Consider the following 56,893-nt stretch of genomic DNA (forward strand, 5'->3'; position numbering starts at 1 on the left):
CAAACCGCTGTCAACTGCCTTTTTCACCGCTTCCGACCTTGAAGATCGAAACCCCTCCAAGCTCTCTGAAACTGCCAACTCGTTGATTAACAAAGAGTTTATTGTTTCGGCTGCGCCGGAAGTGGGGCGAATTATAGACACTTGAAGTTTGCCGTCAAGCCCTTGCTTTGGATTATTCGTTTTTTAGCGTGATGCGGGCAAAAGCTTTCTTGCCGGCCTGCACTACATGAGTCGCACCCACTGTGAAGACGAATGCCCGGTCTACCACGACGCCATCGACACGAACACTTCCGGCGTTGAGCAGATCGCGAGCGCCAGCGGCGTTCTTGACCATCCCTGCCTTATTAAGGATGGCGGCAATCGGCATATCTTCCGCGCCTGCGAGGTCCATCTCCGGCAGATCCTCCGGCAGTTCGCCTTCCTTCATGCGATTGCCCGCGGCTTTATGCGCGCTCTGGGCCGCTTCCTCGCCATGGAAACGGGCGACGATCTCTTCGGCGAGCTTGATCTTGATGTCACGCGGATTGGCGCCGGCCTCTACGTCAGCCTTGAACGCTTCGATCTCATCCATGCTGCGGAAGCTGAGCAGCTCAAAGTATCGCCACATCAGTGCATCGGGAATGGAGACCAGCTTGCTATACATGATGCCAGGCGCTTCCTGGATACCCACGTAGTTGCCCAGCGACTTGGACATCTTCTTGACGCCGTCCAGACCTTCCAGCAACGGCAGGGTGACGATGCATTGGGCATCCTGACCATAGGCCCGCTGCAGCTCACGCCCCATCAACAAGTTGAATTTCTGGTCGGTGCCGCCCAGCTCGACGTCGGCGCGCAGGGCAACGGAGTCATAGCCCTGGACCAGCGGATAGAGGAACTCGTGGATGGCGATTGGCTGGTTGCTGGTGTAGCGCTTGTCGAAATCATCACGCTCGAGCATGCGTGCCACGGTGTACTGCGAAGCCAGACGAATGAAGTCCGCCGGACTGAGGACATCCATCCAGGTCGAATTGAACGCAACCTCGGTTTTGGCCGGGTCGAGGATCTTGAACACCTGCGCCTTGTAGGTCTCGGCATTCTCAAGCACCTGCTCACGAGTCAGAGGCGGACGCGTGGCGCTCTTGCCGCTGGGATCACCGATGGAGCCGGTGAAGTCACCTATAAGGAAGATGACCTGATGACCCAGCTCCTGGAACTGCCGAAGCTTGTTGATCAGCACGGTGTGACCCAGGTGCAGATCCGGAGCGGTGGGGTCGAAGCCTGCCTTGATACGCAGCGGCTGACCGCGCTTGAGCTTCTCGACCAGTTCGGATTCGACCAGCACCTCTTCCGTGCCGCGCTTGATCAGCGCCAGCTGCTCTTCAACAGACTTCATATAGGTCCTACAACGCTCGGATTCAAAGGGCTCAACGATACAAGATCACGGGTCAAATACAAGGCGCGAGCACAGATGTGACTCATTGGCGCCAAGCAAACGTCTGCGAGCTTGCTTTAGAGGGCTTTTGGTTATATTTTATACAGTTATTTCATCTTCATCATGTCATTCATCTCATCTTTCCATCTTCAAAAGTCAAAAAATCACCTATGACCAAGCAACCGCCTAAAGCGCCGCCGCTTTATCCGAAGAGCCACCTCGTGGCTGCCAGCGGCATAGCCGCCCTCCTCAGCCTTGCCTTGCTGGTGTTCCCCTCCAGCGACGTAGAAGCAAAACGCACCACCATGAGCCTGGAAATGCCGGCGCCCGCAGAACAACTCAGGGACGCCGAACAAGACACTCCGGTCGCCCCGATCGCCGAGCAGGCTGCTCCCGCGCCATTCGCCCAGATCGAACCCTCTGCTGCGACAGACACCGAGCAGGCCGCTCAGCCGGCCGCGCCGTCGGCACCCCAGGTAACCGCGACCAAGGAAGCGACCACTGCCAAGGAAGTCGCGGCGGTCAAGAAAGAGCCTTCGCACCGTCAAGTCGTTGTGGCCAAGGGCGACACGCTCTCCACGCTGTTCGAAAGGGTTGGCCTGCCAGCTTCCACCGCCGCCCAGGTAGTAGGCAGCGACAAGAAGGCCAAGCAGTTCACTCAGCTCAAGCGTGGGCAACTTCTGGAGTTCGAGCTGTCGCCGGAAGGCGACCTGCTGGGCCTGCACAGCAAAGTCAGCGAACTGGATACCATCCGCCTGACCAAGGCCGGCAACGGTTTCGCGTTCGAGCGTGAAACCAGCAAGCCAGTGATGCGCGAAGCCTATGCGCATGGGGTCATCAAGAACTCCCTCTCGCAATCTGCGGCGCGCGCGGGCCTGTCCCACAGCCAGACCATGGACATGGCCAGCATCTTCGGCTACGACGTGGACTTCGCCCAGGATATTCGCCAGGGCGATGAGTTCGATATCGTCTACGAGCAGCGTGTGCTCAACGGCAAGGTGATCGGCACTGGCGGCATCCTGGCCGCTCGCTTTACCAACCGCGGCAAGACCTATACCGCAGTCCGGTACACCAACAAGCAAGGCAACAGCAATTACTACACTGCCGATGGCAACAGCATGCGCAAGGCGTTCATCCGTACACCGGTGGACTTTGCCCGCATCAGCTCACGCTTCTCGATGGGCCGCAAGCATCCGATCCTGAACAAGATCCGCGCGCACAAGGGCGTGGACTACGCAGCGCCGCGGGGCACGCCAATCAAGGCTGCCGGCGACGGCAAGGTGACACTGGCCGGCCGCCGCGGTGGCTACGGCAATACTGTGATCATCCAGCACGGCAACAGCTACACCACGCTGTACGGGCACATGCAGGGCTTTGCCAAGGGCATCAAGACCGGCGGCAGCGTCAAGCAGGGCCAGGTGATCGGCTACATCGGCACCACCGGTTTGTCCACGGGGCCGCACCTGCACTACGAGTTCCAGGTCAATGGTGTGCACGTTGACCCGCTGGGCCAGAAGCTGCCGATGGCCGACCCGATTGCCAAGGCCGAAAAACAGCGTTTCAACCAGCTAAGCCAGCCGTTGATGGCGAAGATGGACGCCGAGCGGACGACGCTGTTGGCGAGCAAGCGCTGAGTCATGACTTACTACCTGGGGGTGATGTCCGGCACCAGTCTGGACGGGCTGGACATTGCCCTGATCGAACAGGACCGCTCGACCCGGCTGGTCGCGACACACTACGTGCCTATGCCCGAAGCACTGCGCCAGCAACTGCTGGAACTGTGCGCCAGCGGGCCGGATGAGATTGCCCGGGCCGCGCTGGCGGAAAACCAGTGGGTAGCGTTGGCGGCTGATGGCATATCGGCCTTGCTGACCGCAGAGCATCTTGCCCCTGCGGACATCCGTGCCATCGGCAGCCACGGACAGACTGTTCGCCACGAGCCTGCCCGTGGCTTCACCGTGCAGATTGGCAACCCTGCCCTGCTGGCCGAACTGACGCAGATCACCGTGGTGGGCGATTTTCGCCGCCGCGATGTTGCAGCCGGTGGTCAAGGTGCTCCGCTGGTGCCGGCCTTCCACGAGGCCCTGTTCGGGGCCAAGGGCGAGGCGCGCGCGGTGCTCAACGTGGGTGGTTTCAGCAACCTCAGCCTGATTGGTGGCAATACGCCGGTCAGTGGTTTCGATTGCGGACCTGGCAACGTGCTGATGGATGCCTGGATTCACCTCAAGCGCGGCGTGGACTATGACCAGGGTGGTGCCTGGGCGGCGACCGGTACGCGACAGCCGCATTTGCTCGGCGCGTTGCTGAGTGACCCGTTCTTCGCGGGCAGCGGTCCAAAGAGCACGGGCCGCGAGGTGTTCAATCTGGGGTGGTTGCAGCGACACCTGGAGACGCTGCCCGCGCTCGCCGACGCCGACGCCGACGTTCAGGCAACGCTTCTCGAGCTGACCGCGCAGAGCATCGTGCAGTCGCTGCGTGTCGCCCAGCCGACCACCCATGCGCTGCTGGTCTGCGGCGGCGGCGCGCACAACCAGACGCTGATGGCGCGCCTGCAGGCCTTGTTGCCGGACACTCAGGTAGCCAGTACGGCGAAAGCTGGTGTCGACCCGGACTGGGTCGAGGCGATGGCGTTCGCCTGGCTGGCAGATTGCTGCCTGCAAGGCATAGCTGCCAATCGGCCGAGTGTGACGGGTGCACGGGGTCTGCGAGTGCTGGGCGCTATATACCCGGCCTGAAACCTGAAACCTGAAACCTGAAACGAAAACGCCGTGCAGATGCACGGCGTTTTGCGTTGGCGCTGGATCAGATCGAGAAGGACTGACCGCAACCGCACGTGGTGCTGGCGTTCGGGTTGTTGATGACGAACCGCGAACCTTCAAGCCCTTCCTGATAGTCCACCTGCGCACCGGCCAGGTACTGGAAACTCATGGGATCGACCACCAGGCTGACGCCTTCGCGCTCGACGATGGTGTCGTCGTCGGCGACGTCTTCATCGAAGGTAAAGCCATACTGGAAGCCCGAGCAGCCGCCGCCGGTGACGAAGACGCGCAGCTTGAGGCGATCATTACCCTCTTCATCGACCAGGTTCTTGACCTTGATGGCGGCCCCTTGGGTGAATTGCAAAGCCATGGGGGTAAAGGATTCGACGCTCATGTAGAAGTTCTCCCGGCGTACGCCGTCATAATGCTCAATGGCGGCATTATCCGCTTCTCCTACGAAGATGGTCAAGAATTAGCCAGTGGCAAACGCAAAGAGGCCCGCAAGCGGGCCTCTGGAAAGCGCTGCGCCGCGTGTCAGGGCAGCATGCCTGCGTGAGACAGACCGAAGCGCTCGTCCAGGCCGAACAGGATGTTCATGTTCTGTACGGCCTGGCCCGACGCACCTTTGACGAGGTTATCGATGACCGAAAGCACGACGACCAAATCACCGTCCTGAGGGCGATGCACGGCGATCCGGCAGACATTGGCGCCACGTACGCTGCGGGTTTCGGGGTGGCTGCCGGCCGGCATGACATCGACGAACGGCTCATCGGCATAACGTGCTTCGTACAGCGCCTGCAGATCGACCGATCTGTCGACCACGGTAGCGTACAGCGTGGAGTGAATGCCACGGATCATGGGCGTGAGGTGGGGAACGAAGGTCAGGCCCACTTCGCCGCCCGCCGCGAGACGCAGGCCCTGGGTGATTTCAGGCAAGTGGCGATGCCCCTTGACCGCGTAGGCCTTCATGCTTTCACCCGCTTCGCTGAACAAGGAGCCCACGCTGGCACCACGACCCGCACCGCTGACACCCGACTTGCAGTCGGCGATCAGGCGCGTGTTGTCGGCCAGACCGGCTTCGAGCAGCGGCAGGAAGCCCAGTTGGGTGGCGGTGGGATAGCAGCCCGGCACGGCAATCAGACGCGCCTGACGGATCTGCTCGCGGTTTACCTCGGGCAAGCCGTAGACGGCGTCGGCCAGCAGCTCGGGAGCACCATGAGGCTGGCCGTACCATTTGGCCCATTCATCGGCATCCTGCAGACGGAAGTCGGCGGACAGGTCGATGATCCTGGTTCCCGCCGCAAGCAGCTCACCGGCCAGGGCATGGGCGACGCCATGAGGCGTGGCGAAAAACACCACGTCGCAAGCACCCAACGTCTTGATGTCGGGGACGCTGAACGCCAGGCCGTCGTAGTGGCCTCGCAGGTTGGGGTAGAGGTCGGCAACGGGCAGGCCAGCCTCGGATCGGGAGGTAATGACCTCTACCTGCGCCTGCGGATGCTGCGCCAGCAGACGCAGTAGTTCGACTCCGGTATAACCCGTGCCGCCGACGATACCGACCTTGACCATAAACTGCCCTCTTCACGATGCGACTGGAAAGCCTTCGATGATAGGGGCCCGGCGCCTGTGTAACAACCGTTGAGATGACGCGGGCGTTGGCAGACTCTACTATCGACGCTACCGTGAACCTGGGAAGAACTGGAAATGCTTTATCTATGGATCAAAGCCCTGCATATCGTCAGCGTCGTCTGCTGGTTTGCCGGGTTGTTCTACCTGCCGCGTCTGTTCGTCTACCACGCCCAGAGCGAGGACACCGTCAGCCGCGAACGCTTTGCCGTCATGGAGCGCAAGCTGTATCGCGGCATCATGACGCCGGCGATGATCGCCACGTTCATCTTCGGCATCTGGCTGATCGCGCTGTCGCCGGGCTGGATGAGTCAGGGATGGATGCATGCCAAGCTGACCTTGGTCATCTTGCTGACTGGCTATCACCACGTCTGCGGCGCGCAGATGAAGCGTTTCGCGCGGGGCGAAAACAAGCGCAGCCATGTGTTTTTCCGCTGGTTCAATGAAATCCCGGTGCTGGTGCTGCTGGCCGTGGTGATTCTGGTGGTGGTCAAGCCATTCTGAGCCCACGCACAAGCAACGCGCTCAAAGCCGGTGCGCCCTGTAGACTGTCCATATGAAATCGCGCCAGCTTGCCTGGCGCGGGTATGGAGAATTCGATGACCCGTTATGCCATGATCACAGGCGCGTCGGCAGGCCTGGGCCTGGCCATGGCCGAAGCCCTGGCCAGGTGCGGACGCAGCCTGCTGCTGGTGGCGCGCCACCGTGACCCCTTGGAAAGCATTGCCGCTGAACTGACCCAGCGCTTTGGTGTGGAAGTACTGTTTCGTGCCTGCGACCTCGGCGAGCCGTTGCGGCTATCCGGATTCCTGCTGGAACTGGAAGAAAGCGAACGTCAGATCGACCTGCTGGTGAATTGCGCCGCCGTGCGCTCTCATGGGCATTTTCTCGCCCAGGACTGGAGCCAGGAACAGGACCTGATCGAACTGAACATTCTTGCCCTGACCCGGCTCTGTCATGCCTTGGGCAACGCCATGGCCGTGCAGGGCGGTGGGCAGATCCTCAATGTGGCCTCGCTGGCCGCGTTTCAACCCGGCCCATGGATGAGCAGCTATGCGGCCAGCAAGGCCTATGTCCTGCATTTTTCCGAAGGGTTGCGCGAGGAACTCAAGCAGACCGGGGTGAAGGTCTCGGTGCTGTGTCCGGGCCCCGTACGCGCAAGTCAACGGCGAATTCCGCGCCTGGCGGGCAGCTCGCTGGTGCTGGATGCCGAGCAGGTCGCCTTGCAGACCGTGCGCGCGCTCGCCCGCGATCGCGCGGTGATCGTGCCCGGACGGCGCAATGGCTGGCTGGCAAGGGCTCCACGCCTGTTCCCGCGCTGGCTGACGCGCAGAGTGGCCGGATGGATCAACAAGGCCTATGCCCCGCATTGAAGCAGGCAACACTGGGCGCTGGACGCAAGCCTCAGTACACTGACCCTTCGACCGCCATGGAGATGCATTGTGGATACTCTGTTTACCAAGATCATCAACCGGGAGATTCCGGCCAGGATCATCTACGAGGACGACCAGGTGTTGGCCTTCCACGATATTGCGCCCCAGGCTCCGGTGCATTTCCTGGTCATCCCGAAAAAAGCCATCCGTACGCTCAACGACCTGACCGAAGACGACAAGGGCCTGGCAGGACACATTCTGTACACCGCCCAGCGCCTGGCCAAGGAGCTGGGTTGCGAAGAAGGTTTCCGGGTGGTGATGAACTGCAACGAAATGGGCGGTCAGACCGTCTACCACATACACATGCATGTGCTGGGGCAGCGCCAGATGAACTGGCCGCCCGGCTGACCGGCATTCATTCGAGCCGCAGCCCAGTGCTGCGCGCTCGTGCGCCAACATGCAGGCAAGATTTCAACGGAGGTGCCCATGGCTACCCAGCGTCACTACTCGCCGATTGACCGATTGTTGCTGCAGGCCGACACGGCCATGCGCACCCTGCTGCCGTTCAGCGGCCATCCGTCGCGACCGTCGCCGGCCGTCGTCCAGCCCGAGGTGACGATGGACAAGCAACAGAGCCGGCACGTGGCCGGACTGATGCGCATCAATCACACCGGTGAGGTCTGCGCGCAGGCACTGTACCAAGGCCAGGCACTGACCGCGAAGCTGCCCCAGGTGCGCAAGGCCATGGAGCATGCAGCAGAAGAGGAAGTGGATCACCTGGCCTGGTGCGAGCAGCGCATTCGTCAATTGGGCAGCCATACCAGCGTGCTCAATCCGTTGTTCTATGGGATGTCGTTCGGTATCGGTGCAGCCGCAGGGATTATCAGTGACCGTGTGAGCCTGGGCTTCGTGGCAGCCACCGAGCACCAGGTGGTCAAGCACCTCGACGAGCATCTGCTGCAACTGCCTGCCGAGGACGTGAAATCGCGGGCGATCCTGGCGCAGATGCGCAGTGATGAGCAGGCCCACGCCGAATCGGCGCTCGACGCCGGCGGAGCCAGGTTTCCGGCACCGATACGCTTTGGTATGAGTTTGCTGGCCAAGGTCATGACCAAGAGCACCTATCGCATCTGAATGCGCATGGGGCATGCAGAAAGGGCGCTCGGTGAGCGCCCTTTTTCATTCACCCCAGCTCGACGATCTCGTAGTCATGGGTGATCTCGACGCCGGCGCGTCCCAGCATGATGGATGCCGAGCAATACTTCTCTGCCGAGAGTTCCACAGCACGCTTGACCTGGGCTTCTTTCAAACCGCGGCCCTTGACCACGAAATGCAGGTGGATCTTGGTGAAGACCTTGGGGTCTTCGCTGGCGCGTTCGGCTTCCAGAAAGGCCTCGCAGCTTTCGATGGGTTGCCGCGATTTCTTGAGAATGCTGACCACGTCATAGTTGCTGCAGCCGCCCAGGCCCAGCAGCAACATTTCCATGGGGCGCACGCCCAGATTGCGACCACCGCTTTCGGGGGGGCCGTCCATGACCACGACATGGCCGCTGCCCGACTCGCCCAGAAACATGGCTTCGCCAGCCCATTGAATACGCGCCTTCATCTTTCCGGACTCCCGTGCTCATAAAGCGGACGAGCTTACCACAGCGCACTTGTAACGATTGGTGAGGGAGGATCGGCCAAACCGCATGTCTCGCCGTCTAAATGGCGTGTGACTCTAGAGTGTGTCTGATAAGCTGACGCCAATGTACTGGCGTATCGCCGTGATTCATGCAAGATAGATTGCCCATTCCGGAACCAAGTCATGACCGCTGCCGCGCACAAGATCAAGAACCTCGAGAAGCTGCTCGCACATGGTCAGCGCTATCGGTTCGCCGCCAAGACCACCTTGATCGCCGCGGGTGCGCGTGATGACTCGCTTTCGCTGATTCTCAAAGGCTCGGCGACGGTGGTGATCGAGGCCGAAGAAGGCCGCGAGTTGGTGATCGCCTACCTCAACGCCGGGGATTTCTTTGGCGAACTGGGCCTGTTTCAGACTGCGAGCGGCACGCAGGCACACAACGCGTGGGTACGCGCCAAGACTGAATGCGAAGTGGTGCAGATCAGTTATGCCGCGTTTCGTGAACTGGCCCAGCAGGAGCCGGAGATGCTCTACGCGGTGGGTGGGCAGATGGCGCAACGTCTGCGCGACACGACCCGCAAGGTCGGCGACCTGGCGTTCTTCGATGTCACCGGACGTGTTGCCCGATGCCTGCTCGACCTGTGCAAGCAGCCCGACGCCATGACCCACCCCGATGGCATGCAGATCAAGATCACCCGGCAGGAAATCGGGCGCATCGTGGGTTGTTCACGGGAGATGGTCGGTCGCGTGCTCAAGGACCTGGAAGAGCGCAGCGTGGTCCACGTCAAAGGCAAGACCATGGTGGTGTTCGGCACGCGCTGAACGCCACGGAGCATCCACGCTCAGGCAGCGTTCAAGCCAACGCCGACAGCATCCGCGTATAGTCGGCGTGCAGCTCGTCGATCAGGTCAGGGGCGGGATGACGCTCATGCAGAGCGACATGGCTGGCGGCCTTGACCCGTTGCTCCAGACCACACTGCCGATTGAACAGATTGACCGCTGCTGCCATGGATTCACGCTCGTCATCCATCAGCATCGCCCCATGCACCAACACCACCGGACGTGTGCCACTCAAGCCCTGGCGCCAACGCTGCGCCGTGCCGACCCATTTGCGGCCGTCGAGATTGACGTTGAAACGGCCATCGCAAAAAGCCCCTTCTATTTCACCCAACGACGCACTGCCACCCAGCCGTTCGAGGGCATCGAGCAAAGGCTGGCACAGGCGGCGGTAAGCCGTCTCGATACGATGCTGGTCGCCCTCATGCTGCGGAGCCACATACACCAACGCGACGTTGATGGTGGATGACGACTGCGGCACCGGTTCGCCGCCGGTTTCGCGCAGCAGCACCGGCCAGCCGCTGGCGGCCGAGGCGAGGCTGGCCTCCTGGAAACCATCGAGGCGGCTCATCCGTCGCGGCATTACCAGCGTGCGATCCGTCGGGCACCAGAACAGCAACCCCCAGGCTTGCTCGCCTTTGCAGACAGCGCCGAGCAGATCCTGCTCGGCGCGCAAACCCTGTTCCGTAGGCAAATGCAGAAGCATTGACTGAGACTCATGAGGTGAAGGCCAAGGCGGCCGTTGGATCAGGGGAAGAACAGCCGCTGCAGCTCCAGGCCTGGATCTTCGGCGCGCATGAATGCTTCGCCGACCAGGAAGGAATAGACCCCGTTGATTTCCATCAACTGGACATCGGCGCGGTTGAAGATCCCGCTCTCGGTGATCACCAGGCGATCGCGCGGGATGCGTGGAAGCAGGTCCAGGGTGGTTTCCAGGTTGACGTCGAAGGTGTGCAGGTTGCGGTTGTTGACCCCGACCAGCGGTGTGTCCAAGGTGTTCAGCGCGCGCTCCAGTTCAGCGCCGTCGTGCACTTCGACCAGCACGTCTAAGTCGACGCCCTTGGCCACTGCGGCAAGTTCAGCCATTTGCGCATCCTGCAGTGCCGAGACGATCAGCAGGATACAGTCGGCACCCAGTGCCCGTGCTTCGACCACCTGATAGGGGTCGATCATGAAGTCCTTGCGGATCACCGGCAACTGACAGGCGCCGCGTGCCTGTTGCAAGTACAGGTCGGCGCCCTGGAAAAAGTCGATGTCGGTCAGCACCGACAGGCAGGTAGCCCCGCCTTTCTCATAGCTGCGGGCGATGTCGGCGGGAACGAAATGTTCGCGTATCACACCCTTGCTTGGCGAAGCTTTCTTGACCTCGGCAATCACGGCTGGCTGCTTCGAAGCAGCCTGGGTGATCAAGGCCTGGGCAAAACCGCGCGGCGCGTCGGCTGCTGCGGCAAGACGTTCAAGCTCGGCGAGGCTGACTCGCGCGCGCCGTTCGGCCACTTCCTGCGCCTTGCGCGCCAGTATGTTTTCCAGCACGGTGGGCACGCTCATGCTTCGTTCTCCTGCTTGAATACCGCGGTAAAGGCACCCAGTTCTTCGAGCTTTTCACGGGCCAGCCCGGTGTGCAACGCATCGTGAGCCATGGCCACGCCCTCTTTCAGGCTGCTCGCCACGTCGGCCGCGTACAATGCGGCGCCGGCGTTGAGCACGATCATTTCGGCCGCTTTCTCGCCCTGCTCGGTCTTGCGCCGGCCCAAGGCGTCGCGGATCAATTCGAGCGAGGCTGCCGGGCTGTCGACCACCAGGCCATGCAAGCTCTGGCTCTTGATGCCGAGGTCTTCGGGCTCGACCCAATATTCGCTGACCTCGCCATTCTTGAGCTCGGCAACGAAGGTCGGTGCGGCAAGGCTGAATTCGTCCAGGCCATCGCGCGAATGCACCACCAGTACATGCTTGCTGCCCAGGCGCGCGAGCACTTCGGCCAGCGGTCGGCACAAGTCCTGGGTGAACACACCCACCACCTGGTGCTTGACGCCGGCCGGGTTGGTCAGCGGGCCGAGCATGTTGAACAGGGTCCGCAGGCCCAGATCGCGGCGCGGAATGGCCGCGTACTTCATGGCACTGTGATGGGCCTGGGCGAACATGAAGCCGATGCCGACGCTGTCGATGCAGCGAGCAACCTGCTGTGCGTCCAGGTTGAGGTAGACGCCGGCGGCTTCGAGCAGGTCGGCACTGCCGCTCTTGCCCGACACCGCGCGATTGCCATGCTTGGCCACCGTGCAGCCGGCTGCCGCGACGACCAATGCCGAGGCGGTGGACACGTTGAAGATGTTGGCGCCGTCGCCACCGGTGCCGACGATGTCGACCACTTTGTCCAGGGTCCGCAGTTCGACCTTGCTGGCCAGCTCGCGCATCGCCGTCACGGCGCCGACGATCTCGTCGATGGTCTCGCTTTTCATGCGCATGCCCATCATGAAGGCGCCGATCTGCGCTTCGCTGCACTGGCCGGTCATGATGTCGAGCATCACCGCGCGCATTTCCTCGGTGGTGAGGTCCAGCTGGCTGACGATACGGGTCAGCGCGCTTTTGATATCCATGGGTATTCCTTAGCCCTGGCGGCTGCCGCCGGTCTGCTTGAGAAAGTTGGCGAACAGCTCGTGGCCTTGCTCGGTCAGGATCGATTCGGGATGAAACTGCACGCCCTCGACATTCAGGGTTTTGTGCCGCAGGCCCATGATTTCGTCGACCGTGCCATCTTCGTTGGTTGTCCAGGCCGTCAGCTCCAGGCACTCGGGCAAGGTCTGGGCCTTCACCACCAACGAGTGATAGCGGGTGACGGTCAGCGGATGGTTGAGGCCTTCGAACACACCAAGGTCGGTGTGGGTAATCGGGCTGGTCTTGCCGTGCATGACCTGACGGGCGCGGACCACGTCGCCGCCGAAAGCCTGGCCGATGGACTGGTGGCCCAGACAGACGCCGAGGATGGGCAGCTTGCCGGCAAAATGCCGGATCACGTCAAGGGAGACACCGGCTTCGTTGGGGGTGCAGGGGCCGGGCGACACGACGATGCGCTCAGGTGCCAAGGCTTCGATCTGGGCAATGCTGAGTTCATCGTTGCGGATGACTTTGACGTCGGCGCCCAGTTCACCCAGGTACTGCACGACGTTGTAGGTAAAGGAGTCGTAATTGTCGATCATGAGCAACATGGTGCTTAACCTCTCGAATCTGCTGACGGACCACCGGCTCGCTGGAACCGGTGGACACTGGCTTGCCGGGTCCGGAATCAGTCTGGCGATTGCTCGGCCAGGGCCACGGCCTTGAACATGGCGCGACGCTTGTTCAGCGTCTCTTCCCATTCCAGCGCAGGCACCGAGTCGGCGACAATGCCGCCGCCGGCCTGCACGTGCAGTTCGCCGTTCTTGATGACCGCTGTACGAATGGCGATCGCGGTGTCCATGTTGCCGTTCCAGGCGAAGTAGCCGACCGCGCCGCCGTAGACACCGCGCTTGACCGGCTCCAGCTCGTCGATGATTTCCATGGCACGGATCTTCGGCGCACCCGACAAGGTGCCTGCGGGGAGGATGGCGCGCAGGGCGTCCATGGCGGTCAGGCCCTGCTTGAGGTGGCCGGTCACGTTGGACACGATGTGCATCACGTTGGAGTAACGCTCGATGACCATCTTCTCTGTCAGCTTCACCGAGCCGACCTCCGATACCCGGCCCACGTCGTTGCGGCCCAGGTCGATCAACATCAAGTGCTCGGCGATCTCCTTGTCGTCGGACAGCAGGTCCACTTCAAGCGCATGGTCGGCTTCTTCGGTAGCACCGCGTGGGCGCGTTCCGGCAATCGGGCGTACGGTGATCAGGTCATCCTCGACGCGCACCAGCACTTCGGGCGAGCTGCCGACCACATGGAAATCGCCGAAATTGAAGAAGTACATGTAGGGTGTCGGATTGAAGCAACGCAGGGCGCGGTACAGGTCGATCGGCGCAGCCTTGAAGTCGATGGACATGCGCTGCGACGGCACCACCTGCATGACGTCGCCCGCCAGGATGTACTCCTTGATGGTGTCGACGGCGCCTTCGTAGTCGGACTGGGTGAAGCTTGAACGAAACACCGGATCACTGGCCTGCGGACGGTTGAAATCCAGCCCACGACGCGGGGCGATGGGCTGGCGCAGTCGGTCCATCAAGGTGTCGAGCTGGCTGCGGGCCTGTTCGTACGCATCGGCCTGGGCCGGATCGGCGAGGACGATGGCGTGCATCTTGCCCGCCAGGTTGTCGAACACCACCACGGCGTCGGACACCATCAGCAGGATGTCCGGAACCCCCAGCGGATCGGGATTGGGGCACTGGCCCAGGCGTTTTTCGACGTAGCGCACGCAGTCGTAGCCGAAATAACCAACCAGGCCACCGTTGAAACGTGGCAGACCGGCAATGGTCGGCACGTTGTAGCGGGCCTTGAAAGCTTCGACGAAGGCCAGTGGATCTTCGACTTCACACGCTTCGATTTCGACGCCGTCGCAGGTCACGCTGGCGTGGTAGCCATGGACGCGCAGGACGGTGCGGCACGGCAGGCCGATGATCGAGTAACGCCCCCACTTCTCGCCGCCCTGCACCGATTCCAGCAGGTAGGAATTGGGCTGGTCGGCCAGTTTCAGGTAGATGGACAGGGGGGTGTCGAAGTCGGCCAGGGTTTCGTGGGCCATCGGAATGCGGTTGTAGCCTTCGGCAGCCAGGCGCAGGAAGTCTTCGCGGGTCATGATTCAGCCTCGTGATGGAGGGGTCGAACGGTCTGTGGGCAAACGTTGGAACGGAAAAGTCAGGCGCGCCAACGCCAGCGGGCCAGGGCCTTGATGACTTTCATCCAGAGTTTGCGAGTGACCACCACGATGGAATCTCTATGAGCGGGGGATTTGCCGTTAGCCAACGTTATCCCACTGGCCGGATCGAAGCAACCGGGCATCAGCGCGCGCAGATCGTCGATCACCAGCGCTGGTGATTCCTCGGCGATCGGCCGCCCATGATTGTAGCCGTAGCTGAGCGCGATACAGGTCACGCCGGCAGCCTTGGCCGCCTGCACGTCGCTGCGTGAATCGCCGACGAACAATGAATGCTGCGCCTTGACCTTGGCCATTTTCATGACGAAAAACAGGGCAGCTGGATCGGGCTTCTGCTGGGGCAGCGTGTCGCCGCCAATGATCCACTTGAAATAGCGGCCCAGGCCCAGCTGGTCCAGCAAGGGGGCGACGAAGCGTTCCGGCTTGTTGGTGATCAGGGCCATCTTCACGCGTTTCTTGTGCAGCCATTTAAGTGTTTCGTGCACGCCTGGGTAGACCTGGGTCAAGGCATGGCTGGACGCATAGGCCGCCGAGAAAAGCTCGAGGGCGTGCGCGGTTTCCGCCTCGCCCACGTGCTGGTGCTCGAGGCCACCGGCGAGCGCGCGGCGAACCAGCACGCGGGCACCGTTGCCGACCCATTCGCGGACAGCTTCGAGCCCCGCCGGCGTACGCCCCAGCTGGGCCAGCATGGTGTCGACGGCGGCGGCCAGATCGGGTACGGAATCCACCAGCGTGCCGTCCAGGTCGAACATCACCAGCCGTGGCAGGCCGCCGGGAAACAGCCGCTCCATGGCACTCATGAACGAGCCAGCGTCAATTCCGTGCGCATTTGCTCGATCACATCGCGGTAGTCTGGCGCGTTGAAGATAGCCGAGCCGGCAACGAAAGTGTCGGCTCCGGCTGCGGCGATCTCGCGGATGTTGGCGACGTTGACGCCACCGTCGATTTCCAGGCGGATGTCGCGGCCGCTGGCGTCGATCAGGGCGCGGGCTTCGCGCAGCTTGTTCAGGGTGCCGGGAATGAACTTCTGGCCGCCGAAGCCGGGGTTGACGCTCATCAGGAGGATCATGTCGACCTTGTCCATGACGTATTCAAGCAGGTTCAGCGGCGTGGCCGGGTTGAATACCAGACCGGCCTTGCAGCCGCCCTCGCGGATCAATTGCAGCGAGCGGTCGATGTGCTGGGTCGCCTCGGGGTGGAAGGTGATGTAGCTGGCACCTGCCTCGATGAAGTCGCCGATGATGCGGTCGACCGGGCTGACCATCAGGTGCACATCGATGGGCGCGCTGACGCCGTATTTGCGCAGCGCCGCACACACCATCGGGCCGATGGTGAGGTTGGGGACATAGTGGTTGTCCATCACATCGAAGTGAACGATATCGGCGCCTGCGGCGAGCACGTTATCGACTTCCTCGCCCAGGCGGGCGAAGTCCGCGGAGAGGATGGACGGGGCAATTGCGAAGGGCTGCATGGCGCACCTATTCAGGCTGGAATCACGGTGGCGCGCATTGTAGCTCAGGTGGCATGGGCGGGCGAATTGCGCTGGAGCAGATCAGGATTCGCTGCGGTTTATCAGGGACAGCGGAGTAGGCCTTTCGCGGCCGATGACCGCTCCTACGGAGGTCTTTGCCGGGCTGGACGACATTGCATGGCCTTTGTCCGGTTGTCGTAGGAGCGGTCTGTGGCCGCGAAAAGAACGACGCGGTTTGTCAGGGACAGCAGGGTGGGCCTTTCGCGGCCGATGACCGCTCCTACGGGATGATAGGGGTGCTCATCGGGTGCGCTACTGGACGGCGACGGTGCGCAGCTTTTCGCCGCGGCCGCGCAGCCATTCCAGTACCAGCAGCAGCAACACCGAGAAGACGATCAACAGGGTGGCCGCGGCGGCGATGGTCGGGCTTAGGTTCTCGCGGATGCCGCTGAACATCTGCCGGGGCAAGGTGGCCTGCTCCGGCCCGGCCAGGAACAGGGTCACCACCACTTCATCGAACGAGGTGGCAAAGGCGAACAGCGCGCCGGAAATCACCCCCGGTGCAATCAACGGCAGGGTCACCCGGCGGAACGTGGTCAGCGGCGAGGCGCCAAGGCTGGCCGCCGCCCGCACCAGGTTGTGGTTGAAACCCTGCAGCGTCGCCGACACCGTGATGATCACGAACGGTACACCCAGCACTGCGTGCACCACGATCAGCGAAAGAAAGCTGTTGCCCATGCCCAGCGGCGCGAAGAACAGGTAACTGGCCACGCCGATGATCACCACCGGTACCACCATCGGCGAAATGACCAGGGCCATCACCAGGGACTTGCCGGGAAAGTCGCCACGGGTCAGACCGATTGCTGCCAGGGTACCGAAGATCATCGCGACGACCGTGGCGGCCGGGGCGATGATCACGCTGTTGCGCAACGCGCGCATCCATTCTGCCGAACCGAAGAAATCCTGGTACCAGTGCAGCGAAAATCCCTGCAGGGGATACACCAGAAAACTGCCGGAGTTGAACGACAGCGGAATGATCACCAGTACCGGCAGGATCAGGAACAGCAGAATCAAGCCGCACAGGATTCGCAGGGTGTAGAACCACAGGCGTTCGATGGGCGACAGGTAAGGGCTCGTCATGACAGTGTTCCTCAGCTCAGACGCAGGCGGCTGGCGCCGACCAGCCAGCTATAGATCAAGTACAACACCACGGTGGCCAGAAGCAGCAGGCCGCCCAGCGCGGTTGCCATTCCCCAGTTGATGCTGGTGTTGGTGTAGAAAGCCACGAAATAGCTGACCATCTGGTCGTTGGGGCTGCCCAGCAGCGCCGGCGTGATGTAGTAGCCGATGGCCAGAATGAACACCAGCAGGCAGCCTGCGCCAACCCCGGCGTAGGTCTGCGGGAAGTACACCCGCCAAAAGCTGGCGAACGGATGACAACCCAGGGAAATTGCCGCACGCATGTAGGTAGGCGAAATGCCTTTCATCACGCTGTAGATGGGCAGGATCATGAACGGCAGGAGGATGTGCACCATGGAGATATAGACCCCGGCGCGGTTGAACACCAGCTCCAGCGGTTTATCGATGATGCCCATGGCCATCAGCGCGCTGTTGATCAGGCCGCCCGATTGCAGCAGCACGATCCACGCGGCGACACGCACCAGGATGGACGTCCAGAACGGCAGCAGCACCAGGATCATCAGCAGGTTGCTCTGCCGGGTCGGCAGGTTGGCCAGCAGATAGGCCAAGGGATAGGCCAGCGCCAGGCAGATGGCGGTGATTACCAGCCCCATCCAGAACGTGCGGGCGAAGATGTCCAGGTAGATCGCCTGGTCCGGCGTGGCGGGGGCGACTTCGCCAAGATCGTCGATGCGGTGATCGACCGCCGCCAGCAGGTAGAACGGCGTGATGGCGCTGGTGTTGCGGCGGATCGCCTGCCAGTAGGCCGGGTCACCCCAGCGCTCGTCGAGTGCCTGCAGCGCCTCTTTGTAGGAGGCCGGTTCGGTCTTGAACGGCAGGGCACGAGCGGTTTTCGCCAGCAGGCTGCGGTAGCCGGCCAGCTCCATGTTCAGACGCTTGGACAGATCGCCCAGGCTTTGATTCTTGCGCGATTCGGCGAGGTCCTCGGCCAGTGACCGGTACACCGGTTCGTCGGGCAGGCCCTTGCCGTCCCACGCGGTCACGGCCGCCACGGTGCGCGGCATGCCTTCGACCACTTCGGGGTTGCCGACGCTTTTGTACAAGAGCGCGGCGATGGGCACCAGGAACACCAGCAGCAGGAACAACACCAGCGGCGCAATCAACGCCTGGGCTTTCCAGCGGTTGAGTCGTTCGGCCCGGGACAGGCGCTGTTTCAAGGTGAGGCTGGCGTCCGGTTTGAGAGGCACTGCGACGGCCATGGTCAACTCCGCGAATCATTCAGGTCTAAAAAGGCGCGCCCGGCAGGCGCGCCCATGACAGCGTTGCCGCGACGCGTGTTACTTGGCAGCCCAGGCATTGAAGCGCTGTTCCAGTTGCTCGCCGTTGTCGGCCCAGAAGCTCACGTCGATCTGCACCTGATTGACGATGTTTTCCGGCGTGGTCGGCATGTCCTTGAGAATGTCCTTGTTCAGCAGTGGCACGGCCTGGGTATTGGCAGGGCCGTAGGCGATGTTTTCCGAGTAGGTTTTCTGCTGCTGCGGCGCGACCGACCAGGCGATGAATTTCTTGGCGGCCTCGACATTCTTCGCACCCTTGGGAATGGCCCAGGCGTCGAAGTCATAGATGCCACCGTTCCAGACCACTTTCAGGTTGCTCTCCTTCTGCACGGCAGCGATGCGCCCGTTGTAGGCCGAGCTCATGACCACGTCGCCGGAGGCCAGGTACTGTGGCGGCTGGGCACCGGCTTCCCACCACTGGATGCTGGGCTTGAGTTCATCGAGTTTCTTGAAGGCGCGGTCCTGGCCGGCCTTTGTGGCGAGCACCGAATACACGTCCTTGGGCGCCACGCCGTCGGCCATCAGGGCGAATTCCAGGGTGTATTTGGCACCCTTGCGCAAGCCACGCTTGCCGGGAAATTCCTTGGTGTTCCAGAAATCGGTCCAGCCAGTGGGCGCAGTCTTGAGCTTGTCGGCGTTGTAGGCCAGCACCGTGGACCAGACGAAGAAACCTACACCGCAGGTCTGGACGGCACCCTTGACGAAGTCTTCCGGCTTGCCGAACAGCGCCGGATCGAGTTCTTCGAACATGCCTTCGTCACAGCCGCGGGACAGCTCGGGCGACTCCACTTCCACCAGGTCCCAGGACACGCTCTTGGTATCGACCATGGCCTTGACCTTGGCCATTTCGCCGTTGTACTCACCGGCGACGATCTTGCCGGAGCCGGCCTTTTCCCACGGTTCGTAGAACGCCTTGACCTGCGCGGCCTTGTTGGCCCCGCCGAAAGACACCACGGTCAGGTCGGTAGCGGCCAACGCCTGGCCGGCCCAGAACAGGCCGAGCGTCAGCCCGGTCAATTTCAAGTGCTTGAGCATTTAATCGTCTCTCCAAGTGCAGGTGGGTCAAGCGCGGGGCGATGGTTCGCCTCTGATCGTTTTGGTACGGTTGCAGCGATTTCAGCGGTGAAACCCTCACTGATCCAACAGTGGGTCCAGCGCGCGGGCGTGTTCCAGGGGCCAGCCCAAGGGCACCACGTCGCCCACGGCCAATGCCGGGTCGAGCTGGGCGATGGGCTGCTTGACGAAGAAATCAGTCTTGCCGCACACCTCCAGGCGCACACGTACGTGGTCGCCCAGGTAGATGAATTCGGCGACTCGCCCCGAGAAGCGGTTGATGCACTCGCCGCTGTGGCCATTCAGGCGAACCCGTTCGGGACGAATCGACAGGGTCACCGGCGCCCCTATCTGGCCGACATTGATCGCCAGCGCCTCGATTTTTTCACCCCGCGGCAGCTCGACGACGCAGCGCTCGCCTTCGCGGCTGAGCAGACGCCCGTTGATACGGTTGTTTTCGCCGATGAAGTTGGCAACGAAGGTGTTCTTTGGCTCCTCGTAGAGGGCGCGGGGTGGGGCGATCTGCTGGATCTCGCCCTGATGGAACACGGCCACGCGGTCGGACATGGTCAGCGCCTCGCCCTGATCGTGGGTCACGTACACCACGGTGACGCCCAGGCGCTGGTGCAGGTGCTTGATCTCCATCTGCATGTGTTCGCGCAGCTGTTTGTCCAGGGCACCCAGCGGTTCGTCCATGAGCACCAGCTGCGGTTCGAAGACCAGGGCGCGGGCCAGGGCCACACGCTGTTGCTGCCCGCCGGACAGTTGCGCCGGATAGCGGTGGGCAAAGGCGTCGAGCTGGACCATGCCGAGCACCCGCTTGACCCGCTCGCTGATGTCGGTCTTGCTCAGGCCGCGCACGGACAGGGGAAAGGCCAGGTTTTCCGCCACGGTCATGTGCGGAAACAGGGCGTAGTTCTGGAACACCATGCCGATGTCACGCTTGTGCGGCGGCACGTGGTTGATCGAGCGTCCGGACAGCTGGATTTCCCCCGCCGTGGGGGTTTCGAAGCCTGCCAGCATCATCAGGCTGGTGGTCTTGCCGGAGCCGGAGGGGCCGAGCAGCGTAAGGAACTCGCCCTTGCGGATGTCCAGGTTGAGATCCTTGACGATGAGGTTTTCACCGTCATAGCTTTTCTGCACGCCACGGAAGCTGACCAGTATCTCGTCCGTACTTGCGCTTGCCTCGCTCATACCCACACCTTTGTTGAATGACTGCCGTGGGATCAAGCCTAGAGAAGGCCGTAACCCTTGCAAATCGGGGGCTGGGAGAGATTGCCATGGGGTAGTTGGAAGATTCGGGGTAAGGATTGCCCTACAGGCATGTCGCCCCTGAGCATGGGCGAGAAGTGCCAGAGCGGCTGCTTGGCAGAACCCTGGGCGCCACTGTCGTTTTCAGACCAGCTTGTGCTCCATCGCGTACTTCACCAGCTCGGCCAGCGACGCCACATTGAGCTTGTGCATCAGGCGCGCCTTGTGGGTGCTGATGGTTTTGCTGCTCAGGGCCAGCTGCTGGGCGATGTCATTGACATTGGCGCCGCGAGCCAGGCGTTCGAACACCGAGAACTCGCGCTCCGACAGCAGGGCATGCCGCGGCCGGGCATCGGTGAGCCCAACCTCGAAGACCATGCGATCGGCCAGGGCCGGGTCGATGTAGCGCCCGCCCGCGGCGACTCGACGGATAGCGGTCAGCAGCAGCGCCGGGTCGCTGTCCTTGGTGGCGTAACCGGCCGCGCCGACTTTCAATGCACGCGCGGCCATCTGTGCCTCGTCGTGCATGGACAACACTAGAATAGCCGGCGGATGGGGCAGCGCGCGGATCCGTGGAATGGCCTCCAGGCCATTGACGCCCGGCATGGAGATGTCCAGCAGGACCACGTCGCAAGGGGTGATGCGCAAGATCTCGAGCAACTGCTCGCCATTGCCCGCCTCCCCTGCGACCACCAGGTCCTTGGCCAGAGCAATCAATTGCTTGATTCCTTCACGCACGATGGTGTGGTCTTCGGCCACCAGCACTCGGATCAACGGGTCACCCTCCAGCAATCAATTCAACGGTGCGCTCAGTTCAACGGCACGGTGACGGTCAGGGCAGTGCCCTCCCCCAGCTGGCTGCTCAGTTCGAGCCGGCCACCGAGCATCAGTACGCGCTCGCGCATACCTACTAGGCCAAACGACAGCGAGCCTACTTGAGCGGGTTCGAAGCCGCAGCCATCGTCGGTGATCGACAGACGCAAGTCATTGCCTTCCTGGCTGAGCTCGATTTGCACAGTATGCGCCTGGGCGTGGCGAATGACATTGGTCAGCGCCTCTTGCAGAAGGCGAAAAAGGCCCACCGCCTTGGCGTCGTCCAGGGGCGGCAACTGTTCCGGAACGCTGACCAGGCAGGGAATCTGGGTACGCTCCTCGAAGCGGTGCGCCTGCCACTCGATGGCCGAGGCAATACCGGCATCCAGTATCGGCGGGCGCAAGGCGGTGGCCACGTCGCGCACCTGCTGGAACAACTGGGCGATCAAGCGCTTCATGCTGTTGAGGCGTTCCTGGAGCCCGCTATCGAGGTCGGCGTAGGCCAGCTCGCACATCGAGGTTTCCAGTTTCAGTACCGTGAGGATCTGCCCCAGTTCGTCGTGCACTTCTCGGGCAATGCGCGCCTTTTCTTCCTCGCGCACGGTTTCCAGGTGCGCCGACAGCTCGCGCAGTTGCGCCTCGCTGTGTTGCAGGGCAGCCAGCGCCCGACGCCGCTCGGTCACATCAGTGAGGTAGACCACCAGGTACTCGGCTTCGCGAAAGCGCAGGAAGCTCAGCGAGACATCGGTGGGCAGGACGCTGCCGTCGGCGCGCACGCAGTGGGTTTCGAAGGTTTGCGCTGTGTGTTCGCTGGCCCGGGCCAGCCGCCACAGGTTCAGCCAGCGGTCCATGCTCAGGCCCGGCTCGAAGTCGGCCAGGGGCTTGTCCACCACCGCGCCGGTGTCGTAGCCGAGCATGCGCTCGGCAGCGCGGTTAGCGTAGCGCACATGGCTGTCCCAGTTCACCCACAGTATGCCGACCGTGCTCTGTTCGATGGAGAACTGGTTGACCCGCAGGGCTTCCTCGCTCGCCGCGCGCAGGGCAATGTCTTCCCGAGCCGCCAGCAGTTGCCGTTCCAGCGCGTGGACCTGGCGGCGCTGCCAGACCAGCAGGGCGATGATGGCCACGGCGATCAGCACCAGCAGCAGGCACAGGTTCTGCCAGAACCCTCGGGATTCGCTCAGGCGCGGGTACTGTGGCTGCAACCACCGCTCGTGCAGCCGCTCCAGGTCCCTGGCGGGCAGGGACTCCAAGGCCACGGTGACGATATGCGCCAACTGCGGCCAGTCGCGCCGCGTCGCCACGCGCAGCAACTGTGGATAACCTATGTCGCCGACCACCACCAGCTCGTCGAACTCGGCCTCGCGGGACAGCCGGCCCAACTGCGCCTCGTCCACCACCGCATAACGTGCCTGCTGGCTAAGCAGTAATTGCAGGGCCTGCCGTTCCAGCGGCACACCTTGCAGATTGAGGTGGCTGTAGGTGTTGCGCAAATAGTCGGCAACCGCCCCTGGCATGCGCACGGCGACCCGGTCATTGGCCGAAAGCGTCTCGAGATCGATGGCGACTTCGCCATTGCGCTCGCCTACCAACAACTGCGGCACGCGCAGGTAGGGATCGGAAAACTGCCACAGTTTCAACCCGGCAGGGGTTTGCGCAAGACCGGGCGCCAGGTCCACCTCGCCTGCTCGCAGGCCCTGCTCCAAGGCCGGCTGGTCGGTGTAGTTGCGCCAGATCAGCTCCACCTGCATGGCCTTGGCCAGCCAGTTCATCAAGTCGACGTTGACCCCGGACAACTGGCCCAGGCGACGGTCCAGTTGCGCATAGGGCTGCTGCAGTACCAGCCCGACACGCAAGGTGCGATGCTCATCCAGCCACTGGTTCTGCGCAGCGTCCAGCGGCAGCTTCTGGGCGGGCACGGCGGCGGCGCCAAGGACGAGCAACGGCAGGCACAACCCGCCCAGCAGTGAAAGGCGACGCAGCAGTGGGTACATATCGGTATGAACGACCTTTGCGTGGATGGCACTAAGCTATAGGCTTTGAATATCGACCGGTGTCGGGATTATCCGCGAGAAAAGGAGCGCCTGTCAGATTGCATTGGTGGCAGCGTGCACTCGGCCCGGTATCGAACAAGCGAGTCATTCATTTGGGCGGGAAGTACCGATGAAAGTTGTTCAGTTGAGAGCCGTCTGCCTGGCATTGCTGGTACCCCTGCACGGTGTTGCTGCGGCAGAAGAAGTCGCGCCAGCCAAGGAGGCGACCGAAGTCCGCCAGCCCCTGGCGGAGCGCAGTGTCGAGGATGCGCAGGCCTTGGAACGTCAGTTGCCGGCCAGCGAGCAGCAACAATTGCAGGCCGGCAGCGACGAGTTCCTGTCGTTGTGGCGTCCGGCCAATAGCGCCGATGCGCAGGGTACGGTGATCATCGTGCCAGGGGCCGGGGAAACGGCGGACTGGCCACAGGGCGTGGGGCCGTTGCGGCGCAAGTTGCCGGATGCGGCGTTCAACACCCTGAGCCTGAGCCTGCCGGACCTGGTCAGCCAGATGCCTTCGGCCAGGCCAAACGAGAAACCGCCATTGCCGGTGACCACCGACACCCAGGCGACGCCACCGGACGCTGGCGCCGGGGTGGAAAAAGCCACGGCTCAGGACGCCGACACGGCCAGCACCGAGGTGCAGCTGCAAGACCCGATGCAGGTAGATGCCGAGCGGATCTTTGCCCGCATCGAAGCCGGTATCGCTTTCGCCCAGCAACACAACTCACGCAGGATCGTGCTGTTGGGGCATGGCAGCGGCGCTTACTGGGCGACCCGCTACATGGCCGAACGGCAGCCGGCGCACGTGCAGAAGCTGGTGTTGGTGGATACCCGCACACCGGACAATGCGCCGCAGCAGATCGACGAACTGGCCGCGCTGCTCAAGGTGGCCACCACGGATGTCTTCTACAGCGATCGTCAAGCAGCGGCTGACGCCGCGCAACGGCGTTTGCAGGCCAGCAAGCGGCAGAAAGGTGCGGTGTACTCGCAGGTTTCGCTCAAGTCGCTGCCGGACAAGGCCGCGCAGGCCGAGCAGCTGTTCCGGCGGGTCAAGGGTGCCTTGAATGCGCAGTAAGCAACTGCGCGGTTGATGCCACGCCTGCGCATCAGCGCAGGTCCAGGCGCTCGCGGATCAGGCTGTAGGCGTTGTGCAGTTCGCGCGTACGGTCGGTTGCCTCGCGAATCTGCGCCGGTGTGGCGCCCCCGCCCACCAACTTGTCGGGATGGTGGCGGCTGAGCAGACGCCGATACGCACGCTTGATCTGGTCAGGCTCGGTGGTCGAGGAAACCCCCAGCAGGCGCAGTGCTTCTTCGAAGGCGCCGCCTCGCTTGGTCACCGGCCTGTGGCGCGGCTCGTAATCCTGACCCAGCCCCTGCACACGTGCCGAGGACCAGCCCAGCCATTTGCCCCAGCTGACTACCAGTTCGCGCTCGGCGGTACCGGCCTGGCCATCGGCCCAGACCATCCGCCAGCAGGCACGCAGCATCCCCTCGGCGGAGTTGGGTTGGTGCTTGAGGCGCAACAGGTGACTGCGCAACTGATCGCCTCCCGTCTTGCCGCGATTGAACGCAACGATGGCCCGTTTTCGCGCCTGCTCGTTGAGATTCAAAGAGCGCATCTCCCGCCGCGCCTGCTGGATATGCACCGCCAGCACCTGGCCTTCGGCCTTGGCCACCCGGCCCAGCAGGACGAACAGCAACTGCTCGTCACGCAGCACCGATTTGCCCTTGAGCCTATCTACCAATTCACTCCAGGTCTGCAACCTGAGGTGTCGATCCAGCGCCTGACCGAGCACTATGCCCAGCAGCGCCCCTGGAATGCTGGCGAGGGCATAACCTGCCGCCGCGCCGACTACCGTTCCGGGCCACAACATATCAACCTCGCTCGGCCAGCAGGCGGTCGAGTTCGGTCAGGCGTTGCGCAGTGCCGACGTCGATCCACTGGCCTTGGTAATGCTCGCCGGTGACCTGCCCCACGTCCATTGCGCGGCGCAGCAGCGGCGCGAGCTTGAAGGCTGGCTCGCCATGGCCGTCGAACAGATCGGGGTGGAGCACGGCGATGCCGCTGTAGGTCAGGCCAGGCTGATCGCGCACCTGGCCTTCGACCAGGCTGAAGTCGCCTTCGAGATGGTGGACCGGGTTATCGACCAGCACCAGATGCGCGTGGCCAGCCAACGGACCGCGCAACCGACTGAAATCGTAGTCGGTCCAGATGTCGCCGTTGACCACCACGAACGGTGCATCGCCGAGCAATGGCAACGCATGGCGAATGCCACCGCCGGTTTCCAGTGGCTCGGTTTCGCGGGAATACTCGATGGCCACCCCGTAGCGAGCACCGTCGCCCAGGTAGTCTTCGATTTGCTGGCCCAGCCAGGCGTGATTGATCACCACCTCGGCAAAGCCGGCCCGGGCCAGGGCCAGCAGGTGATACTCGATCAACCGCTTGCCGCCGGCGGCCAGCAACGGCTTGGGCGTGGTCAGGGTCAGCGGGCGCATGCGCTCGCCTTTGCCTGCCGCCAGGATCATGGCTTTCATGAGGACACTCCAAGGCTCTTGAACAATTGACCCAGTTCAGCCAGCTCGGGGCGCCGCGCCAGTACCGTCTCTATATAAGAGAAGAAACGGGGTGCGTCGGCCAGGTAACGGGGTTTGCCATCACGATGGCAGATACGGGCAAAAATGCCGATCACTTTCAGATGACGCTGCACGCCCATCAGATCGCTGGCACGGCAGAACTCGGCGAAGTCCAGTTGCACCGGCACGCCTTGCTCGCCCGCCTGTTCCCAGTAGCGCTGCAGCCACCCCTGCACGCGCACCTCGGGCCAACTGAGGAAGGCGTCCTTGAACAGGCAGGTGATGTCGTAGGTAACCGGGCCGTAGACCGCATCCTGAAAGTCCAGCACACCTGGATTGGGCTCGCTGCGCATGAGGTTGCGCGGCATGTAGTCGCGATGCACCAGCACCTTGGGCTGCGCCAGGGCGCTGTCGATCAGCCGCGTGCATACCCGTTGCCAGGCGGCCGATTGCTCGGCGTCGAGCTGCTTGCCCAAAGCCTTGCCGACATACCATTGCGGAAACAGCTCGAGCTCGCGCTGCAACAGGGCCACGTCGTAGCTGGGCAGGTCACCGCTGGCCGGCAGTTTCTGCAGTGCCAGCAGCGCGTCGATGGCATCGGCAAACAGCGCGTCGGCGTTGTCCGCATCGATCACGTCCAGGTAGGTCTGATGACCCAGATCGCTCAACAACAGGAAGCCGCGTTCGAGGTCCTGTGCATGAATCTGCGGCACATTGAGGCCAGCGCTCGCCAGCAGTTCGTCGATTTTCACGAACGGCGCACAGTTTTCCTGGGGCGGCGGCGCATCCATGACGATAAAACTGCGACCCTGGCCCTGCCAGCGAAAGTATCGGCGAAAACTTGCATCGCTACTGGCCGCGGTCAACGTGGCCGGGGGTACGGCGCCCCATTGGCGAGCCTGGAAGAGCTTCTCCAGCTGCTCGTCGAGCCATGTTTTGAGGTGTTGCAGGCGTACATCTTGATCAGGCATTGCAAGGGTCTCCGACGGCGCTAGCCGTCAAGCGGGTCATGCTTTATTATCCAGCATCTTTTTCAGACCATCGAGAGGCGTGCGGCCCCCCCGCGGGCAAGATGGCACGCAGGAAGCCCGGACTAATAAGATGGCATTGAAATCCCCCGCGTTTCGTAAAAAATTTCCGTTGCTGGTCACTGGCGGTTTGCTGGTGATGCAACCCATGGCCACCCCGTTCGTTTTTGCTGCAGAGCAATTCGACTGCCAAGTCTCCGCTGCTGGTGCCTGGGACTGCAACCCCAAAGCCAACGCCGCGCAGTTGCCGCCGCGCCCCGTGCACGACGGCGCGGCAGTGGCGAGCGGCGGCAGCGGTGCCTCTTCACGCGAAGAGAAAACCGTCGGGCCGGTTGCGGTCACGCAGAGCAAGGGCCGTGGCCTGAGCTCGCGCAGCCCCGACTACAGCCATCTCGACTGGGTGCCGCGCAGCAAGCTGACCGCCGCCCAACTGGCCGAGACCGGGCCGTACTGCTCCGGTGCGTACATCGAGCCGGTGCGTCCGGGCATGAACGACAACACGCCGAAGAGCGAGGCGCCGACCTTCATCGGCGCCAAGGCTTCGCGCTACCAGACCGAGGAGCAGATCGCCTCGCTGGCCGGTGACGTCGTGATGCGCCAGGGCAGCATGCAGATCGAGGCCGACGAGGCCAGCCTGCACCAGGCCGAGAACCGCGGCGAGCTCAACGGCAACGTCAAGCTGCGCGACAACGGCGCGCTGGTTGTGGGCGACCACGCCCAGATCCAGCTCGATACCGGTGAAGCCCAGGTCGACAACGCCGAATACGTGCTGCACAAGTCGCGCATCCGCGGCAATGCGCTGTACGCCAAGCGCGCCGAGAACGCCATCATCCGCCTCAAGGACGGTACCTATACCACCTGCGAGCCGGACAGCAACGCCTGGCAGCTCAAGGGCAACAACATCACGCTGAACCCGGCCACCGGCTTTGGCACCGCGACCAACGTCACCCTTCGCGTGAAGGATATTCCGGTGCTGTACACGCCGTATATCTACTTCCCGATCGACGACCGTCGCCAGTCCGGCTTCCTGCCACCGTCCTTCGCCAGCGACAGCGACAGCGGCTTCACCCTGGTTGCCCCGTACTATTTCAACCTCGCACCGAACTACGACGCCACGTTGTACCCGCGCTATATGGCCAAGCGTGGCTTGATGATGGAAGGCGAATTCCGCTACCTGACCAAGACCAGCGAAGGCCAGTTCGGCGGCGCGTACCTGAACGACGAAAACGACGATCGCAGCCAGCAGTCCGACTACGACAAGACGCGCTGGATGGTCAACTGGCAGCACAAGGGCGGTCTGGACTCGCGCCTGACCACTGAAGTCGACTACACCGACATCAGCGATCCGTACTACTTCCAGGACCTGCAGTCGGACCAGATCGGCGTCGAGCGCACCGACTGGATCAACCAGCAGGGTGCCCTGACCTATCGCGGCGACAACTACACTGCGCGCTTGAACGCCCAGGCGTACAAGCTGGCGACCGTGGCCGACATCACCCCGTACAACCGCATGCCGCAGATCACCTTCAACGGTGCGCTGCCTTACCATCCGGGCGGTCTGGACTTCACCTACAACAGCGAGATCGTGCGTTTCGAGCGTGATCTGCGCACTGGCACCTTCATCAACGAAGACGGTTTCGGCGAGCGCCGCATCGACAACAACGTGACAGGCCTGGCGCGTGCCAACGGCAACCGCCTGAACCTGGAACCGGGCGTGTCGCTGCCGCTGAACTGGAACTGGGGCTTCGTGCGTCCGTCGCTCAAGTACATGTACACCCAGTACGATCTGGATCTGGACAGCCAGGGCAAGAACAGCCTGCTGGCCGACGAGCGTTTCAGCAGTTCGCAGAACCGCGGCGTACCGATCGCCAGCATCGACAGCGGCCTGTACTTCGACCGCGACACCCAGATGTTCGGCACCAACTTCCGCCAGACCCTGGAACCGCGCCTGTTCTACCTCTATGTTCCCGAGGAAGACCAGACCGACATTCCAGTGTTCGACACGTCGGAAACCACCTTCAGCTATGGTTCGCTGTTCCGCGAAAACCGCTTCACCGGTTCCGACCGCGTGGGCGACGAGAACAAGCTGTCGCTGGGCGTGACCAGCCGCTGGATCGAGGAGAACGGTTTCGAGCGTCAGCGCGTGGCCGTCGGCCAGGCCGTGTACTTCAAGGATCGTGAAGTGCAGCTGCCGGGCGTCGATTTCAAGACGCGCGACGATGCTCAGGCCAACGTTTCGCCGTACGCCCTGGAATACGAATATCGCTTCAACCGCGACTGGCGCTTCAGCTCGGACTTCAACTGGGATCCGGACAGCCGCAGCACCCGTTCGGGCAGCGCGATGTTCCACTACCAGCCTGAAGACAACCCGAACAAGGTGGTCAACCTGGGCTATCGCTACCGCGACGACACCGTGCACTACGATTCGGCGACCGGTCGCTGGACCTTCGGTGGCGACTACGGCCAGCCGGGCGATCCGAACTACGTGAAGGACTACTACAAGATCCAGCAGCATGACTTCTCGGTCATGTGGCCGATCGTGCCGCAGTGGAGCGTCATCAGCCGCTGGCAGTTCGACTACAACCGCAATCGCACGCTGGAAGCCTTTGGTGGTTTCGAATACGACAACTGCTGCTGGAAGATGCGTCTGATCAACCGCTATTGGGTTGACTACGACGAATACAGCCAGGCCGCCCCGCAGAACGAAAAAGGCGACCACGGCATCTTCCTGCAAATCGTGCTGAAGGGCCTTGGTGGCGTGGTAGGCAATAAGGTCGAGGGTTTCCTCGACAAGGGCATTCAAGGTTATCGTGAACGTGAAGACCAAGCTATGTGATCTGCTGCGCCCAGTCGTGCTGGGCGCCATGCTGCTGGGCACCACGGCGCACGCCGCGGTGCAACAGCTGGACCGTGTCGTGGCCATCGTCGACAACGACGTGGTCATGCAAAGCCAGCTCGACCAGCGCGTCAAGGAAGTGCAGCAAACCATCGCCAAGCGTGGCGGTGGCGTACCTGCGGCGAGCGTCCTGCAACAGCAGGTGCTGGAACGCCTGATCGTCGAGAATCTGCAGCTGCAGATCGGCGAGCGTTCCGGCATTCGCATTACCGACGAAGAACTGAACGGCGCCATCGCCACCATCGCCCAGCGCAACAACATGTCGACCGAGCAGTTCCGTGCCGCACTGGCGCATGACGGCCTGTCGTATGACGATGCGCGCGAGCAGGTGAAGCGCGAGATGATCATCAGCCGCGTACGCCAGCGTCGCGTGGCCGAGCGCATTCAGGTATCCGAGCAGGAAGTGAAGAACTTCCTTGCCTCGGACCTGGGCAAGATGCAGCTGTCCGAAGAACTGCACCTGGCCAACATCCAGATCCAGGTCCCGGAAAGCGCCAGCTCGGCGGCTATCCAGGCAGCGGCGAGCAAGGCCGAGGACATCTATCGCCAGCTCAAGCAGGGTGCCGACTTCAACAAGTTGGCGATTGCCAGCTCGTCGAGCGAGAACGCCCTGGAAGGCGGCGACATGGGCTGGCGCAAGCCCGCTCAGCTGCCGGCACCGTTCGACCGCATGCTCAGCAGCATGCCGGTCGGCGATGTCACCCAGCCGGTGCGCACGCCCGTGGGCTTTATCATCCTCAAGGTGCTGGACAAGCGCGGTGGCGCCACCCAGACCGTGGACGAAGTGCACGTACGTCACATCCTGCTCAAGCCGAGCGAGATCCGCAGCCCGGCCCAGACCGAAGAACTGGCACGCAAGCTGTACGAGCGCATCGAAAACGGCGAGGACTTCGCCACCCTGGCGAAGAATTTCTCGGAAGATCCGGGTTCGGCGCTCAACGGCGGCGACCTGAACTGGGTCAACCCCCAGTCGCTGGTGCCCGAGTTCCGCGAAACCATGGCGTCGACGCCGGTGGAAACGGTCTCGCGTCCGTTCCAGACCCAGTTCGGCTGGCACGTGCTGCAGGTGCTGGGGCGCCGTGCGACCGACAACACCGAACAGGCCCGCGACCAGCAGGCAATGACCGTGTTGCGCAATCGCAAGTATGACGAAGAGCTGCAGACCTGGATGCGCCAGATCCGTGACGAAGCCTACGTCGAAATCAAGCTGCCTGGCGCCGACCAGGCTGCGCAGTGACCCCCAAGCGTTTCGCGTTGACGCCCGGCGAGCCGGCGGGCATAGGTCCAGACCTGTGCCTGCTGCTGGCCGCGCAACCCCAGCCTCACCCCCTGATCGCCATCACCAGCCGTGACCTGCTCGTCGAGCGGGCCGCGCAGCTGGGGCTGGCCGTCAGTGTGCTGGAAGTCGATGCCGACGCCCTCCCCGACCAGCCTGCGCCAGCGGGCAGCCTTTACGTTTGGAACACCCCCCTGGGCGCGCCCGTGCTCACCGGCCAGTTGAATACCGCCAACGCCGCGTTCGTGCTGCAGACCTTGACGCGTGCAGCGCAGGGCTGCCTCGACGGGCTGTTCGCGGGCATGATCACCGCGCCGGTGCACAAGGGCGTCATCAACGACGGTGGCATCGCGTTCTCCGGACACACTGAATTCCTCGCCGACCTCACGGCTACCGAACAGGTGGTGATGATGCTCGCAACCGGCGATCTGCGCGTGGCACTGGTGACCACTCACCTGCCCCTGCGCGAGGTCGCCGATGCGATCACCGTCGAGCGCCTTGAGCGGGTCACGCGCATTCTGCACGCCGACCTGCAGGGCAAGTTCGGCCTGGCCCGGCCGCGCATCCTGGTCTGCGGTCTGAACCCGCATGCCGGCGAGAGCGGCCACCTGGGCCGCGAGGAAATCGACATCATCGAGCCTACCCTGGAGCGTCTGCGCGCCGAAGGCATGGACCTGCGCGGGCCGCTGCCCGCCGATACGCTCTTCACTCCCAAATACCTGCAGCATTGCGATGCGGTGCTGGCGATGTATCACGACCAGGGCCTGCCCGTACTCAAGTACAAAGGCTTTGGCGCCGCGGTCAACGTGACCCTGGGGTTGCCGATCATTCGCACCTCCGTGGACCACGGCACCGCCCTGGACCTGGCCGGAACCGGCAAGGTCGATACCGGCAGCCTGCGCGTCGCCCTCGACACCGCCTATCGAATGGCCGAGACACTTTAATGACCGAGCAATACCAACACCGGGCGCGCAAGCGCTTCGGCCAGAACTTTCTCCATGACGCCGGCGTGATCGACCGTATCCTGCGCTCCATCCACGCCAAGCCCGGCGAGCACCTGCTGGAAATCGGCCCGGGCCAGGGCGCCCTGACCGAAGGCCTGCTGGGCAGCGGCGCGCAACTGGACGTGGTGGAACTGGACAAGGACCTGGTGCCGATCCTCAACCAGCAGTTCGCCGGCAAGGGCAATTTCCGCCTGCACCAGGGCGACGCATTGAAGTTCGACTTCACCAGCCTGGGCGCCGAGCCTGGCACCCTGCGCGTGGTCGGTAACTTGCCGTACAACATCTCCACGCCACTGATCTTCCATTTGCTGCACAACGCCCACCTGATCCGCGACATGCATTTCATGCTGCAGAAGGAAGTGGTCGAACGCATGGCAGCAGGCCCTGGCGGCGGCGACTGGGGACGGCTGTCGATCATGGTCCAGTACCACTGCCGCGTCGAGCACCTGTTCAACGTCGGACCGGGCGCGTTCAATCCGCCGCCCAAGGTCGATTCGGCCATCGTGCGGCTAGTACCCCACACCACCCTGCCCCACCCGGCGAAGGATCACCGCCTGCTCGAGCGCGTGGTGCGCGAAGCCTTCAACCAGCGGCGCAAGACCCTGCGCAATACGCTCAAGGCGCTGCTGCCCGTCGAGGCGATCGAAGCGGCCGGCGTCGACGGCAGCCTGCGGCCCGAACAGCTCGACCTGGCGGCTTTCGTGCGCCTGGCTGATCAACTCGCCGAACGAAGCGACCCGCTCTGACCTCTAACGTGGACCAAGCGATTGGTCCACAGGCCACCGCGTTGCCCCGGACCGACTCTGAACCGGCCAACGCCGGCTACATTAGCTCTCGTTTTCAAGGCCCTTTGCATGTCCGATCCCCGTTATCAGATCGACGTCAGCGTCGTGACCCGTTTCCTGGCAGAACAATCGCAGCCTGAACAGCAGCGTTTTGCCTTTGCCTATACCGTCACCGTGCGCAACAACGGACAGATTCCCGCTCGCCTGCTGTCTCGCCACTGGGTGATCACCGATGGCGATGGCAAGGTCGAGGAAGTCCGGGGCGCTGGTGTCATTGGCCAGCAACCGCTGATCGCCGCCGGTGAAAGCCACACCTATTCCAGCGGCACGGTAATGGCCACTACGGTAGGCAACATGCAGGGCAGCTATCAGATGCAGGCCGAAGACGGCAAGCAGTTCGAAGCCGTGATCGCTCCGTTTCGCCTTGCCGTACCAGGCGCCCTGCACTGATGGCAGTGTACGCAGTCGGTGACTTGCAAGGCTGCCTGCAGCCACTCAAGTGCCTGCTGCAGCGGGTCGCTTTCGACCCCACGAAGGACACGCTGTGGCTGGTGGGCGATCTGGTCAACCGCGGGCCGAGTTCGCTGGAGACCCTGCGCTATCTCTATGGCATGCGTGATGCGCTGGTGTGTGTGCTGGGCAATCACGATCTGCACCTGCTGGCGGTGGCCAACGACGCCGAACGGCTCAAGCGCGGTGATACCTTGCGCGAAATCCTCGACGCACCCGACGGCCCGCAATTGCTCCACTGGCTGCGCCAACAGAAGCTGCTGCACTACGACGAACAGCGCAATGCCGTGCTGGTGCATGCCGGGATTCCGCCACAATGGTCGCTGCGCAAGGCCCTGCGCCTGGCCGCCGAGGTCGAGAGCGCGCTGCGTGACGACCAGCTGTTACAGCCGTTTCTGGACGGCATGTACGGCAACGAGCCGAACAAGTGGGACAAGGCGTTGCAGGGCGTTGCCCGCTTGCGGGTGATCACCAATTATTTCACCCGCATGCGTTTCTGCACCGCCGACGGCAAGCTCGACCTCAAGGGCAAGGAAGGCGCTGACACCGCGCTGCCCGGCTACGCGCCCTGGTTCGCGCACAAGGAGCGCAAGACGCGCGACCTGAAGATCATCTTCGGCCATTGGGCAGCGCTGGAAGGGCGTTGCGAGGAGCCGGGCGTGTTCGCGCTCGATACCGGATGCGTATGGGGCGGTGCGATGACGCTGCTGGACGTCGACAGCGGCGAACGCCTGTCCTGCAAATGCACCGATGAGGGCGATGTGCACGTGCCTGCAGCGACCCCTGCGGCGGATTTCCCTCCCCCGAGCGACAAACGCTAGAATGGGCACCCAGCCCAGGAGCCTGCCCATGACCGAATTCAAACGCATCCCTCCGCAAGACGTCCAGAGCCTGCGCGAACAGGGCGCCGTGGTGGTGGATATCCGCGACCCGCAAACCTTCGCGGCCGGCCATATCACCGACTCCACGCATCTGGACAACCACTCGCTGCACGGTTTCATCACGGCGGCCGACCTGGACAAACCGCTGGTCGTGGTCTGCTACCACGGCAATTCCAGCCAGAGCGCTGCCGCCTACCTGGTGAGCCAGGGCTTTTCCGATGTGTACAGCATGGACGGCGGCTTCGAGCTGTGGCGCAGTACCTTTCCGGGCGAAACCAGCCAGGCCGAGTGATCCACCGCAAGCCCCGTGCGACGAATTTTTTTTCGTCGCCTACGCCGCGCCCCACGGGCCTTCGCAGCATTGATGCAAAGCTCCGCCGGCAGTTAATTGCGCATCCGCCCTTGAAGTCCTCGATAACCAACTATCCTTAAGCTCAGGCCATCCATAACAGGGGAGAGCCGGTACACCGGCGCGCGGGTCAATCGGTCAAGACTACAAGGGTGTTCTGGGGGGTATACGGCCACCACGGGGTTTGGGTGACCGCCAGCATCAACTGAGTGATCCGACGTCGGCTCCACGTATCGAGCGAGGTGACGTCATGAGTATCTTTAGCCACTTCCAACAACGCTTCGAATCCACACGCCAGGAAGAGCTCTCGTTACAGGAGTACCTTGATCTGTGCAAAAAGGACCGTAGAACCTACGCCTCTGCGGCCGAGCGGATCCTGATGGCGATAGGGGAGCCCGAATTGCTCGACACGTCGGCCAATTCCCGGCTGTCGCGCATCTTCTCCAACAAGGTGATTCGTCGCTACCCAGCGTTCGAAGACTTCCACGGCATGGAGGAATGCATCGACCAGATCGTGTCGTACTTCCGCCATGCGGCGCAGGGCCTGGAAGAAAAGAAACAGATCCTGTACCTGCTGGGCCCGGTAGGCGGCGGCAAGTCGTCGCTGGCCGAGAAGCTCAAGCAGCTGATCGAGAAGGTCCCGTTCTACGCGATCAAGGGCTCACCGGTGTTCGAGTCGCCCCTGGGCCTGTTCAACGCCACCGAGGACGGCGCGATCCTCGAGGAAGACTTCGGCATTCCGCAACGCTACCTGAGCACCATCATGTCGCCCTGGGCCACCAAGCGCCTGGCCGAATTCGGCGGCGACATCAGCCAGTTCCGCGTGGTCAAGCTCTACCCTTCCATTCTCAACCAGATCGCCGTGGCCAAGACCGAGCCGGGCGACGAGAACAACCAGGACATTTCCGCGCTGGTGGGCAAGGTCGACATCCGCAAGCTGGAGGAATACCCGCAGAACGATGCCGATGCCTACAGCTACTCGGGTGCCCTGTGCCGCGCCAACCAGGGCTTGATGGAATTCGTCGAGATGTTCAAGGCACCGATCAAGGTGCTCCATCCGCTGCTGACCGCCACCCAGGAGGGTAACTACAACAGTACCGAGGGCCTGGGCGCGATTCCCTATTCCGGCATCCTGCTGGCGCACTCCAACGAATCGGAGTGGCACAGCTTCCGCAACAACAAGAACAACGAGGCGTTCATCGATCGGATCTACATCGTCAAGGTGCCGTACTGCCTGCGTGTCAGCGACGAGATCAAGATCTACGACAAGCTGCTGTTCAACAGCTCGCTGTCCAAGGCCCATTGCGCGCCCGACACCCTGAAGATGCTGGCCCAGTTCACCGTGCTGTCGCGGCTCAAGGAGCCGGACAACTCCAATATCTATTCCAAGATGCGCGTGTACGACGGCGAGAACCTCAAGGACACCGACCCCAAGGCCAAGTCGATTCAGGAGTACCGCGATACTGCGGGCGTGGATGAAGGCATGAATGGCCTGTCGACGCGCTTCGCCTTCAAGATCCTCTCCAAGGTGTTCAACTTCGACCCCCACGAGATCGCCGCCAACCCGGTGCACTTGCTCTATGTGCTGGAGCAGCAGATCGAACAGGAGCAATTTCCGGCCGAGGTGCGCGAGCGTTACCTGCGCTTCCTCAAGGAATACCTGGCACCGCGCTACATCGAGTTCATCGGCAAGGAGATCCAGACCGCTTACCTGGAGTCGTACAGCGAGTACGGGCAGAACATCTTCGACCGCTACGTGCTGTATGCCGATTTCTGGATTCAGGACCAGGAGTACCGCGATCCGGAAACCGGCGAGATTCTCAACCGCGTGGCTCTCAACGAAGAGCTGGAAAAGATCGAGAAGCCTGCCGGCATCAGCAATCCGAAGGATTTCCGCAACGAGATCGTCAACTTCGTACTGCGCGCCCGGGCCAACAACAACGGCAAGAATCCGACCTGGCTCAGCTACGAAAAGCTGCGCGTGGTGATCGAGAAGAAAATGTTCTCCAACACCGAAGACCTGTTGCCAGTCATCAGTTTCAACGCCAAGGCCAGCAAGGAGGACCAGCAGAAGCACAACGACTTCGTCACTCGCATGGTCGAGCGCGGCTATACCGACAAGCAGGTCCGTCTGCTGTCCGAGTGGTATCTGCGGGTCAGGAAGTCGCAGTGATCGCGCGGTAGGTTTCAGGCCGCGACGGGCCCAGGCAGGCATCAATGCCCGGGCCTTTCGCCGCTCTCGACTTGTGGCTTGCAGCCCGGCTGCCCGGAGGCCTAATGAGCTATGTGATCGACCGACGCCTCAATGGCAAGAACAAGAGTACGGTGAATCGCCAGCGTTTCCTGCGGCGTTACCGTGACCACATCAAGAAGGCCGTGGAAGATGCCGTCGGCCGTCGCTCCATCACCGACATGGAGCACGGCGAGCAGATCAGCATTCCCGGCCGCGACATCGACGAGCCGGTGTTGCATCACGGCCGCGGCGGCAAGCAGACCGTGGTGCACCCCGGCAACAAGGAGTTTACCGCGGGCGAACACATCGCCCGTCCGCAGGGCGGAGGCGGCGGCAAGGGGCCCGGCAAGGCGGGCAACTCCGGCGAGGGCATGGACGAGTTCGTGTTTCAGATCACCCAGGAGGAATTCCTCGAATTCATGTTCGAGGACCTGGAGCTGCCCAACCTGGTGAAGCGCAACCTCAGCGGTACCGACACCTACAAGACGGTGCGTGCCGGTATCAGCAACGAGGGCAACCCTTCGCGGATCAACATCATCCGCACCCTGCGCTCGGCCCACGCGCGGCGCATAGCGCTTTCAGGCAGCAGCCGCGCCAAGCTCAAGGCGGCCAAGCTTGAACTCGAGCGTTTGAAGATCGAGGAACCGGACAATTTCGGTGACATTCAGGCGCTGATGGGGGAAATCGAAAAGCTCAGCGCCCGCATTCATCGCGTGCCTTTTCTGGACACCTTCGACCTCAAGTACAACCTGCTGGTCAAGCACCCCAACCCCAGTTCCAAGGCGGTGATGTTCTGCCTGATGGACGTGTCCGGCTCCATGACCCAGGCCACCAAGGACATTGCCAAGCGCTTCTTCATTCTGCTGTATCTGTTTCTCAAGCGTAACTACGACAAGATCGAGGTGGTGTTTATCCGCCATCACACCAGCGCCCGCGAGGTCGACGAGGAGGAGTTCTTCTACTCGCGCGAGACCGGCGGCACCATCGTTTCCAGCGCCCTGAAACTGATGCAGGAGATCATGGCCGCACGCTACCCGACCAACGAATGGAACATCTATGCCGCCCAGGCCTCGGACGGCGACAACTGGAACGATGACTCACCGATTTGCCGGGAAATCCTCACCCAGCAGATCATGCCGTTCGTGCAGTACTACACCTATGTGGAAATCACGCCGCGCGAACATCAGGCGCTGTGGTACGAATATGAGCGCATCAGCGAGTCGTTCGCCGATACGTTCGCCCAGCAGCAGCTGGTATCGGCCGGTGATATCTATCCGGTCTTCCGTGAACTCTTCCAGCGCAGGTTAGCGACATGACCGCCAGAGAGCAGAAGCGCCAACCCATCTCCACGGGCTCGGAATGGACGTTCGAGCTTATCCAGACCTACGACCGGGAAATCAGCCGCATCGCCGAGCGCTATGCGCTGGACACCTACCCCAACCAGATCGAGGTGATCACCGCCGAGCAGATGATGGATGCATACGCCTCGGTGGGCATGCCCCTGGGTTATCACCATTGGTCCTACGGCAAGCATTTTCTCAGCACCGAGAAGTCCTACACCCGCGGCCAGATGGGCCTGGCCTACGAGATCGTGATCAACTCCGATCCGTGCATCGCCTACCTGATGGAGGAGAACACCATCTGCATGCAGGCGCTGGTAGTGGCCCATGCCTGCTATGGGCACAACAGTTTCTTCAAGGGCAACTACCTGTTCCGCACCTGGACCGACGCCAGTTCGATCATCGATTACCTGGTGTTCGCCAAGTCCTACATCATGAAGTGCGAGGAACGCCATGGCATCGATGCCGTGGAGGACCTGCTCGATTCCTGCCATGCCCTGATGAACTACGGCGTCGACCGCTACAAGCGCCCCTATCCGATTTCCGCGGAAGAAGAACGTCGTCGCCAGGCCGATCGCGAAGAGCACCTGCAGCGGCAGATCAACGATCTGTGGCGCACCATTCCCAAGGGCGCCGACAAGAACCGCGAGGAAGACAACGCGCGGTTCCCGGCCGAGCCGCAGGAGAACATCCTGTATTTCATCGAGAAACATGCGCCGCTGCTCGAGCCCTGGCAGCGCGAGATCGTACGGATCGTGCGCAAGATCGCGCAGTACTTCTATCCGCAGCGCCAGACCCAGGTGATGAACGAGGGCTGGGCAACGTTCTGGCACTACACCTTGATGAACGACCTCTACGACGAAGGCCTGGTGACCGATGGCTTCATGATGGAGTTTCTGCAGTCGCACACCAGCGTGGTGTTCCAGCCCGGTTTCGACAGCCCCTACTACAATGGCATCAACCCCTATGCGCTGGGCTTCGCCATGTACCGCGACATACGCCGCATGTGCGAGCACCCGGACGACGAAGATCGTCACTGGTTTCCCGACATCGCCGGCAGTGACTGGTTGTCGACCATCAAGTTCGCCATGAGCAGCTTCAAGGACGAGAGCTTCATCCTGCAGTACCTGTCGCCCAAGGTCATTCGCGACCTGAAGCTGTTCAGCATCATGGACGACGATCAGCGGGACGACTTGCTGGTGCCGGCCATCCACGACGAAAACGGTTACCGCACGATTCGCGAAACCCTGGCGGCGCAATACAACCTGGGCAACCGCGAGCCCAACGTGCAGATCTGGAGCATCGATCGCCGCGGTGACCGCTCGCTGACCCTGCGTCATCAGCAACATGACCGCAAGCCGCTGGGCGACTCCACGGACGAGGTGCTCAAGCACCTGCACCGCCTGTGGGGGTTCGATATCCATCTGGATACGCTGCAGGGTGATCAGTTGGTCAAGACCCATCACGTGCCGCCGCGCAGCGAGCACGCGGATGGCAGCCATGGGCGCATGGACCTCAACGTCGTCCACCTCTGAGACAGGTGCGTGCACAAAACCGCCGATGGCTTGGTGTTATCCTTCCGGGCCATCGGAGGTGTTGCAATGAAGATCTATAAAGTGGGTGGAGCGGTGCGCGACCGCTTGCTGGGTATACCGGTTGTGGACATTGATCGAGTGGTGGTTGGTGCCGACGCTGAGTACATGCTTTCTAAAGGCTATCGTCCAGTCGGCAGCGATTTCCCGGTATTCCTGGACCCGCAGACCGGCGAGGAGTATGCCCTGGCACGTACCGAGCGCAAGAGCGGACGTGGCTATGGCGGTTTCGTCTTCCACGCCAGCCCGGACGTGACCCTCGAGCAAGACCTGTCGCGGCGCGACCTGACCATCAATGCCATGGCCGAGGACGACGATGGCCACATCATCGACCCGTACGGCGGCCAGCAGGACCTGGGCGACCGCCTGCTCAGGCACGTGTCCCCAGCGTTCATCGAAGACCCCTTGCGCGTGCTGCGGGTCGCACGTTTCGCAGCGCGCTATGCCGGACTGGGCTTTCGTGTGGCCGAACCGACCCTGCAGCTCATGCGTGAGTTGAGCGAGTCGGGCGAGCTGCAGGCATTGACCGCTGAACGCAGCTGGAAGGAAATTTCCCGAGCATTGATGGAGGCTCACCCCCAGGTGTTCATTCAGGTGCTACGCGACTGTGGCGCGCTGGAGCAACTGTTGCCCGAGGTAGACGCTCTTTTTGGCGTGCCGCAGCCGCCGGCTCATCATCCGGAGATCGACACCGGGGTGCATACCCTGAGCGTGCTGGAGCAGGCCGCGCGCCATGACCAGCCGCTGAGCGTGCGCTGGGCGTGCCTACTGCATGATCTGGGTAAGGGCACTACGCGCCCCAGTGAGTGGCCGCGGCATATCGCCCACGAGCAGCGCGGCGTGAAGTTGATCAAGGCGGTCAATGAACGCTTCAAGGTGCCCAGGGATTGTCAGGAGCTGGCGGTGTTGGTGGGTGAGTATCACACCCATGCTCATCGCGCTCTGGAGCTCAAGCCGTCGACCTTGCTGGAACTGCTGCAGAACTTCGATGTGTACCGACGTCCTCAGCGCTTCGAGGATTTCATCATGGCCTGCGAGATGGACGCGCGTGGCAGGTTGGGGCTCGAAGCACGGGAATACCCCCAGGCGGATTATCTAAGGGGTGCGGCTGCAGCGGCGCGGGGGGTGGCGGTTCAGCCGCTGGTTGCCCAGGGGTTCAAGGGGCAGGCGTTGGGTGAGGCGTTGAAGCGGGCACGGTTGGAGGCACTCAAGGCGTATAAGGCGGGGGGTTGAGGGTGGCCTTGAGGGCCTCTTCGCGGGCAGAGACCCGCTCCCACAGGTGAGTGAGCTTTGCCTGCGACGAAGACGCTGATGATTCAAAGCGTGGCGGGAGTCAACTGTTGGCCGCGCCATTCGAATGGGACGGGGGCCAACACCTGGTCGATGTTCGACTCGCGCCAAAGCTGGTCAAGGCTCACCCCTGCCCCTGGATGCACTAACTCTGGTGCGATCAGCGCCAGTGGCCACAACACGAATGCATTTTTCAGAATTTCGGCACGGGGCAATACCAGTCCGTCGAAGTTGCCGACCAGGTCGCCGTACAGCAACACATCGATATCCAACGGCAGGCCTTTGCGGTCCGGCGCGTAGCGGCCATTGTCGGCCTCTATGAACTTCAACCGACGATCCAGTGCGGTCAACGGCAAGTCGGTCAGCCCGGTCACCACCAGGTTGAAGAACGGGCCGCTCTTGATGCCCACCGGCTGGCTTTCGAATACCGGCGAACAGCGCATGTCCACGAGCAAGGACGCCAGCGCATCGAGCCCCGCACACAGATGGCGTTCACGGTCGGTGTTGCTGCCCAGGCCCAGGTAGATTCGATTCAGCGACATCCGCGCTCGATCTCCACGCCGACACCTAGCGCCGCCGCGACGGCGCCCGGTTTGGTGACCTTGAGCCGCAGCCAGGAAATGCCGAATTCGCTCATCAACAGCTGGGCCAGACGTTCGGCGAACGTCTCGACCAGTTCGAAGCGGGCCTGTGCGGCAAATGCCTGGACGCGCTGCGACACCGTCGCATAGTCGAGGGCCAGGGTGAGGTCGTCGCCGGCCGCAGCCGGGCGGTTGTCCCAGGCGAACACCAGGTCCAGACGCAGGCACTGACGAATGTCACGCTCCCAATCGTAGGCGCCGATCACCGTGTCGACTTCCAGACCTTCGATAAACACTCTGTCCAAGCACTTCACTCCGCAGCACGACAAGGGCGCCAGGCGCCGTTAGAATCAAGGGTTTCCATACCCGGAAATAGTAAGCATGTTCTGGTTGCTGGCGCTTGGCGCCTACCTGCTCGGCTCGCTGTCTTTCGCTATCGTGCTCAGTCGCGCGACGGGCACCCCCGACCCGCGAATGAGCGGTTCGGGCAATGCCGGGGCAACCAACATGCTGCGCCTGGCGGGTAAAAAGCTCGCCATCCTCACTCTGCTGGGCGACTTGTGCAAGGGTTTGCTGCCGGTGCTGGCCGCCGCCTGGGCCGGAATGGCACTCGGGCAGCAAGCCTGGATCGGGCTCTGCGCAGTGATCGGCCACCTGTTCCCGTTGTATTTCCGCTTCAAGGGCGGCAAGGGTGTGGCCACCTCCGCTGGCCTGCTGCTGGGGCTGTATCCACCTGCTGCGCTGCTGGCAGTGCTGGCCTGGGCGCTGACCTTTCGGCTCACCCGCACCAGTTCGCTGGCGGCCCTGATCGCCACGCCCCTGACCCTGCCGCTGCTGGCCTGGCAGCGCCCGGAAGCGCTGCTGCCCATGAGCATGCTGACGGTGCTGGTGATCTGGCGTCACCGCGGCAACCTGCGCGATCTGTTCGCCGGCCGCGAGCGTCACTTCTGAGCTGGCTGGGCAGTACGTTCAGAGTGGTGGCAACTGCTCCATTGGCCAACGGGCCTGGACACTGATCGCCAGGGTTTCCTGCTGCCCGGCCAACAGACGCTGACAACCAGCATAGGCGATCATTGCGCCGTTATCCGTACAGAACTGCGGACGCGCGTAGTAGACATTGCCACCCAGCTCACCCAGCATTTTTTCCAGCCCCTGGCGCAGCGACTGGTTGGCACTCACCCCGCCGGCGATCACCAGACGCTTGAGACCGGTCTGCTTCAAGGCGCGACGGCATTTGTAGGTCAGGGTATCGACCACCGCCTGTTCGAAGGCCAGGGAGATGTCGCAGCGGGTCTGCTCGCCGTCGTCTCCGGCGCTGCGGCACTGCTGCCAGGTGTTGAGAGCGAAGGTCTTCAAGCCGCTGAAGCTGAAATCCAGGCCGGGGCGGTCGCACATCGGCCGGGGGAAGGTGAAGCGTCCCGCCACACCCTGCTTGGCCAGGCGGGCAATCTCCGGACCGCCCGGGTAATTGAGGCCGATCAGCTTGGCGGTCTTGTCGAAGGCCTCCCCAGCGGCATCATCCAGGGTCTCGCCCAGCAACGCATACTGGCCAATGCCGTCGACCTGCACCAATTGCGTATGGCCGCCGGACACCAGCAGAGCGACGAACGGGAACTGCGGCGGCTGCTCTTCGAGCATGGGTGCCAACAGATGGCCTTCCATGTGATGCACGCCCAACGCCGGTATGTCCCAGGCGAACGCCAGCGCCTGGGCGCAGGAGGCACCTACCAGCAGCGCCCCCACCAGGCCGGGACCGGCCGTGTAGGCGATGGCGTCGATCTCGGTTGCCGCGCAGTCGGCCTCGGCCAGCACCTGACGGATCAGCGGCAGCATGCGTTTGACGTGATCGCGCGAGGCAAGCTCGGGCACGACCCCGCCATAGGCGCGATGCAGGTCGATCTGGCTGAACAGCGCATCGGCCAGCAGGCCGCGTTCGCTGTCGTATAATGCGACACCGGTTTCGTCGCAGGACGTTTCCAATCCCAGTACTAGCATGGCCCAGGCCTTGTGGAGCTCTATTCGAAGGCGCGCATGATAGTCGTCGAACAAGGCACCGACCAGCGGTTTTCGATCAGAGGCTTTGCATTCCTCTCAGGTAAGGGTTAACATCCGCAACCCTTAAAAACCGACGTACTTATGCGCGATTTTGCCATGAGATGTCGACCCCGGTAATGAATGAAGGTAGCTCTGGATGCCAGCCGTCAAAGTTAAAGAGAACGAACCCTTCGACGTAGCTCTGCGTCGTTTCAAGCGCTCCTGCGAAAAAGCCGGTGTACTGGCTGAAGTTCGTAGCCGCGAATTTTACGAGAAGCCGACTTCGGAGCGTAAGCGCAAGGCAGCAGCCGCTGTCAAACGCCACGCCAAGAAAGTCCAGCGCGAACAGCGCCGCGCCGTTCGTCTGTACTAATACACAGACGTTCGTTGCAAGCTTCTGCCTTGCCCGGCTCACAGCCGGGCTGCCGGCAGTTGCAGCAGTACCCCGCCTCAACCGTCAGAACTGGCTTCATCGCCAGATCGTGCGCGTCATTCTGACGAGCCTTGCAAGGCTGCAGACGAGCACACTTATTCCTTTGGCAACGCCCCGCTTCGACAGCTACCTCCGGGCGCTGTTGAACGCATAGACGTTTCCGCTACAGAAATCTGCGCTGCAACACCTGCCAGACCGATTTCCAATGGGTACACTTCCGCTCCTGGGCTGCTGATAAAGAGAACGCCATGGCCGGGCTGATTCCCCAAGGCTTCATCGACGACCTGCTCAACCGCACCGATATCGTCGATGTCGTGCAGTCTCGCCTGCAAATGAAGAAAGCCGGCAAGAACTACACGGCCTGCTGCCCGTTCCACAAGGAAAAGACCCCTTCCTTCAGTGTCAGCCCCGACAAGCAGTTCTATTACTGCTTCGGCTGCGGCGCAGGCGGCAATGCCCTTGGCTTCATCATGGACCACGACAACCTGGACTTCCCCCAGGCCGTCGAGGAACTGGCCAAGGCCGCCGGCATGGAAGTGCCGCGCGAAGACAGCGGGCGCAACAGCAAGCCTCGCCAGCCCACCGACTCACCGCTGTACCCGTTGCTTGAAGCTGCCGCGGAGTTCTACCGCCTGGCGCTCAAGGGGCATGCGCAACGTCGCGCGGCAGTCGACTATCTCAAGGGTCGTGGCCTGTCCGGCGAGATCGCCCGCGACTTCGGCCTGGGCTTCGCACCGCCCGGCTGGGACAACCTGTTCAAACACCTGAGCAGCGACAGCCTGCAACAGAAAGCCATGATCGACGCCGGCCTGCTGGTTGAAAACGCCGACTCGGGCAAGCGCTACGACCGTTTTCGCGACCGCGTGATGTTCCCCATCCGCGACAGCCGCGGACGGGTCATCGCCTTCGGCGGCCGCGTACTCGGTGACGACAAGCCCAAGTACCTGAACTCGCCGGAAACCCCGGTGTTCCACAAGGGCCAGGAGCTGTACGGCCTGTACGAGGCACGCAAGCACAACCGCAATCTCGACGAGATCATCGTCGTGGAAGGCTACATGGACGTCATTGCCCTGGCCCAGCAAGGCCTGCGCAATGCCGTCGCGACCCTGGGCACGGCCACCAGCGAGGAGCATCTCAAGCGCCTGTTCCGCGTGGTGCCCAGCGTGCTGTTCTGCTTCGACGGCGACCAGGCCGGCCGCAATGCCGCCTGGCGAGCACTGGAGGCCGCACTGCCAAGCCTGCAGGACGGGCGCAAGGCGCGCTTCCTGTTTCTGCCCGAAGGCGAAGACCCGGATACCCTGGTGCGCTCTGAAGGCACCGACGCCTTCCGCGCCCGCATCAACCAGCACGCACAGCCGCTGGCCGACTATTTTTTCCAGCAGTTGACCGAAGAAGCCGATCCACGCTCGCTCGAGGGCAAGGCGCACATGGCGACACTGGCCGCGCCGTTGATCGACAAGGTGCCGGGCGCCAATCTGCGCACGTTGATGCGCAACCGCCTCAGCCAGATCACCGGCCTGAGCGGCGAGGCCGTCAGCCAGCTGGTGCAAAGCGCCCCTGCCGCGCCGATGCCCAGCCATGATCCGTTGGCCGATTACGATTCGATGCCCGGTTATTCGCCCGACTTCAGTGACTTTCACGCGCCGCCGGCCTTCGAACCACAGCAACAATGGGCATCGGCCAAGCCGGGCGGGAAGAAATGGGAAGGCAAGCCCTGGAAGGGCAAAGGCAGGCGTGATTTCGAGCCGCGCCCGCAGCCGCGCACGCCGGTGACCGTCGAGCCGCCCACCTTGAGCGCGCTGCGGACCTTGCTGCACTACCCGCAACTGGCGGAAAAGGTCGAGGACGTCAGCCATTTCGCCGATGAAGAACAGGTGCATGCGCAGTTGCTGGTAGCACTGCTCGAAGCCCTGCAGAAGAATCCTAAGCTACGCTCTCTGCAATTGATCGCGCGCTGGCACGGCACTGAACAGGGCAAGCTGCTGCGAGCACTGGCCGAGAAAGAATGGCTGATCGATGCCGATAACCTTGAACAACAGTTTTTCGACACTATAACTAGCTTGTCCGCTCGCCAACGCGAGCGTTGTCTCGAGCATTTGCTCAGAAAATCAAGACAGAGTGAACTGAGCGCAGAGGAAAAGAATCAACTGCGCGAGCTACTCAGCCGCAATGTTCACGCACAAACCCCGACCTCAACTGGCGCGTGAGGTCCTAGCTCGGGTATAATCCTCGGCTTGTTTTTTGCCCGCCAAGACCTTCAGTGGATAGGGTGTTATGTCCGGAAAAGCGCAACAGCAGTCTCGTATCAAAGAGTTGATCACCCGTGGTCGTGAGCAGGGTTACCTGACTTACGCGGAGGTCAACGATCACCTGCCCGAGGATATTTCAGATCCGGAGCAGGTGGAAGACATCATCCGCATGATCAACGACATGGGGATCAACGTATTCGAGAGTGCTCCGGATGCGGATGCCCTTTTGTTGGCCGAAGCCGATACCGACGAAGCGGCGGCCGAAGAGGCCGCCGCCGCGTTGGCAGCGGTCGAGACCGACATCGGACGCACGACCGACCCAGTGCGCATGTACATGCGCGAAATGGGTACGGTCGAGCTGCTCACGCGTGAAGGCGAAATCGAAATCGCCAAGCGTATCGAAGAGGGCATCCGTGAAGTGATGGGCGCAATCGCGCACTTCCCCGGCACGGTCGAGCACATCCTCAGCGAATACGATCGCGTGACCACCGAAGGCGGTCGCCTGTCCGACGTGCTCAGCGGCTACATCGACCCGGACGAAGGCATTGCGCCGCCGGCCGAGGTGCCGCCGCCGGTCGAGAAATCGGCTGACAAGGCCGATGGCAAGGATGACGACGAAGAGGAAGCCGACAGCGACGACGAAGACGAAGTCGAAAGCGGCCCGGATCCCGTCATCGCCCAGCAGCGCTTCGGCGCCGTGTCCGACCAGCTCGCCGTCACCTTGAAGGCCCTGAAGAAGCATGGCCGTCACAGCAAGCAAGGCATTGCCGAGATGCTGCTGCTGGCCGAGCTGTTCATGCCGATCAAGTTGGTACCCAAGCAGTTCGAAGGCCTGGTGGAGCGTGTTCGTGGTGCCCTGGAGCGTCTGCGTCAGCAGGAACGCGCCATCATGCAGCTGTGCGTCCGTGATGCACGCATGCCGCGTGCCGACTTCCTGCGCCAGTTCCCCGGCAACGAAGTCGACCAGACCTGGAGTGATGCCCTGGCCAACGGCAAGGCGAAGTACGCCGAAGCCATCGGTCGGTTGCAGGCCGACATCCAGCGCTGCCAGCAGAAGCTGAGCACGCTGGAAGCGGAAACCGGCCTGACCATCGCCGAGATCAAGGACATCAACCGTCGCATGTCGATCGGCGAAGCCAAGGCGCGTCGGGCGAAGAAAGAGATGGTCGAGGCCAACCTGCGCCTGGTGATCTCGATTGCCAAGAAGTACACCAACCGTGGTCTGCAATTCCTCGATCTGATCCAGGAAGGCAACATCGGCTTGATGAAGGCGGTGGACAAGTTCGAATACCGACGTGGGTACAAGTTCTCGACGTACGCCACCTGGTGGATCCGTCAGGCCATCACCCGCTCGATCGCCGACCAGGCACGCACCATCCGTATTCCGGTGCACATGATCGAGACCATCAACAAGCTGAACCGCATCTCGCGGCAGATGCTGCAGGAGATGGGTCGCGAGCCTACGCCTGAAGAGCTGGGCGAGCGCATGGAGATGCCCGAGGACAAGATCCGCAAGGTCTTGAAGATCGCCAAGGAGCCTATCTCCATGGAGACGCCGATTGGTGACGACGAAGACTCCCATCTGGGTGACTTCATCGAAGACTCCACCATGCAGTCGCCGATCGACGTGGCCACCGTCGAAAGCCTCAAGGAAGCCACGCGCGAAGTGCTGGGCGGCCTTACGGCACGGGAAGCCAAGGTGCTGCGCATGCGTTTCGGCATCGACATGAACACCGACCACACCCTCGAGGAAGTCGGCAAGCAGTTCGATGTTACCCGCGAGCGTATCCGCCAGATCGAAGCCAAGGCGCTGCGCAAGCTGCGTCACCCGACCCGAAGCGAGCACCTGCGCTCGTTCCTCGACGAATAAGCTTCTGCGACGAGCACCACCAGAACCCCCGGCCCTGTCGGGGGTTTTGCATCATGGACCGATGGCCTTCAAGTTTGTTATCACCCCCTCTTCCCGCTGGCCGCCGCGCCCGACTACACTGGCCCTTTCTGCGCTGGTCCAACGAGGCTGCCATGCATCGACTGCCGGCACTTGTGCTGCTGACTTCGCTCGCCGGGCCAGCCATCGCCGACACCCCTCCTCCCACTGGCTACGCGCCTGGGCGACTTGAACGTCCGTCGTTGCACACCGACGGCGCAAACGCTCGCCCTGTGTTCTCGGCGCTGGCGAACGAACGCGCGCCGGCGATGGATGAAGTTACTGCGGCCGATGCCGCGCCCGCGCGCGATTGGTACAACACCCTGATCTACGGGCTGCCAGGGCTGGTCATGCTGGTGATTGCCCTGGGCGTGGTGATCCGCATCAACCGTCGGCTGACCTCGGAGATCAGCCAGCGCATCGCTCTTGAGCATGAGCTGCGCAGCAGCGAATACCATTATCGCGGCCTGGTCGAGAGCCTTTCGGCCATTGCCTGGGAAGCCGACACCACCGACTACACCTACAGTTACGTCTCGCCCCATGCCGAGGCCCTGCTGGGCTACCCTCTGCAGAGCTGGCTGGAGCCGGGCTTCTGGCAGCGCATCCTGCACCCCGAGGACGCTCGACGGGCGCGCGCCTACTGCTCGGAGCAGACCGCCGCAGGCGTCGGGCATGCCCTTGAATACCGTGTGATCACCGCCGACGGACGCAGCCTGTGGGTGCGTGACATCGTCAGCCTGATCAAGCATGACCTGCGCCCGGTGATGCGCGGCCTGATGATCGACATCAGCGAAACCAAGAAGATCGAGGAAGCCCAGCGCCTGTCCGAGCAGAAGTTCGCCTCGGTGTTCCGCCAGTGCCCCGACATCCTGGTCATCGCGCGGCTCAGCGACGGCTGCCTGCTGGAGGTCAACGAGGCCTTCGAAGAGCAGATCGGTCTGAAGGCGCCGCAGGTGGTCGGACGCCGCGCCGCCGAGCTGGACATCTGGGGCGTGGACGGCGTGGCACCGCGCTTGCTCAAGCGCTTGCAAGGCGGCAGCGTGCGCAACCTGGAGATGACCTTTCGCCGCGACAACGGCCAGCGCTTCACCGGGCTGCTCTCGGCCGAGCCCTTCGAGCTGCAAACCACCGCCGCCCTGGTCGTGGTGGTGCGCGACATCAGCGAGCTCAAGCAGACCCAGCAGCGCCTGCAGATTTCCGAAGAGAAATTCGCCAAGGCATTCCACGCCTCGCCCGACGGCATGCTGCTGACCCGGCAGAGCGATGGGCTGCTGATCGAGGTCAATGAAGGCTTCAGCATCATGACCGGGCACAAGAGCAAGACCTCGCTGGACCGCTCGACCCTGGAGCTGGGCATCTGGGCCGACCCCAACGAGCGCAAGCGGCTGCTGGAGAAGCTGCAGCGACAAGGCTTCGTCCGCGACTTCGCTTGCCGCATTCGGCGCATCGATGGCCAGGTGCGACTCTGTGAGGTGTCGGTGCGCCCGCTGCCGATCGGCGGCGACGCTTGCATGCTGACGATTGCCCGCGATATCACCGAGCGCCACCAGATGCAGCACAAGCTGGCGCTGGCGGCGACCGTGTTCGAGAGCACCGCCGAGGGCGTGCTGATCACCGACACCCAGCAGCGTATCAGCATGGTCAACCGCGCCTTCACCGAGATCACTGGCTTCAGCGAACAGGAGGTGCTGGGGCAGACCCCTCGCCTGCTTGCTTCGGGCCAGCACGACAGCGCGTTCTACATCGCCATGTGGCATCGGCTGGCCGCCGAAGGGCATTGGCAGGGTGAGATCTGCAACCGGCGCAAGAACGGCGAGCTGTACCCCAGCTGGCTGACCATCAGCTCGGTGCGCAACGGCGACGAAGCGATCACCCATTTCGTGGCCGTGTTCGCCGACATTTCCAGCCTCAAACACGCCCAGGCGCGGCTGGACTATCAGGCCCATCACGACCCCCTGACCGGCCTGCCCAACCGCACCCTGTTCGAAAGCCGGTTGGCCGCGGCCCTGGCCAGCCAGACCGAAGCCGGTGGCCAGGGCGCGGTGCTGTTTCTGGACCTCGACCGCTTCAAACACATCAACGACAGCCTCGGCCACCCGGTCGGCGACCTGTTGCTCAAGGGCATCGCCCAGCGCCTCAAGGAGCAAGTGCGCGACATCGACACCGTGGCGCGCCTGGGTGGCGACGAGTTCATCATCCTGCTGCCGGGCCTGGCCCACGCCAGCGATGCCGAGCACATCGCCGCCAAGGTGCTGGCCTGCTTCGCTGCCCCCTTCCAGGCCGGCGACCACGAGTTCTTCACCAGTGCGAGCATCGGCACCAGCCTGTATCCGCAGGACGGCAGCGACGTCGCCACGCTGGTCAAGAACGCCGATGCCGCCATGTACCGCTCCAAGGCCAAGGGCCGCAACCGGGTGGAGAGCTACACCCGCGACCTCACCACCCAGGCCACCACCCGCATCGCGCTGGAGCACGAGCTGCGCCGCGCCATCGAGCGCGACGAGCTGAGCCTGAGCTACCAGCCCAAGTTCAGCATCGATACCCACAGCCTGGTGGGCGCCGAAGCGCTGATCCGCTGGAAACACCCCAACTTCGGCGACGTGCCACCCGAGCAATTCATCTCACTGGCCGAAGAGAACGGCATGATCCTGCAGCTCGGCGATTGGGTGCTGGAACAGGCCTGCCGACAGATGTGCGAGTGGAAACGGCTGTACCACGAGTTCGGCCCGCTGTCGGTCAACCTCGCCGGCGCCCAGCTGCGCCAGCCCAACCTGCTCAAGCGCATCGAAGGACTGCTGGCCGACAGCGGCCTGCGCCCGCAGTCGCTGCAGCTGGAGATCACCGAAAACTTCATCATGAGCCAGGCCGAAGAAGCCCTGGTGGTGCTGCACCAGCTCAAGCACCTGGGCGTGCAGCTGGCCATCGACGACTTCGGCACTGGCTACTCGTCGCTGAGCTACCTCAAGCGCTTGCCGCTGGACATCCTCAAGATCGACCAGTCGTTCGTCCGCGGCCTGCCCGACGACCCCCATGATGCCGCCATCGTACGGGCGATCATCGCCCTGGGCCGCAGCATGCAACTCACCGTCATCGCCGAAGGCGTGGAAACCCCCGCGCAGCAGGCATTCCTCGCCCGCGAAGGCTGCGAGCAGATCCAGGGCTACCTGGTCAGCCTGCCCCTGCCCCCCGAGCGCTTCGCCGCGACCTTTCTTCGTATGCGCCTTTCGGATTTTTCGGATAGCACTCCCTTCAATCCATCGCTATAATCGGCGGCCTTCTGGGGCCTATAGCTCAGTTGGTTAGAGCAGGGGACTCATAATCCCTTGGTCGTAGGTTCGAGTCCTACTGGGCCCACCAAGATTCGAGAGCCGCGCTTTGCGCGGCTTTTTTGTTTTTGAAAGGGTTCATCACGGACTCCGCCCGGTGGTCCAGAGGCACGCATTTTCGGGCCCCATCAACTCCCTCAATCACCCCATCAAAACAGCCGATTGGCCATTTCCCGCCCCTCTCCGTAACGTACCCGACCGGTGCGACAGATGCGCGCACCGCCTGAGCTTATCCGCATGCTCAGTCAACGATCACGCACGAGCCCCTAATGTCTTTGAATACCCCGCAGCAAATAGCCGAAATTACCGTCGAAAGCGGTGTCAAGAAGGCCCACCTGAATACCTCATCGCTGATGATCCTGGGATTTCTGGCAGGCGCGTTCATCGCTTTCGGATTTCTTCTCGATATTCATGTCAGCGCGATGATCCCCAAGGATTGGGCTTCACTGGGTAACCTGCTGGGCGCCGTGGTGTTTCCCATCGGGCTGATTCTGGTGGTGCTGGCCGGCGGGGAGTTGCTGACCGGCAACATGATGAGCCTGCCCATGGCGCTGTTCGCTGGGCGTATTGGTCTGGGTCAACTGGTGCGCAACTGGCTGTTGGTGACCGTGGCCAACCTGATCGGCGCGCTGTTTGTCGCCTATTTCTTTGGGCGTCTGGTGGGCTTGACTGAAGGTGCGTTCATGGCCAAGACCGTGGCCATCGCCAATGCCAAGGTGTCGGCCAGCTTCGAGCAGGCTTTCATTTCCGGTATTGGCTGCAATTGGTTGGTGTGCCTGGCGGTGTGGCTCAGCTACGCGAGCAAGGATGTGGTCGGCAAGGTGGTTGGCATGTGGTTTCCGGTGATGGCCTTCGTGGCGATCGGCTTCCAGCACGTGGTCGCCAATATGTTCGTCATACCGGCGGCGATCTTTGCCGGGGCCTTGAGCTGGGCGCAGTTCGCCGATAACTTCGTTCCGGTATTCTTGGGTAACGCCGTGGGAGGCGCCGTCTTCGTCGGGCTGGCCTATCATGTGGCGTACTTCAAGACGGCAACCGGCTCCGAAGCGTCAGCCACGGCCAGTGGTGCGCGAACGCAGAAATAATCCAGCTATGCTGGCGTTGGTACTGTCATCAAGGTTGCGAAATGGACTTCACACCTGTCATCGCCCAGCTCTGGGGCATGCTGAGCTGGGCGCTTCCGCTCCTGCTCCTCATCACGCTGTTCAAATCGCCGTGGGCCAAGGGTCATATCGGTGAGCTGCTGGTACGCCTGTTTGCACGCTGGCAACTGGACCAACACACCTATCGCCGCCTGCACAACGTCACCCTGAATACGCCTGACGGCACCACGCAGATCGATCACGTGTTTCTCTCGGTCCATGGCATTTTCGTGCTGGAAACGAAGAACATGAGCGGCTGGATTTTCGGCACCGAACAACAGGCGCAGTGGACGCAGAAGTTTCCCAGGCGCAGCTTCAAACAGGAGCCAATGTCGGTCAGCAATTCCGGGGGTGTTCGGCCTTTCCCAGGTGTCGAGTTATGCAGAGTCTCTAGGGTGCTGCCCTCCCCTAAACTCCGCACCTAATAACGGCGAGTTACCCAAATGTTTGCCTGAATGGATCGGCACTGCGCTGTATTGCAGCGACAATATGCCCCGCTTGCTCCGCCACCTCACCCGAGCAGGCCAACACCTCTTCCAACGCCTGCAATTGCCCCCGAATAATCTCTTCAGGCCGCTCCACGCCACAGACCTGCGCGAAATCCAGCAGCCCCTGACGTGAGGCAAACAGTGATTTGTTGCCGATCAAATTCAGTGCCAGTACGTCGTCGGGGATATAGGCCGTGGTGTTGACGATGTCGTAGGCGGGTGCGAGGCGTGCATCGCCTTTGGCGGGATTGGAGTAAAGCAACCCGAAGTTTTTCAGGTGGGCGTCGCCGTTGCCGAGGATGCAGCTGAGGGTCACGATAGCGAATAGCTGTGCCAAGGAATGCTGTACGTGGTCTTGCGCGCAGTAAAGGCGGATGGCTTTCGCAATGGCCGAGTAGCTCTTGCTGTACTTCTGCTCGGCAGCCAGGCCCATGAGGGCTGTCATGTCCTCGAAGCCAATGGGGTTGAGCTGCTCGTCCCGATCGAAGCGGCGCATGACGAATAGTTTGGTGTTATCGGACAGGTAGAATTCCGGCACGACGATTCCAGAAGCCTTGGCCACGGACATGCAGAGAAACTCGTTGATCGCCAGGCCAGGGAATTCATCTCGGCCGCTCTTGATTATCAGTTCGGACGTTTTCGAGGTGAATCGCTGCGGCGCGTGATTTTGATGCTCAGGTACCAGCACCTTGGGTTGCACCCCTGAGATGCCGGCACGCAGGATGTAGCGATCGACCAGGCCGGCGAAGATGTCCTCTGCACCATCCCAGGCGAGGATCTCATCCAGCCTTTCTCCGGGGAACTGTTGGCGTTGCAACAGCGCATCGACTTCCGGCGAGTTGACTGCGACTCGCCCGATGGGCGAACTGCTGCCTGAAAGTGCCAGGAGTAGCATTGGATCGACGTTTGTCACCTTGGCCAGGCGATTGCGCAACTGCTCCAGCACATAACCCTCAGGCAGATTCATCTGGAAGATGGGATGAAGTTCGCGATGGCGATATTCATCCATTCGCGGGGGCATGAGCAAACTGATCGCCCTGTGGGCACTAGCGTCATCGCGATAGCGGAAGATGTAGTCATCTTCGCTGCGTAGCACTCTTCCGCTCTCTCCTTCCGGGGTTGAAACCTGCAGTAGAGTCGGCATCAATCAAATATCCCGTGAATTTCATCCAGCGTGGGCAACACGGCAGGTGTAACCGTCAATTCGCAGCCCAGAGCGCCGATCACCCGCGCATAGGCGGTCATCCCAACCGAAAGATCGCCCTTCTCGATGGCAATGACCTTCTGCCGCGTGACGCGGGCCAGCTCGGCGAGCCTGGCTTGTGTCATTCCACGATTGAGACGCCGTTGCCTGATCTGCTTGCCCAGGCGAGTCGTGATGAGCTCGTAGTCCATGTTTTGTATACGTGACAAAGTGAGATCAATGTAACGTATACCGAACCTGCACGAAAATAAAGCCGTGCGCTGTAGAAAGTGCAGCGCTTCAAGTTTTCCAGAAACCCTCACTTGGCCTGCAAACGAAACCCCAGCAAATTTTCCTGCAACGTGAACTGCTCGCCAATATTGCCGCAGAAGCTGGTGCGCGGCAGGAAGGCGCCGGCGCCGTTCAGGTAAGGCGGGATGTTGGTGCTCTGTTCGCAGCCTTGGAGGATCCGGCCGCGCAGCGCGCCGTTGGCCTGGGCGGAGCGCAGGGCGCCCAGTGGGGTGGTGTCGGCGACGACCAGGGCGCCGGGCGGCACCAGGGTTTCGTAGGCGCGGGCGAACTGGTGCGCGGAGCGGTCTTGCAGGTAGGGCACCAGGTAGTAGCGGATGTCGTTGCGAAACGGCAGGGCTTCGGTATGGGTCGGCAGCTTGACCCAGCCGTTGGCGTACAGCCCCCACATCGACAGCATGGCCACCGGCCCCGCCAATACCGACAGGTAGACGACGGCCGTGCCGATTCGGCTGCCAGGAAGGTATCTGGCCAGGTGGACCACGCCGAGGATGCTGGCCAGGGCGATGCCCGGCAGGAACAGGGTGAAGCGGTCGAATACGCCGTAGGACACGGCGAACAGGAAGTTGAGCAGCAGCGCTGCCCAGAGCACCTGCAGCGCGCGGGTTTTCGGCCACAGGATGAGACCGAGGATTTGCGGGCCGATCAGCGACAACGCCAGCAGCACCACGGCGTTTTTCTCGTGCCACATGTCGTCGAAACGCCAGAGCGTATCGTTGCGGCCGCCGGCGATGATCGCCAGTTGGTCGGGGCCTGCCAGGTAACGGCGGGTGATGTCGAACAGGCTCATGCCAGTGCCCAGGTCGCTGATCACGGCAGGCCAGGCCGGCGCAAAACCCAGGGCGATGCCGGGCAGCACCAGCAGCAGGCGCAGCTTGTGTTGCACGGCCAGTTGCACATACAACGGCAGCAGCACCACCAGTGTTAGCGGATGAATCGCCAAGGCGAGGCCGCTGAGCGCGCCGATGGCCAGCAGGCGGCCGGTGGCACCGAGTCGCACCGGTGCGGCGAAGCACAGCCAGTAGGTACCGATGATCAGCACGGCATGCAGCACGTAGGGTTCGGCTTTGGTAGAGGCCCAGAACACAGCGTGGGCCAGCACGGTGGCGGTTGCCGCCAGCAGCGCCAGGTGACGTGGGGTGCCGACACTGACCGCCAGGCCGTGGACGACCACGGCCAGTGGCAGCAACAGGATGGCGTTGAGCAGGCTGAGCAGGTGCATGCCCAGCAGCGCATGAACGACACGAGCGATGAGCGCGTAGAGCGGGTGGCTCACCGGTCCCAGGGACTCGCTGAAGAACGGGCCTTGCGCGGCGTCGGCCAACATCAGGCCGTTGTCCATCCACTGCACCGGACCGCTGGCGGCCAGGAAGCTGGCGATCACGGCGCACGCCAGCATCAGGCCGGCCACGACGGTCGGCCTGTGCGTGCCACGGGTTGAACTCATGCTCCTTGTTCTCCTGTTCCTTGCTCCGTGGGGGCCACGAGCAGCGAGTCGTTCGGTGAGGGTATGAATGGAAATAGAGTTGATGCGTGAACTATCGCGAGGCGAACTATAGAGAGATTAATAGTTTTGCCACTTCAATTTAATCAATCCACCGCACTCGGCCTGCCGTTCGCCTGACGCCAGAAACAACAAGTTTGCGCACACTTTCGACAAGTCGCGTCAAACTTTCCGTTCAACTGCAGAGTGCGGAACAAAAGGCTCTGAATCATTTGAAAAAGCGTCATTGGCAACATTGCTTTGAGCACGGCGCCGATCAATGGCCTAATCGACGCATGCCCACTCACTGATGGAGCCTGTTTTGTCCGACCGCCACTCGTTTGCCCTGGATGCCATAGACCGCCAACTGATCGCCGCCCTGCAGATCAATGCCCGCGAAAGCGTGGCGATGCTC

51 protein-coding genes, 1 tRNA gene and 2 pseudogenes (1 of these 54 cut by a window edge) are annotated in these 56,893 nt (G+C 62.4%); 28 read left to right on the forward strand and 26 right to left on the reverse strand.

The window, feature by feature from the left end; translation table 11 throughout:
* Window positions 1-172: 172 nt before the first annotated feature.
* On the reverse strand, window positions 173-1,372 hold the full coding sequence (gene tyrS / locus IFT57_RS25380; RefSeq protein ID WP_192153072.1) for a tyrosine--tRNA ligase: 1,200 nt from the start codon (window positions 1,370-1,372) through the stop codon (window positions 173-175).
* Between the two features lie 209 nt (window positions 1,373-1,581).
* Between tyrS and IFT57_RS25385 the strand changes: the two genes are divergently transcribed.
* Both IFT57_RS25385 and IFT57_RS25390 read left to right on the forward strand, forming a co-directional pair.
* Window positions 1,582-3,045: a peptidoglycan DD-metalloendopeptidase family protein gene (locus IFT57_RS25385; RefSeq protein WP_192153073.1), complete on the forward strand. Its 1,464-nt coding sequence runs from the start codon at window positions 1,582-1,584 to the stop codon at window positions 3,043-3,045.
* Between the two features lie 3 nt (window positions 3,046-3,048).
* Window positions 3,049-4,146 carry an anhydro-N-acetylmuramic acid kinase gene (locus IFT57_RS25390; RefSeq protein WP_192153074.1) on the forward strand — a complete coding sequence of 366 codons (1,098 nt, stop codon included), beginning with the start codon at window positions 3,049-3,051 and terminating at the stop codon, window positions 4,144-4,146.
* A gap of 67 nt (window positions 4,147-4,213) precedes the next feature.
* On the opposite strand, the gene erpA is transcribed toward IFT57_RS25390, so the two are convergent.
* The gene (gene erpA / locus IFT57_RS25395) at window positions 4,214-4,564 is read right to left on the reverse strand and encodes an iron-sulfur cluster insertion protein ErpA (RefSeq protein WP_192153120.1); all 351 of its coding nucleotides are present in this window, start codon (window positions 4,562-4,564) and stop codon (window positions 4,214-4,216) included.
* 140 nt (window positions 4,565-4,704) lie between these two features.
* The gene (gene argC / locus IFT57_RS25400) at window positions 4,705-5,739 is read right to left on the reverse strand and encodes an N-acetyl-gamma-glutamyl-phosphate reductase (RefSeq protein ID WP_192153075.1); all 1,035 of its coding nucleotides are present in this window, start codon (window positions 5,737-5,739) and stop codon (window positions 4,705-4,707) included.
* 135 nt (window positions 5,740-5,874) lie between these two features.
* On the opposite strand from argC, the gene hemJ reads away from it, so the two are divergent.
* The 4 genes from hemJ to coq7 all read left to right on the forward strand — a co-directional run bounded on the left by hemJ (window position 5,875) and on the right by coq7 (window position 8,303).
* The gene (hemJ, locus tag IFT57_RS25405; protein ID WP_122477187.1) at window positions 5,875-6,300 is read left to right on the forward strand and encodes a protoporphyrinogen oxidase HemJ; all 426 of its coding nucleotides are present in this window, start codon (window positions 5,875-5,877) and stop codon (window positions 6,298-6,300) included.
* 95 nt (window positions 6,301-6,395) lie between these two features.
* Entirely contained in the window at window positions 6,396-7,169 is a 774-nt protein-coding gene (locus IFT57_RS25410) for an SDR family NAD(P)-dependent oxidoreductase (protein ID WP_192153076.1), read from the forward strand.
* 69 nt (window positions 7,170-7,238) lie between these two features.
* On the forward strand, window positions 7,239-7,577 hold the full coding sequence (locus IFT57_RS25415) for an HIT domain-containing protein (protein WP_192153077.1): 339 nt from the start codon (window positions 7,239-7,241) through the stop codon (window positions 7,575-7,577).
* Window positions 7,578-7,655: 78 nt separating this feature from the next.
* Window positions 7,656-8,303 carry a 2-polyprenyl-3-methyl-6-methoxy-1,4-benzoquinone monooxygenase gene (gene coq7 / locus IFT57_RS25420; RefSeq protein ID WP_122714957.1) on the forward strand — a complete coding sequence of 216 codons (648 nt, stop codon included), beginning with the start codon at window positions 7,656-7,658 and terminating at the stop codon, window positions 8,301-8,303.
* A 49-nt stretch (window positions 8,304-8,352) separates the two neighbouring features.
* Here the strand turns inward: coq7 and IFT57_RS25425 are convergent, their stop codons facing one another.
* Window positions 8,353-8,775, reverse strand: coding sequence for an OsmC family protein (locus IFT57_RS25425; protein WP_122477181.1), 423 nt, complete (start codon window positions 8,773-8,775; stop codon window positions 8,353-8,355).
* Between the two features lie 201 nt (window positions 8,776-8,976).
* Between IFT57_RS25425 and crp the strand changes: the two genes are divergently transcribed.
* A complete protein-coding gene (gene crp, locus IFT57_RS25430; RefSeq protein ID WP_122795532.1) occupies window positions 8,977-9,615 on the forward strand; it encodes a cAMP-activated global transcriptional regulator CRP in 639 nt (212 codons plus the stop codon).
* 31 nt (window positions 9,616-9,646) lie between these two features.
* Here crp and IFT57_RS25435 read toward each other — a convergent pair whose 3' ends face one another.
* From IFT57_RS25435 to IFT57_RS25495, 13 genes are all read right to left on the reverse strand, one after another.
* Window positions 9,647-10,336, reverse strand: a complete 690-nt coding sequence (locus tag IFT57_RS25435; protein ID WP_192153078.1) for a lipoate--protein ligase family protein — start codon at window positions 10,334-10,336, stop codon at window positions 9,647-9,649.
* Between the two features lie 41 nt (window positions 10,337-10,377).
* Window positions 10,378-11,178 carry an indole-3-glycerol phosphate synthase TrpC gene (gene trpC, locus IFT57_RS25440; protein ID WP_192153079.1) on the reverse strand — a complete coding sequence of 267 codons (801 nt, stop codon included), beginning with the start codon at window positions 11,176-11,178 and terminating at the stop codon, window positions 10,378-10,380.
* Window positions 11,175-12,224 carry an anthranilate phosphoribosyltransferase gene (gene trpD, locus IFT57_RS25445; protein ID WP_192153080.1) on the reverse strand — a complete coding sequence of 350 codons (1,050 nt, stop codon included), beginning with the start codon at window positions 12,222-12,224 and terminating at the stop codon, window positions 11,175-11,177. Before trpD ends, trpC begins: the two co-directional genes overlap by 4 nt.
* A 9-nt stretch (window positions 12,225-12,233) precedes the next feature.
* On the reverse strand, window positions 12,234-12,833 hold the full coding sequence (locus IFT57_RS25450) for an aminodeoxychorismate/anthranilate synthase component II (RefSeq protein WP_122795536.1): 600 nt from the start codon (window positions 12,831-12,833) through the stop codon (window positions 12,234-12,236).
* Between the two features lie 77 nt (window positions 12,834-12,910).
* The gene (trpE, locus tag IFT57_RS25455; RefSeq protein WP_192153081.1) at window positions 12,911-14,389 is read right to left on the reverse strand and encodes an anthranilate synthase component I; all 1,479 of its coding nucleotides are present in this window, start codon (window positions 14,387-14,389) and stop codon (window positions 12,911-12,913) included.
* Between the two features lie 59 nt (window positions 14,390-14,448).
* A complete protein-coding gene (locus IFT57_RS25460; RefSeq protein WP_192153082.1) occupies window positions 14,449-15,267 on the reverse strand; it encodes a phosphoglycolate phosphatase in 819 nt (272 codons plus the stop codon).
* The gene (gene rpe / locus IFT57_RS25465) at window positions 15,264-15,938 is read right to left on the reverse strand and encodes a ribulose-phosphate 3-epimerase (protein WP_122795539.1); all 675 of its coding nucleotides are present in this window, start codon (window positions 15,936-15,938) and stop codon (window positions 15,264-15,266) included. Before rpe ends, IFT57_RS25460 begins: the two co-directional genes overlap by 4 nt.
* A 312-nt stretch (window positions 15,939-16,250) precedes the next feature.
* Window positions 16,251-17,078: an ABC transporter permease gene (locus IFT57_RS25470; RefSeq protein ID WP_192153083.1), complete on the reverse strand. Its 828-nt coding sequence runs from the start codon at window positions 17,076-17,078 to the stop codon at window positions 16,251-16,253.
* Between the two features lie 11 nt (window positions 17,079-17,089).
* Window positions 17,090-18,337 carry an ABC transporter permease gene (locus IFT57_RS25475; protein ID WP_192153084.1) on the reverse strand — a complete coding sequence of 416 codons (1,248 nt, stop codon included), beginning with the start codon at window positions 18,335-18,337 and terminating at the stop codon, window positions 17,090-17,092.
* Window positions 18,338-18,415: 78 nt separating this feature from the next.
* Window positions 18,416-19,450, reverse strand: a complete 1,035-nt coding sequence (locus IFT57_RS25480) for an ABC transporter substrate-binding protein (protein WP_192153085.1) — start codon at window positions 19,448-19,450, stop codon at window positions 18,416-18,418.
* Between the two features lie 96 nt (window positions 19,451-19,546).
* Entirely contained in the window at window positions 19,547-20,662 is a 1,116-nt protein-coding gene (locus tag IFT57_RS25485; RefSeq protein WP_192050874.1) for an ABC transporter ATP-binding protein, read from the reverse strand.
* A 201-nt stretch (window positions 20,663-20,863) separates the two neighbouring features.
* Entirely contained in the window at window positions 20,864-21,493 is a 630-nt protein-coding gene (locus IFT57_RS25490; RefSeq protein WP_122714945.1) for a response regulator, read from the reverse strand.
* A 35-nt stretch (window positions 21,494-21,528) separates the two neighbouring features.
* Complete coding sequence (locus IFT57_RS25495; RefSeq protein WP_192153086.1) at window positions 21,529-23,526, reverse strand: sensor histidine kinase; 1,998 nt, start codon at window positions 23,524-23,526, stop codon at window positions 21,529-21,531.
* 169 nt (window positions 23,527-23,695) lie between these two features.
* Between IFT57_RS25495 and IFT57_RS25500 the strand changes: the two genes are divergently transcribed.
* On the forward strand, window positions 23,696-24,640 hold the full coding sequence (locus IFT57_RS25500) for an alpha/beta hydrolase family protein (protein ID WP_192153087.1): 945 nt from the start codon (window positions 23,696-23,698) through the stop codon (window positions 24,638-24,640).
* Between the two features lie 31 nt (window positions 24,641-24,671).
* On the opposite strand, the gene IFT57_RS25505 is transcribed toward IFT57_RS25500, so the two are convergent.
* The 3 genes from IFT57_RS25505 to IFT57_RS25515 are packed head-to-tail and all read right to left on the reverse strand — an operon-like array spanning window position 24,672 to window position 27,110.
* Window positions 24,672-25,439, reverse strand: a complete 768-nt coding sequence (locus IFT57_RS25505) for a DnaJ domain-containing protein (RefSeq protein WP_122714942.1) — start codon at window positions 25,437-25,439, stop codon at window positions 24,672-24,674.
* Window position 25,440: 1 nt separating this feature from the next.
* A complete protein-coding gene (gene murU, locus IFT57_RS25510; RefSeq protein ID WP_192153088.1) occupies window positions 25,441-26,100 on the reverse strand; it encodes an N-acetylmuramate alpha-1-phosphate uridylyltransferase MurU in 660 nt (219 codons plus the stop codon).
* Complete coding sequence (locus IFT57_RS25515) at window positions 26,097-27,110, reverse strand: aminoglycoside phosphotransferase family protein (protein WP_192153089.1); 1,014 nt, start codon at window positions 27,108-27,110, stop codon at window positions 26,097-26,099. The genes murU and IFT57_RS25515 overlap by 4 nt, the downstream gene beginning before the upstream one ends.
* Before the next feature lie 130 nt (window positions 27,111-27,240).
* Between IFT57_RS25515 and IFT57_RS25520 the strand changes: the two genes are divergently transcribed.
* The 11 genes from IFT57_RS25520 (at window position 27,241) to IFT57_RS25570 (ending at window position 41,266) form a co-directional block, all read left to right on the forward strand.
* Window positions 27,241-30,003: an LPS-assembly protein LptD gene (locus IFT57_RS25520; protein WP_185795327.1), complete on the forward strand. Its 2,763-nt coding sequence runs from the start codon at window positions 27,241-27,243 to the stop codon at window positions 30,001-30,003.
* Complete coding sequence (gene surA, locus IFT57_RS25525) at window positions 29,978-31,300, forward strand: peptidylprolyl isomerase SurA (protein WP_277305014.1); 1,323 nt, start codon at window positions 29,978-29,980, stop codon at window positions 31,298-31,300. The genes IFT57_RS25520 and surA overlap by 26 nt, the downstream gene beginning before the upstream one ends.
* Window positions 31,297-32,283, forward strand: a complete 987-nt coding sequence (gene pdxA, locus IFT57_RS25530) for a 4-hydroxythreonine-4-phosphate dehydrogenase PdxA (RefSeq protein ID WP_192153090.1) — start codon at window positions 31,297-31,299, stop codon at window positions 32,281-32,283. The genes surA and pdxA overlap by 4 nt, the downstream gene beginning before the upstream one ends.
* On the forward strand, window positions 32,283-33,089 hold the full coding sequence (gene rsmA / locus IFT57_RS25535) for a 16S rRNA (adenine(1518)-N(6)/adenine(1519)-N(6))-dimethyltransferase RsmA (RefSeq protein WP_122714937.1): 807 nt from the start codon (window positions 32,283-32,285) through the stop codon (window positions 33,087-33,089). The genes pdxA and rsmA overlap by 1 nt, the downstream gene beginning before the upstream one ends.
* A 108-nt stretch (window positions 33,090-33,197) precedes the next feature.
* On the forward strand, window positions 33,198-33,578 hold the full coding sequence (gene apaG, locus IFT57_RS25540; protein WP_192050888.1) for a Co2+/Mg2+ efflux protein ApaG: 381 nt from the start codon (window positions 33,198-33,200) through the stop codon (window positions 33,576-33,578).
* Window positions 33,578-34,459, forward strand: a complete 882-nt coding sequence (locus IFT57_RS25545; protein WP_192153091.1) for a symmetrical bis(5'-nucleosyl)-tetraphosphatase — start codon at window positions 33,578-33,580, stop codon at window positions 34,457-34,459. Before apaG ends, IFT57_RS25545 begins: the two co-directional genes overlap by 1 nt.
* Before the next feature lie 28 nt (window positions 34,460-34,487).
* The gene (glpE, locus tag IFT57_RS25550; protein ID WP_122477145.1) at window positions 34,488-34,811 is read left to right on the forward strand and encodes a thiosulfate sulfurtransferase GlpE; all 324 of its coding nucleotides are present in this window, start codon (window positions 34,488-34,490) and stop codon (window positions 34,809-34,811) included.
* A gap of 307 nt (window positions 34,812-35,118) precedes the next feature.
* On the forward strand, window positions 35,119-37,041 hold the full coding sequence (locus IFT57_RS25555; protein WP_122714934.1) for a PrkA family serine protein kinase: 1,923 nt from the start codon (window positions 35,119-35,121) through the stop codon (window positions 37,039-37,041).
* A gap of 104 nt (window positions 37,042-37,145) precedes the next feature.
* Entirely contained in the window at window positions 37,146-38,417 is a 1,272-nt protein-coding gene (locus tag IFT57_RS25560) for a YeaH/YhbH family protein (RefSeq protein WP_192153092.1), read from the forward strand.
* Window positions 38,414-39,976 (forward strand): SpoVR family protein, encoded by a 1,563-nt coding sequence (locus IFT57_RS25565; protein WP_192153093.1) that lies wholly within the window; start codon window positions 38,414-38,416, stop codon window positions 39,974-39,976. The genes IFT57_RS25560 and IFT57_RS25565 overlap by 4 nt, the downstream gene beginning before the upstream one ends.
* A 66-nt stretch (window positions 39,977-40,042) precedes the next feature.
* On the forward strand, window positions 40,043-41,266 hold the full coding sequence (locus IFT57_RS25570; protein WP_192153094.1) for a multifunctional CCA addition/repair protein: 1,224 nt from the start codon (window positions 40,043-40,045) through the stop codon (window positions 41,264-41,266).
* An 83-nt stretch (window positions 41,267-41,349) separates the two neighbouring features.
* Here the strand turns inward: IFT57_RS25570 and folK are convergent, their stop codons facing one another.
* Window positions 41,350-41,865 (reverse strand): 2-amino-4-hydroxy-6-hydroxymethyldihydropteridine diphosphokinase, encoded by a 516-nt coding sequence (gene folK / locus IFT57_RS25575; protein ID WP_192153095.1) that lies wholly within the window; start codon window positions 41,863-41,865, stop codon window positions 41,350-41,352.
* A complete protein-coding gene (gene folB, locus IFT57_RS25580) occupies window positions 41,856-42,209 on the reverse strand; it encodes a dihydroneopterin aldolase (protein WP_192153096.1) in 354 nt (117 codons plus the stop codon). The genes folK and folB overlap by 10 nt, the downstream gene beginning before the upstream one ends.
* Before the next feature lie 76 nt (window positions 42,210-42,285).
* On the opposite strand from folB, the gene plsY reads away from it, so the two are divergent.
* Complete coding sequence (gene plsY / locus IFT57_RS25585; RefSeq protein WP_122800776.1) at window positions 42,286-42,855, forward strand: glycerol-3-phosphate 1-O-acyltransferase PlsY; 570 nt, start codon at window positions 42,286-42,288, stop codon at window positions 42,853-42,855.
* Between the two features lie 18 nt (window positions 42,856-42,873).
* On the opposite strand, the gene tsaD is transcribed toward plsY, so the two are convergent.
* Window positions 42,874-43,899, reverse strand: a complete 1,026-nt coding sequence (gene tsaD, locus IFT57_RS25590; RefSeq protein ID WP_122795556.1) for a tRNA (adenosine(37)-N6)-threonylcarbamoyltransferase complex transferase subunit TsaD — start codon at window positions 43,897-43,899, stop codon at window positions 42,874-42,876.
* A gap of 196 nt (window positions 43,900-44,095) precedes the next feature.
* Here tsaD and rpsU point away from each other — a divergent pair, with 196 nt between their 5' ends.
* The 7 genes and pseudogenes from rpsU to IFT57_RS25625 all read left to right on the forward strand — a co-directional run.
* A complete protein-coding gene (gene rpsU, locus IFT57_RS25595) occupies window positions 44,096-44,311 on the forward strand; it encodes a 30S ribosomal protein S21 (RefSeq protein WP_002551877.1) in 216 nt (71 codons plus the stop codon).
* 308 nt (window positions 44,312-44,619) lie between these two features.
* Complete coding sequence (dnaG, locus tag IFT57_RS25600; RefSeq protein ID WP_192153097.1) at window positions 44,620-46,578, forward strand: DNA primase; 1,959 nt, start codon at window positions 44,620-44,622, stop codon at window positions 46,576-46,578.
* 67 nt (window positions 46,579-46,645) lie between these two features.
* Window positions 46,646-48,490, forward strand: a complete 1,845-nt coding sequence (rpoD, locus tag IFT57_RS25605; RefSeq protein ID WP_192153098.1) for an RNA polymerase sigma factor RpoD — start codon at window positions 46,646-46,648, stop codon at window positions 48,488-48,490.
* A gap of 368 nt (window positions 48,491-48,858) precedes the next feature.
* Window positions 48,859-51,813, forward strand: a pseudogene (locus IFT57_RS25610) (sensor domain-containing protein); the annotation flags it as partial.
* 14 nt (window positions 51,814-51,827) lie between these two features.
* A tRNA-Ile gene (locus IFT57_RS25615) sits at window positions 51,828-51,904 on the forward strand.
* A 238-nt stretch (window positions 51,905-52,142) separates the two neighbouring features.
* A complete protein-coding gene (locus IFT57_RS25620) occupies window positions 52,143-52,958 on the forward strand; it encodes a formate/nitrite transporter family protein (RefSeq protein WP_192153099.1) in 816 nt (271 codons plus the stop codon).
* Window positions 52,959-52,999: 41 nt separating this feature from the next.
* Window positions 53,000-53,347, forward strand: a pseudogene (locus IFT57_RS25625) (nuclease-related domain-containing protein); the annotation flags it as partial.
* Window positions 53,348-53,450: 103 nt separating this feature from the next.
* Here the strand turns inward: IFT57_RS25625 and IFT57_RS25630 are convergent.
* From IFT57_RS25630 to IFT57_RS25640, 3 genes are all read right to left on the reverse strand, one after another.
* Window positions 53,451-54,647 carry a type II toxin-antitoxin system HipA family toxin gene (locus tag IFT57_RS25630; RefSeq protein WP_192153100.1) on the reverse strand — a complete coding sequence of 399 codons (1,197 nt, stop codon included), beginning with the start codon at window positions 54,645-54,647 and terminating at the stop codon, window positions 53,451-53,453.
* Window positions 54,647-54,898 carry a helix-turn-helix transcriptional regulator gene (locus tag IFT57_RS25635; protein WP_192153101.1) on the reverse strand — a complete coding sequence of 84 codons (252 nt, stop codon included), beginning with the start codon at window positions 54,896-54,898 and terminating at the stop codon, window positions 54,647-54,649. Before IFT57_RS25635 ends, IFT57_RS25630 begins: the two co-directional genes overlap by 1 nt.
* 107 nt (window positions 54,899-55,005) lie before the next feature.
* Complete coding sequence (locus tag IFT57_RS25640) at window positions 55,006-56,442, reverse strand: DUF2723 domain-containing protein (RefSeq protein WP_192153102.1); 1,437 nt, start codon at window positions 56,440-56,442, stop codon at window positions 55,006-55,008.
* Between the two features lie 346 nt (window positions 56,443-56,788).
* Between IFT57_RS25640 and IFT57_RS25645 the strand changes: the two genes are divergently transcribed.
* A protein-coding gene (locus IFT57_RS25645) for an Lrp/AsnC family transcriptional regulator (protein ID WP_122800781.1) crosses the window boundary here: on the forward strand, window positions 56,789-56,893 show its 5' portion. The gene runs 363 nt beyond the window's last position; 105 of the gene's 468 nt are visible here — the first part of the coding sequence; the start codon lies at window positions 56,789-56,791; its stop codon lies off the right edge, out of view.

Source organism: Pseudomonas sp. CFBP 13719 (assembly GCF_014842095.1).
Lineage (GTDB): Bacteria > Pseudomonadota > Gammaproteobacteria > Pseudomonadales > Pseudomonadaceae > Aquipseudomonas.

Bases quoted from the DNA above. Each gene is read 5' to 3' on its own strand.
- argC (WP_192153075.1), bottom strand. From the start codon at position 5,739: ATGGTCAAGGTCGGTATCGTCGGCGGCACGGGTTATACCGGAGTCGAA.
- murU (WP_192153088.1), bottom strand. From the start codon at position 26,100: ATGAAAGCCATGATCCTGGCGGCAGGCAAAGGCGAGCGCATGCGCCCG.
- hemJ (WP_122477187.1), top strand. From the start codon at position 5,875: ATGCTTTATCTATGGATCAAAGCCCTGCATATCGTCAGCGTCGTCTGC.
- trpE (WP_192153081.1), bottom strand. From the start codon at position 14,389: ATGACCCGCGAAGACTTCCTGCGCCTGGCTGCCGAAGGCTACAACCGC.
- IFT57_RS25435 (WP_192153078.1), bottom strand. From the start codon at position 10,336: ATGCTTCTGCATTTGCCTACGGAACAGGGTTTGCGCGCCGAGCAGGAT.
- IFT57_RS25475 (WP_192153084.1), bottom strand. From the start codon at position 18,337: ATGGCCGTCGCAGTGCCTCTCAAACCGGACGCCAGCCTCACCTTGAAA.
- IFT57_RS25515 (WP_192153089.1), bottom strand. From the start codon at position 27,110: ATGCCTGATCAAGATGTACGCCTGCAACACCTCAAAACATGGCTCGAC.
- IFT57_RS25460 (WP_192153082.1), bottom strand. From the start codon at position 15,267: ATGAGTGCCATGGAGCGGCTGTTTCCCGGCGGCCTGCCACGGCTGGTG.
- coq7 (WP_122714957.1), top strand. From the start codon at position 7,656: ATGGCTACCCAGCGTCACTACTCGCCGATTGACCGATTGTTGCTGCAG.
- IFT57_RS25390 (WP_192153074.1), top strand. From the start codon at position 3,049: ATGACTTACTACCTGGGGGTGATGTCCGGCACCAGTCTGGACGGGCTG.
- glpE (WP_122477145.1), top strand. From the start codon at position 34,488: ATGACCGAATTCAAACGCATCCCTCCGCAAGACGTCCAGAGCCTGCGC.
- IFT57_RS25500 (WP_192153087.1), top strand. From the start codon at position 23,696: ATGAAAGTTGTTCAGTTGAGAGCCGTCTGCCTGGCATTGCTGGTACCC.
- IFT57_RS25385 (WP_192153073.1), top strand. From the start codon at position 1,582: ATGACCAAGCAACCGCCTAAAGCGCCGCCGCTTTATCCGAAGAGCCAC.
- IFT57_RS25570 (WP_192153094.1), top strand. From the start codon at position 40,043: ATGAAGATCTATAAAGTGGGTGGAGCGGTGCGCGACCGCTTGCTGGGT.
- rpoD (WP_192153098.1), top strand. From the start codon at position 46,646: ATGTCCGGAAAAGCGCAACAGCAGTCTCGTATCAAAGAGTTGATCACC.
- IFT57_RS25450 (WP_122795536.1), bottom strand. From the start codon at position 12,833: ATGTTGCTCATGATCGACAATTACGACTCCTTTACCTACAACGTCGTG.
- apaG (WP_192050888.1), top strand. From the start codon at position 33,198: ATGTCCGATCCCCGTTATCAGATCGACGTCAGCGTCGTGACCCGTTTC.
- dnaG (WP_192153097.1), top strand. From the start codon at position 44,620: ATGGCCGGGCTGATTCCCCAAGGCTTCATCGACGACCTGCTCAACCGC.
- IFT57_RS25560 (WP_192153092.1), top strand. From the start codon at position 37,146: ATGAGCTATGTGATCGACCGACGCCTCAATGGCAAGAACAAGAGTACG.
- tsaD (WP_122795556.1), bottom strand. From the start codon at position 43,899: ATGCTAGTACTGGGATTGGAAACGTCCTGCGACGAAACCGGTGTCGCA.
- rsmA (WP_122714937.1), top strand. From the start codon at position 32,283: ATGACCGAGCAATACCAACACCGGGCGCGCAAGCGCTTCGGCCAGAAC.
- trpD (WP_192153080.1), bottom strand. From the start codon at position 12,224: ATGGATATCAAAAGCGCGCTGACCCGTATCGTCAGCCAGCTGGACCTC.
- IFT57_RS25520 (WP_185795327.1), top strand. From the start codon at position 27,241: ATGGCATTGAAATCCCCCGCGTTTCGTAAAAAATTTCCGTTGCTGGTC.
- IFT57_RS25505 (WP_122714942.1), bottom strand. From the start codon at position 25,439: ATGTTGTGGCCCGGAACGGTAGTCGGCGCGGCGGCAGGTTATGCCCTC.
- plsY (WP_122800776.1), top strand. From the start codon at position 42,286: ATGTTCTGGTTGCTGGCGCTTGGCGCCTACCTGCTCGGCTCGCTGTCT.
- crp (WP_122795532.1), top strand. From the start codon at position 8,977: ATGACCGCTGCCGCGCACAAGATCAAGAACCTCGAGAAGCTGCTCGCA.
- rpsU (WP_002551877.1), top strand. From the start codon at position 44,096: ATGCCAGCCGTCAAAGTTAAAGAGAACGAACCCTTCGACGTAGCTCTG.
- IFT57_RS25555 (WP_122714934.1), top strand. From the start codon at position 35,119: ATGAGTATCTTTAGCCACTTCCAACAACGCTTCGAATCCACACGCCAG.
- IFT57_RS25545 (WP_192153091.1), top strand. From the start codon at position 33,578: ATGGCAGTGTACGCAGTCGGTGACTTGCAAGGCTGCCTGCAGCCACTC.
- IFT57_RS25620 (WP_192153099.1), top strand. From the start codon at position 52,143: ATGTCTTTGAATACCCCGCAGCAAATAGCCGAAATTACCGTCGAAAGC.
- IFT57_RS25495 (WP_192153086.1), bottom strand. From the start codon at position 23,526: ATGTACCCACTGCTGCGTCGCCTTTCACTGCTGGGCGGGTTGTGCCTG.
- rpe (WP_122795539.1), bottom strand. From the start codon at position 15,938: ATGCAGCCCTTCGCAATTGCCCCGTCCATCCTCTCCGCGGACTTCGCC.
- trpC (WP_192153079.1), bottom strand. From the start codon at position 11,178: ATGAGCGTGCCCACCGTGCTGGAAAACATACTGGCGCGCAAGGCGCAG.
- IFT57_RS25485 (WP_192050874.1), bottom strand. From the start codon at position 20,662: ATGAGCGAGGCAAGCGCAAGTACGGACGAGATACTGGTCAGCTTCCGT.
- IFT57_RS25640 (WP_192153102.1), bottom strand. From the start codon at position 56,442: ATGAGTTCAACCCGTGGCACGCACAGGCCGACCGTCGTGGCCGGCCTG.
- IFT57_RS25410 (WP_192153076.1), top strand. From the start codon at position 6,396: ATGACCCGTTATGCCATGATCACAGGCGCGTCGGCAGGCCTGGGCCTG.
- IFT57_RS25470 (WP_192153083.1), bottom strand. From the start codon at position 17,078: ATGACGAGCCCTTACCTGTCGCCCATCGAACGCCTGTGGTTCTACACC.
- folK (WP_192153095.1), bottom strand. From the start codon at position 41,865: ATGTCGCTGAATCGAATCTACCTGGGCCTGGGCAGCAACACCGACCGT.
- IFT57_RS25425 (WP_122477181.1), bottom strand. From the start codon at position 8,775: ATGAAGGCGCGTATTCAATGGGCTGGCGAAGCCATGTTTCTGGGCGAG.
- IFT57_RS25565 (WP_192153093.1), top strand. From the start codon at position 38,414: ATGACCGCCAGAGAGCAGAAGCGCCAACCCATCTCCACGGGCTCGGAA.
- IFT57_RS25630 (WP_192153100.1), bottom strand. From the start codon at position 54,647: ATGCCGACTCTACTGCAGGTTTCAACCCCGGAAGGAGAGAGCGGAAGA.
- IFT57_RS25635 (WP_192153101.1), bottom strand. From the start codon at position 54,898: ATGGACTACGAGCTCATCACGACTCGCCTGGGCAAGCAGATCAGGCAA.
- IFT57_RS25480 (WP_192153085.1), bottom strand. From the start codon at position 19,450: ATGCTCAAGCACTTGAAATTGACCGGGCTGACGCTCGGCCTGTTCTGG.
- tyrS (WP_192153072.1), bottom strand. From the start codon at position 1,372: ATGAAGTCTGTTGAAGAGCAGCTGGCGCTGATCAAGCGCGGCACGGAA.
- erpA (WP_192153120.1), bottom strand. From the start codon at position 4,564: ATGAGCGTCGAATCCTTTACCCCCATGGCTTTGCAATTCACCCAAGGG.